Here is a 57671-nt window from a genome sequence, read left to right on the forward strand (position 1 = left end):
CGAGGCTGGCGAGGATCTGCTGGGTGGCTTCCTGGCCGGTGTAGATCACGTTCTTCGACTGTTCCAGCCCTTCGTAGAAAGTCGGGTAGTACAGCAGGCCGTTTTCCTTCTCGAAGATCGGCAGCACGGCCTTGCGCGAGGCCGAGGTCCAGCAGCCGAACACCGTCGCCACCTTGTCGTTGACCAGCAACTTCTTGGCCTTCTCGGCGAAGGTCGGCCAGTCGGAGGCGCCGTCTTCCTGGATCACCTTGATCTGCCGGCCGAGGATGCCGCCGGAGGCGTTGATCTGCTCGATGGCCAGGCGCTCGGCCTGGATCGAACCGGTTTCGGAAATCGCCATGGTGCCGGTGGCCGAGTGCAACTGGCCGACGGTGACTTCAGTCGGGGTCACGGCCAGGCCGGTGCTGTTGGCGTCATCCGCCATGACGCCCTGGCTGAACACACTGGCGGCCAGTAACGACAGGGCCGCCGCTCCCAGCGCCAGACGGCGCGGCAACAGACCTTTGGTGCGGATCAATCGTGGTTCCATGCTGCTACTCCTCTGCGGTGGCGCTGCCGGTTCGCCCCGGGGGGCGGCCAGCAACGGTGATGGCATCAGCATGGCGGCGAGCAGCGCTGGCCGGTATACGCAGCCTGACGTAAGCGCATACGTCATTTGACGTAGGGAAAATCGCACCAAGGTGGCGCAGGCTAGCGCCCGAGCCCCGGCCCGCCTGGTGTTGCCCAGAGACACAGGGACTACGCACGAGCGCAGCTGCCGGCAGGGTCTGGCAACACGGGGCACGGAAATTGCTCAATTTTTCACCACCACCCGCCAGGCATGGAGCGCCTTGTTCGCAGGAGTCTTTCACCGTGCTACCACCGGGTACCCAGCGCATCGCCAAGATCCGCCGCGACTACAACAGCTGGGTCGCCGACGAGACCATGGAAGACTACGCCCTGCGCTACACGCCGAAATCCTTTCGCAAGTGGTCGGAACTGCGCATCGCCAACACCGCCCTGGGCGCGGTGTCATTCCTCGCGCTGGAGGCGATCGGCGGGGTGCTGGCCCTGAGTTATGGCTTCACCAACACCTTCTGGGCGATCCTCGCAGTGAGCCTGGTGATCTTCTTCACCGGCCTGCCCATCAGCTACTACGCCGCCCGCTACGGCGTCGACATGGACCTGCTGACCCGTGGCGCCGGCTTCGGCTACATCGGCTCGACCATCACCTCGCTGATCTACGCCAGCTTCACCTTTCTGTTCTTCGCCCTCGAAGCGGCGATCATGGCCCTGGCCCTGGAGCTGTACTTCCATATCCCGCTGGCCTTCGCCTATGTGATCTGCTCGCTGCTGGTGATCCCGCTGGTGGCCTACGGCGTAACCCTGATCAGTCGCCTGCAACTCTGGACCCAGCCGCTGTGGCTGGTGCTGCTGGTACTGCCCTACCTGTTCGTGCTGCTGAAAAATCCCCAGGCCTTCAGCGACTGGACCAGCTTCCAGGGCCGCAGTGCCAGCGGCGGCGACTTCAACCTGCTGGCGTTCTGCGCGGCGTGCACCGTGGCCCTGTCGCTGGTGACGCAGATCGGCGAACAGGTCGACTACCTGCGCTTCCTCCCGGAGAAGACCGCCGCCAACCGCAAGCGCTGGTGGGCCGCCCTGCTCTGCGCCGGTCCCGGCTGGATCATTCCCGGCGCCCTGAAAATGGCCGCCGGGGCCTTCCTGGCCTTTCTCGCCCTGCAACACGAAATCCCCATGGAGCGCGCCGCCGAACCGACGCAGATGTACCTGGTGGCCTTCAGTTATGTGTTCTCCTCGCCGGAATGGGCCCTGGGCGCCATGGTGCTGTTCGTCTTCGTTTCGCAGATGAAGATCAACCTGACCAATGCCTACGCCGGCTCCCTGGCCTGGTCGAACTTCTTCGCCCGGGTCACCCACAGTCACCCCGGCCGCGTGGTGTGGCTGGTGTTCAATGTGGCGATTGCGCTGATGCTGATGGAACTGGGGGTGTTCGATGTCATCGACCAGGTGCTCGGCCTCTACGCCAATATCGCCACCGCCTGGATCGGCTCGGTGGTCGCCGATCTGGTGATCAACAAACCCCTGGGCCTGTCGCCGAAACATATCGAGTTCAAGCGCGCGCACCTCTACGACATCAACCCGGTGGGCGTCGGCTCGATGCTGATCGCCTCGTTGCTGTCGATCCTCGCCCACTTCGGCCTGTTCGGCACCCTGGCCCAGGCCGCGCCGCCCTTCGTCGCCCTCGGCACCGCCTTGATCACCGCGCCGCTGCTGGCCTGGGCGACCCGCAGCCGTTACTACATCGCCCGCACCAGCGACCCGTTGCTGCTGCAGCCGGTGGCGCCGAGCATGCAGGTCACCTGCGGCCTGTGTCGCAACGCCTTCGAAACCGCCGACATGGCCTTCTGTCCGGCCTACAGCACACCCATCTGCTCGCTGTGCTGTTCGCTGGATGCCCGCTGCGGTGACCGCTGCAAACCCCAGGGGCGCCTGTCGGCGCAGTTCGAATCGCTGTTGCGCTGGCTGCTGCCGAACACCATGGTGCCGCGCCTGCACACCCGGCTGATGCATTACCTCGGCCTGCTGCTGGTGCTGATCCTGATGCTCAGCGGCGCCCTGGCCCTGATCTACGGCCAGGCCTCCCAGGGTTTGCCTCATTCGGCGACCCTGTACCAGGCATTTTTCAAGGCCTTCCTGGTGCTCTCGATGCTGGCGGCGATCCTCGCCTGGTGGATCGTCCTGACCCGCGAAAGCCGCCACGTCGCCCAGGAAGAATCGAACCGCCAGACCCAGCTACTGATGCAGGAAATCGCCGCCCACCGCGTCACCGACCAGGCCCTGCAGGATGCCAAGGAAGCCTCCGAGTCGGCCAACGCGGCCAAGAGCCGCTACATCACCGGGCTGTCCCATGAACTGCGCACACCGCTCAACAGCATCCTCGGTTTCACCCAGAACCTGCAGCGCGACGCGGCCATGCCCGAACAGCACCAGGACGCCCTGGCAACCATCCTGCGCAGCGGCTCGCACCTGCTGTCACTGATCGACGGCCTGCTCGACGTAGCCAAGATCGAGGCCGGCAAGCTGCGCCTGGAACTGACGGAAATCCCCTTCCCGGAACTGATCCACGACCTGGAACTGATGTTCACCCCGCAAGCCCAGGAAAAAGGCCTGCGCTTTCGCCTGGAACTGATCGGCAAGATGCCGGCGGTGGTCCGTGGCGACGAGAAACGCGTACGACAGATCCTGATCAACCTGCTGGGCAATGCGGTCAATTTCACCGACAGCGGCGAAGTCTGCCTGCGAGTCGGCTACATGCGCGAAACCGCGACCTTCGAGATCATCGACACCGGTATCGGCATCGACCCCGAACATATCGAGCGGATCTTCCAGCCGTTCGAACGCGGTGACCTGATGCGCCAGGACAAGGGCGTCGGCCTCGGCCTGACCATCACCCGCATGCTCACCTCGCTGATGGGCGGCGAGCTGCAGGTGCGCAGCCAACAGGACAAGGGCACCTGTTTCCAGGTGCGGCTGTTTCTCTCCCAGGTCCGCGCGCCCCAGGCGGTGGTGCATGTCGAGCACGACATCATCGGCTACCAGGGACCACGGCGGCGGGTGCTGGTGGTGGACGACCATGTCGACCATCGCAAGGTGCTCAACGGCATGCTCAGCCCACTGGGCTTCGAAGTGGTGCAGGCCAGCAACGGCCAGGAAGCCATTCGCCAGGTGGCGTTGCTGGGACCGGACCTGATCCTGATGGACCTGTCGATGCCGACCATGGACGGCTGGGAAACCAGCCGCCTGATCCGCCGCAACGCCCTGTCGACGGTGCCGATCATCGTCATCTCGGCCAATGCCTTCAACGACGAGCGCAGCCTTGCCAGCGCCTGCAACGACTACCTGGCCAAGCCGGTACGCACCCCGGAACTGCTGGAGCGCATCCAGAAGCAACTCGACCTGCAATGGCTGCGCCGGGAAAAACCGGCCCCCGCCGCCCTTGCCGAGCCCTGGGTCCTGCCTTCGCACCCCGACCTTGTCGCCCTCGGCGAACTCAGCGCTATCGGCTATGTCCGTGGCTTGCAGGAAAAACTCGACAGCATCGAGGCCGAGGCGCCAGGCACGGCGGCGTTTATCGGCTCGCTCCGCAAGCTGCTGAAAAACTTTCGCCTGGACGAAATCAACCGCGCCCTCAAGGAGGCAGAAGATGAATGCACTGACCACAGTCACTGAACCTGGCGTCGTGCTGATTGTGGACGACACCCCGGACAACCTCGCCCTGCTCTCCGACGCCCTCAACGATGCCGGCTATATGGTGCTGGTGGCCCTCGACGGGCTGAGTGCGCTGAACCGCATCGAGCGCCGACGCCCGGACCTGATCCTGCTGGACGCGATGATGCCGGGCCTGGACGGTTTCGAGACCTGCCGACGGATCAAGGCGCAGCCCGAGAGCGCAGATATCCCGGTGCTGTTCATGACTGCGCTGACGGAAAGCCGGCACGTGGTCCAGGGTTTTGAAGTGGGCGGCAGCGACTACGTGACCAAGCCGATCCAGATCGACGAAGTGCTGGCGCGGGTCGCGGCGCATCTGCGCACCTCGCGTACCTTGTTGTCGGCGCGGGCGGCGTCGCAGCCCGTGGCGGCGTTGAGCCTGAACGATGAACCGGCGAGCAAGGTGTTGTCGGCGCGCTTCCAACTGACCGGGCGCGAGGTGGAAGTGCTGCGTTGGGTGGCCTGTGGCAAGACCAACCGCGATATCGGCACCATCCTGGACCTCAGCCCACGCACAGTGAACAAGCATCTGGAGCACGTGTATATCAAGCTGGGAGTGGAGACCCGGACGGCGGCGACGTCGGTAGTGTTGTCGGCGATGACGGAGCATCGGCGGATGTAGCGATCTCGATCATTTTCGTGATGCCAGGAAAACAATCAGCGGCATCCAGTCCGGTGATTTCACATGTGGCTATAGCACGCTGAATGCCGACGAAACTGTACCGGGAAAAGACTTCAACACGTATTCGCCCCACTTGCGGTACGACTTGACCACAACTTTCCCACTGACATGGACGTCCAGCATCATCTTTCAAAGACTCCCTGTCGCTGTTCAGCGAGAATATCCTCGACCGTGCGCTGATGACCGGCCTTCACCAGCTTCAAGTCATAACCTGCCGCCTCCAGCAACCGCACCAGAGCCGAGACACTCATATCGCCCTTGGCCAAGGTTTCCATGCGAGCGACAGTCGAACGCGCTACGCCTGCGCGGGCCGCGATCACCTCCTGACTGAGATGAGCCTCACGACGAGCCTCCCTCAGCATGTGCGCCACATCGAATAAAGTGCTCATTTGTAGCCCTCAGGCATCAAAAAACAAATAACACTCAATTACTGTAGCCCTGGAGGCACAACATCGTAATGCTGATTATGGCTCTGCCAGGTTTCATTGGGCTTCGAGGCCGAGCAATAAATGCAGCCCAAGGGCATCAAAAAAGCACAAAACCCTGAAAACTGTAGCCCATAAGCATCATGTCTTGAAGATCAGAGATGACTATCAATGGAATAAGGTAAGGGGTGATTCGAGAGCCGGTTTCTCGGTGACCTTGCAAGGCCAGCAAGACAACTCGCTTTCCTTTGACTGAAGTTTCCTAGAAAATCCTGAGCGCTTGTGCCTGCCACTAAGGGATGCAGTAGGCTTGTCCAACAAAAATCCAGACCTGTACGCCTCAACTGGAAAGCTTTTCTAGGCCTTTGAGCGGCTCAACCATCATGCCCCTCACAAAAAGGGGGAGACAAGCTAGTCTCAGCAAATGCTAGCATTGTGCCTTTCTGCATAAGCTCCGCACGAAAGGCCTCTCCCACTGGTGTTGTTTTGTTGTGGCCTTAGGACGCAGTTTGATTCCAGGAGGGAAAATGAAGATCTCAAATCCACCATTGGCCAAGGATCTGATGGCTACCGCCAGAAGCTTCGGCAGCTATGATCTGGCAGCGGCGCTGGCTGATTTGGTAGATAACAGCATCAAGGCCAAGGCAAAGCGGGTTGATATCGACTTTTATCCACAGGCCGATGATGTCGTGGTGCGAATCCGGGATGATGGTGTGGGTATGGACAAAGAAACACTTACTGTTGCCATGCGCCCCGCTAGCTCCAATCCCCAGACAATCCGCGAACCTGATGATCTTGGTAGGTTCGGATGGGGTCTCAAATCGGCATCTGTTTCTCAAGCCCGGGTTCTGACCGTCGCTTCTTGGCAAGGAAGTGCTCTGACCGCTGCTCGATGGGATATTGATGACATCGATGACTGGGGCATGGAAATCCTAGAGGGAGATGAAGTGCTTCCGTTACTACATCGCCGTCCAGAAACGCCCACGGGGACTGAGGTGATATGGAGTCGATCAGACAGACTACTGGACTGGGAAAACTGTAAGTCAGTTGATGAGTCGCTAACAGGGGGTATTGCCCATGCAATACAAAAACTCTCCCTCATATTTCATCGTTATCTTGCAGGCGAGAACAATAGGCGTCTGACAATCTTCATTAACAATCATCAGCTCACACCAATCGATCCATTCATGACATCTCACGATGCCACCCAAACGCTCGACGCCGAAAGTATTCCCATACTGAGCGGCGAAAAAATCAAGATTCAACCCTACGTACTTCCTCACTTTTCAAAGCTGTCGACAGAGGAGCAACTACTCCTTGGTGGTCCAGAAGGCATGGTCCGAAATCAGGGGTTTTATGTCTATAGAAATAGACGGCTAATTATCTACGGAACTTGGTTCCGGCTGGTTCCTCATAGTGAGTTAACTCAACTTACCCGAGTTAAGGTAGATCTGCCAAATACTCTAGATACCGACTGGCGAATCACAGTCGACAAGTCTGATGCACAACTACCAGCGATTTTAAAGCGTCGCCTGCAAGAAATCGTTCGGCGTTTCAACCATCGGTCCACTCGCGTTCATCGAAACAAGGGGGTCTCTCTAGACCGCCATGAGGTCCAAGCAGTTTGGCGTAGGTATGTCAAAAACGGCCAAATTCGTTATCAGGCAAACCGAGATCATCCCATGATATCTCGTCTGCTGGCACAAGGAGGAACCGCCGCAGATTTTGAAGGTGTATTGCAATTACTCCAATCTTATTTCCCAACAGATATGTTCATTAAAGATGCTGATCTCGGGATCAATCAATGCGCCACATCAGTTGAAGAGTTCGAAGCGCTACTGGACCAATGCATGATCAACCATTTACAAGACTATAAGGACCAGTCAACCATTGATAGCTTCCTCAGTTACGTCTCAAAATTCGAACCATTTTCAAGTCAACTGACTTACACAGAAAGTTACATTCGAAATAATACAGCAAAAAAATGGGGCCTAAAAAATGGAATTTAATGCTAGCTTGGGATATCTTAAAATTGAAATTGACAAAAAAATTCAAGGCCGTCTACCTGTGCCCTCCGGTTTTCTGGAAAATCACGTAAAAAACTCATCTGACATATCAGCACTGCTAAGCGAAGACTTGAAAATACGGCTAATCCGTCACCTAGAAACTGTATATGGTACGCAACAGGGCATTGGTCACGCATTAAAAACCGACTTCCAAGAGTGGTATCCGAATAGAAAAGCAGAGCTACAGTCCTATTACTGGCGTCGACTCAACAAGTACTGGACTGACCACTCCATCCTTCCCGTACAAGTTGTTCAATCTATCGACAAAGTCACAGATGAAATTCTGGGCTATTTGGGAGACCCCAAAGAGAACGCAAATTGGCGTCGTCGAGGGCTGGTAATGGGACACGTCCAGTCAGGTAAAACAACAAATTACTCTGCCTTGATTGCCAAAGCAGCAGATGCCGGATACAGAATAATCGTCGTCCTCGCGGGGCTGACCAACTCTTTGAGGTATCAAACCCAAATCAGGCTTGATAAATCTTTTGTCGGAAAGTCCTCTCTTGGAGATAGATTAATTTCAGAGACATACCCAATTTCATATGTCCTTAAGGGTCCGGACAATGAAAATATGCGTCACCGACAACCATTCTGCGGAACGACCCAAAGCACAGACTTCAATGTCAACATTACAAAAGGTATCACTGCAGAAGAGGGAAATTTTGCAGACCCCATACTTTTCGTAACCAAAAAAAATGAGAAGGTCCTTGAAAGCCTAACTACTTGGTTAGGCGATCTTAAACCCGGAATGCCTCTCGACGGCCCAATGCTTCTAATCGACGATGAAGCAGACAATGCCTCTATCAATACGTCTAAAGACCCCAAAAAAACAACAAAAATAAATTCAAGAATTCGCGAGCTATTAAGATGCTCACGACGATCTTCATATGTTGGCTATACGGCAACTCCTTTTGCTAACATATTTATTGATCCAGACACTGAAGACGAAATGCTTAACAACGATCTTTTCCCCGAACACTTCATAAAGTCTCTTGAACCACCAGATAACTATGTTGGCGCTGAAAGGCTTTTTTCAGAAAAAGCGGACCTGCTTAAACACTGTGTTCGGGAGATCCCCAATGATTACAAAGATTTACTACCTCTAAAGCATAAGTCCGGGGACTTGCTTACTCAACTACCACAAAGCCTAAAAGAGGCAGTATATGAATACATCCTCACTCGGGCCATTAGGGTTTTAGATGGAGAAGGGCATCAACACTCTTCAATGCTGGTGAATGTCAGCAGATTCAACGCCATTCAGAAGCAAATCCATGACCTGCTTTATCTGTTGCTGCAAGATTTGAATGAAGCAGTTGATGCATGGGCATCTAGTAACTCATGGGATAGCTCACCACTCTTGATACAGCTGCACAACATTTGGGAAAAGGAATACTCCAACCAAGTAGACCATCCTTGGAATTCCATTCGCTCGGCCCTGAAGCGAGGGCTAGTATCTGTAGAAGCAAAACTCATAAACATGAAAGGTGGCGGACTGGATTATTCGAAAGCACCAGAGTCCGGAGTTCATGTGATCGCTATCGGTGGCCTTGCATTAGCAAGAGGATTGACACTGGAAGGGCTTACCGTTTCCTATGTACTGAGAAACGTTGGGGCTGCAGATACCCTTCTGCAAATAGGGCGCTGGTTTGGATACAGAGACGGTTATGAAAAAATTTGCCGAATTCATGCTACTGAGGAAATGCTGGGAGACTTTTGTGAAGTGAGCGGAGCTGTAGAAGAACTGCGAAGTGACCTAGTACGCATGGAACGCATGAAAATCACTCCTAACGAATTTGGTTTAAAAGTCCGCCAGAGCCCCACCGGAATATCAATCACCGCTGCGAATAAAATGCGTGGTGCAAAGCCGGTAGTTATGGCCCTGGACCTGTCCATGAAACACCTTCAGGCTTATGAACTTTTCAACGACAACAAAATAAATAGTAAGCACTACACAACAGTCACTTCGCTGATAGAAAATCTCACTTCAGATCTGAGCCAACACAAAGTAGAAGATGATGGCGCACTGGTCTGGAAAAATATAAATGTTTCCTTTATCCAAGACGTATTGCGCAAATTCGAATTACCCCAACTGCAGTTCGCATTCGGAAATGGCAATAGTAGCCTTGTACTTGACTATATATCCGACAGAGCTTCGGGGGAACTCTCGATGTGGGATATCGCAATACCATTTCGGCGAACAGGCGAAGCAGGTATGGACTTTCCATTTCCGGCTGATATGAAAAACAAAATCTACTGCCGCAATCGTCGCTCTGGCGTCATAAAATCAGACGACCCAAGTGTAGTAAAAATAACTGCAAATAGCGTAGTAGCAGACTCTGCAGAATTTGATCTAGCATATGGTGAAAGAACCGAAATCGAGCTATTGATGCCTAAAATAAAGGATAGCTATCCGGATTCCAGTCCGGAGGCACAACATCTAATGGCCAGAACACGCCCTTTGCTGCTGATTCATCTAATGTATTTCGAGCTCAAAGACAAAAAGATCAACAAACTCAATTTCGACAAAACAACACCTGTTGTCTCCATTAGCCTAGCATTCCCAGAAACTGAAATTGACCCACAGCAACGAGAGTACTTTGCCACCAAGCGCCTAGCCGAAATGATGCAACGTCAACGAGAAGAGCTCGAGTCCGATGAGGACTTCGACGATGAAAATTGACTTCATCACCAAATGGGATGAGATCGCGCACCTCGGGAAAAATGCTGGACGTTTCCGAGTCTACCCAGATCATCTTCTTGATCTTTTCATTGGTTACTCAACCACCGGGAAACGGGAGTTCACGCTGGAGTCTAGTGTCATCGCCCTAGATCAGGTTGTGTTACCCGAATTCGAAAACATTTCCACCACTCCGAGAGAATCGGACGGCATCTGCAGCCTAACACTCTGCCTTACTGATCATCAGCTGAAGGACATTTTCTCCATTATCTGTTGCGATTTGGCCGAAGCCTCCTCTCGAGCGGAAACTCCTGAAGGAGCAGTTGGGATTTTTGGTACCCGGCTCAGCCATTGGGCGGAATTGCTACGTCGTGGGCGATTGTATGAAATGTCTTTCAAAGAGCGGCTGGGGTTACTCGGCGAACTCAGAATGGTCCTATGGGTCATTGATCATTGTGGCATTGAGCCTGGGATTGTCGCTCGTAGCTGGCGTGGCCCGGAGGGAGATGCAAATGACATCGGACTCAACTATGTGCGTATCGAGGTAAAATCTCAGCTCTCAACTCAACCTTTTACAATTAAGGTTTCCTCCCTAGACCAGCTTAATGGTGATAATCGGGAGCTTTGCATTGCCCTACATCGTTTCACAGTATCGGAAAGCGGAATAAGTCTTAAGTCTCTGATTGAAGAAATAAAATTTCGGCTTGTTGAAAATCATTCAGGGCTGATGGAGTTCCAACGAAAGCTGTTGCTTGCAGGTTACCAGCATGATGCCGGCTATATTAATGAAGCATTCAATTTGGATCTTATTAAAACTTACCGCATTGGCGAAAACTTTCCACTTTTGACTCCATCAACTGTTCCGAAAGGAGTTATCAAAGCACAGTACGAAATTTCCTGCGACTCGATACGCTCCTACCTAATAGAACAATCGGACTTGGAGCTCTTGATCAATGGCTGACTTTCAAGCTGACTACGCTGAGCTTCTGGAAGAGATCCGAATAGGCAGCATAGCCGATCACGAATTACAGATCACCGAATTTTTCCGGACTTACTCCGTACTTGCTGCAGAAAATGGTGATACTCCCGACATGGAGTATTGCCCTATTCTCAAAGAGGGAGTCGGTGGATATCGTGTTGACGGATATGCGTTGGATTTACAAGGTGATGTAGCAGAAGAGTCTGGCGACCTTTACCTTGCAACCTGCTTATACCACCAAGAGCCACTTCTTCCAACCATAATAGGTCGGGACATCGATAAAGCCGTAGATAGTGCAGAGCGCTTTTTCAAAATATCCACAAGCCAAAAATTTCTAGCTAGCCTAGAAGAGGCAAGCCCGGCCTACCAACTTGCAATTCTTATCAAACAATATAGGAGCAAAATAAAGCGGCTACGCGTGATTGTTTTTACCAATGGCCACCTTCGAACACGGAAAAAATCATTCGAAACCAAACAGTTAGATAACACCACTCTCCATGTCAATATTCTTGACCTTGAGAGATATGTAAAAATCTCGTCCACTGGAACGGAACCGGTGGAAGTAGATTTTGATGAGGACTTTGGCGGTTGCATCGAATGCTTGCCAGCATCGAACGGCGCAGAGAGTTACTATCAAAGCTATCTTTTTGCCATTTCAGGGACCGTCCTCGCAAAAATTTTTGCAACTTTCGGAAATCGCCTTCTTGAGCAAAATGTCAGGACCTATTTACAAGCTCGAACCGGAGTCAACAAAGGAATTCTCCGAACCATAGCCGAAGAGCCTGGCATGTTCTTCGCGTATAACAATGGGGTCACCGCAACAGCATCATCAGTATACACACGAAAACTAGAAAATGGTGCTTTAGCGATTTCCCACATAAGAGACTTCCAGATCGTCAACGGAGGCCAAACCACCGCATCCCTGCTTTATGCACGTGATGCTCAAGACAGAGACCTGAGCCACGTTTATATACAAGTAAAGCTTTCGGTTGTTGACGAAAAGAGACTTGAGGAAATAGTGCCACGCATTTCTGAATATGCCAATACCCAGAATAAAGTTTCATTGGCGGACTTGGCATCGAATAGTCCGGTACAGATCCAGATTGAGCGACTATCCAAGGAGACTTCAGTCCCCCAGCAGGCCGGAGCCCTATACAGCAAAAAATGGTTCTATGAACGCGCAAGAGGCCAGTATAAAAACCTATTCGCGTACAAATCGACATCCGAACGTAACAAACTGCAACTCATATACCCAAAAAAACACCTAATCACCAAAACCGACCTTGCAAAATATGAGCTTACGTTCGATGGGCGCCCTCACCACGTCAGCGAGGGAGCACAAAAATGTTTCAATCGATTCACAACCTCTGTACTTATAGGGTTAGGAGATGGATCGAAAATAACAGAAACTTGGTTTCGAAGATCTATTGCTAAAGCCTTACTATTCACCAAGCTCGATGAAGCCGTATTGAAATGTGAGTGGTATCAGTGTGACCGTGGATACAAAGCACAAATTGTCACCTATAGCGTTGCAGCTTGTGCCCAAAGCTTTCGAGATCTCGGACTTCAGATTGATCTTGACCGAATCTGGCGTGAGCAAGACGTGCCGCAAGCACTGTTGGACTGGATGTGTACAGTGGCGCGGAAAGTAGCCGATCTACTGAAGTCCCCACCCGATAATGTAAGAAACATTTCCGAATTTGCCAAGCGCGAGTTCTGTTGGGAGCTGCATGTGAAGGGGCGGGTTGGGGCTCCAGATACGTCGATCACCCAATGCGGTATAGCTATGCAAGACTATATTGACGACTCTAGCCAGGGAGCAAAGGGCTCGGCTCGCAATCAAGAACTCGACTTCGATGTGGCCCTCGTAGGGCTTACCTCCAAAGCGGAAGATATTATGGCTATGGCCAAGCAAAACGGGCTAGCATCTCCAAGAAATATGGATGCATTGAGCAAGCTCGCCGGAGGGCGGCTGCATCTCTCAAAAGGAGAAAAAGGAGCCCTGAAATATCTTCTCGAACGCCTCGAAATCCAATACTGAGCACCTCATAAGGAAGGCGATGCAGGAAACGCGGGCCACGATACGATTTTTTGATTACAATCCTGCACGGCTTCCAGCAGCCAATTCATATCCGTTTCCGGTCCGCGTATACCGCACTCCCACAGCTCAAAGACACGCCACCCTTGCTGCAGCAATTCGTTGCGAATCCTGAGGTCTCGCTTCACGTTCTGGTCAAATTTCAATCGCCAGAACTCCTCTCGAGTCTTGGGTGTGGTGGCATATCTGCAGTCTGGGTGCCGATGCCAGAAGCAGCCGTGAACAAAGATGCAGACCCGGTAGCGAGACAGCACCAAATCGGGTCTTCCTGGAAGACCTTTTTGGTGCAGGCGATACCTGAAGCCATGCCGATGCAGCAACCTTCGAACCTTCATTTCAGGGGAGGTATTACTGCTGCGGATGCCAGCCATCATGCGAGACCTGACTTCTTTGCTGACTATGTCCATGAATGATTCCCAGATGAACCTGGCGCTACCAAAAAATATGCCCCTTGAGCCTACCGGATCGCTATCGAAACAGATCCAGATCGTAGACCTCTTTGCCGGCCCAGGAGGGCTGGGCGAAGGCTTCACGTCGTCTGGCGCAGGTAAGCACTTCGAAATCGTCGTCTCAGCAGAAAAGGACCCCAAGGCCTGGCAAACGCTCCGTCTAAGGGCCTTCTACAGACTGCTCAAGAAAGACAGGCCAGAACGTCTTGCCGAATATTACAGCTACTGCAATGACCCCAAAGCGCCAGAAGCCTTCTCGCCATCCCCTGATACGCAAGATCTCTGGGACAAAGCGGGAGAGGAAGCCAAATGCATCACGCTAGGAAGCGAAGACGGCAACACAATCCTGGATGACGCCCTAGAGTATGGGCTTACGGAGGAACGCCCATGGGTTCTGATCGGTGGGCCTCCATGTCAGGCATATTCGATCGTGGGGCGGGCTCGTAATCAGGCCAAAGCCGACTACAAAGCTGAAGACGATCACCGTCACTTCCTTTACAAGGAATACCTGCGAATCATTCGGGAAAAGCAGCCCACAGTCTTCGTGATGGAGAACGTGAAAGGCATCCTGTCTTCGAAAATCAACAATGAGAGGATCTTTTCGAACATCCTGAAAGATCTTTCAGACCCTGGTCAGGCGCTTGAAAAAGGTGCAGGGAAACAATACCGAATCTACTCCTTGGCAACCGGCGCATCTTTCGGACCAGGTGACGATGTCGACAAAATTGACCCAAGGGCCTTCATCATAAAAGCTGAGGACTACGGTATTCCGCAAGCACGGCACCGAGTCATTCTGCTGGGCATTGCCACCGATAGCCTTCCAGCATCGAAAGAGGACGTCAAGCTAGAGTCAGGCGAACCAGTGATCTCGGTTGGCCAGATTTTGAAGGATCTGCCAAGACTCCGTAGCGGCCTGACCAAGATGGCTGATAGCCAGGCAAACTGGGCAACAGTCGTTTCCGAACAACGCAGCCACCTCGTCGCTCAAACCAGTCCAGTAGATCTCAACATGTGGTGCGCACTCCGAGACCTACAAAAAGAGTTCGAGCCCTCAGTGGTACCAGAAAACTCTGGAGCACGACGGGTAAAAAGAGCAGCAAAAAAGGATGACGGTTCAACTGGCGACACGAGTCTGGACAACTGGTACCTGGACCCAAAGCTGGACTACTGGTTGAACCATGAGGTACGTGGGCACATGCCAACCGATCTCCGCAGATATCTTTTCGCCTCCGTCTACGCAGGAGTTCACGGCACCTCTCCCAAAGGTCATAAAGGATTCTCTCTGGACGGCCTAGCCCCAGATCATAAAAACTGGGAAAGCGGCAAGTTCAGTGATCGTTTCAGAGTTCAGCTGGAGGACAAACCCGCGACCACCATTACCAGCCACATATCCAAGGATGGACATTACTTCATCCACTACGATCCGACCCAGTGCCGTAGCCTGTCTGTTAGGGAAGCAGCTCGCATTCAGACATTTCCTGATAACTATTTCTTCCAAGGCAACAGGACAGAACAGTTCCATCAGGTCGGCAATGCAGTCCCTCCATTGCTGGCATCGAAAATCGCGAACGTAGTATTTCGCATCCTGTTCGACAAGGTTGATCTTTACGATAAACGCATCGCCGAGAAAACCAACCAGAAGGACGGTGCAGTGCTTACCTGAAGCAATGAATCCAAAGGCCGAATCGTGAACACTGAAAATGGTCCAACAAACTACTGGGCCATTTCAGTTTGATTGGTAGCGTTATGGTCCATCTCCGCAACAACCTTCACGACTGCTGGTGCTCCCCCTGACCTAGCTCACGCCCCACGGACGCAAGACATTTCCCCTAGCCTATCGGATACTTCGCACGAAATTTAAGTCCAACCGGAACTTAAACAGCTCTACCCCCTTCGATTAGTCTGGTTGAGTCACGGGCGTTCCCGTGACCGAGTGTCAGAACTCGCTCAACCAGGGCGCGGCCAGCGCCATAGCTCTCCGTAGTCGGCGTTTTTTTGCGTCTGGCTGCTGCGTCTATGGTGGACCGCGCGAGGCAGGCTTCGGCCTGGCCGGTTCCCTTGGTTGCCGGTTTCTGACCCTCGTGCGGTCCGCCACCCTAACCGTGTCAGAACGGCGGATGGCGGTTCCTTAATCCAACCAGGGACTATAAGGAAAATGGCCTACCCTCCTTTTACGCACGGGCACCGCCGACTCTGTCTGCCACCAACACGGCTTGACCACGGAGAACATTTCCATGGTTGATCGCTCATTACTCTCCCGATTGCCCATCTCTACCCTGATAAGACTCTCTTCTCTGAGCCACGACGAAGCGGTCGATCGACTACGTCATGCCGCCCGGCTCTGCCTGGACGGTGCCCGCACGCTTGCCTTCAAGGATCAACAACAAAAGGACCTGGCTGACAAACTGATCGAGGATGCCCTCGCTCTTTACGATCTGGCCTTGCGGCGGCGGCATCCTCCGCCGTTATCCGAGTCACACACAGTGGTCAGCATCAATGCCTCAACCGATCCTCCTTCCGCACCACCTACCCCTTGGGACAATCAGTTCGCTCAGGAAATCGCCAGTGGCGCTCGTTGCGCGGAACGCTGGCTGGAGCGGCAAAACACCCAGCCATTGTGGTGGCAACTGACACAGGCACGTATCAGCCACCCGGAGGGGGATCGGCGTAATGCTTTCGAGGCGGGATTTTTAAGGCGATTGCAGCACCACTTGATTGCGGCGCAGCACCAGAACGTTCGAAGGTCGTCGAGTTGAACGCACCGAGCAAACGACGACTTACTGGATGACTCCCGCAGTCGCCCATCATGCCCCAACGACTCGGAACCGATGGGCGACCTTCGTAAAGACTCAGATCATCGGTGCCGCCGCTCACATGGCCGTCCGGATTCGCGGGCCGGATGGGCCATGCTTTTGGCACGGGCAACGACCTCCAGCGCCAGTGCGATATACCCCACATCGTCACTCTCGAAAGCGCCTGCCATAAAAATAGCAACCGATGGAGCGTCTTCCAGAGCCGAGGCAGGATCATAGTCAGAAACGGGGTCGTTCATTTCGAACGCCGCTGGCTCGTCGGATTGGAGACCTCGTTCGCGGATAATGGCGGCGTCGAATGTGACATCGCAATCGCCAGCAAGCCGGCTCCTACGAGTCCGCGCTACACAGACAGAGAGGTGTTTTGTCTTGAGTGAGCGGTGAAGAGGCCCTGATCGCGTTTCGTTAGCCATCACATCGAGATTGTCTGTCGCCCAACGTCCTCGCCAACCATCCGCATTTGAGACCAGGCAAGAACGAAATTTCCGACGTGTCGCTAAAACGCGATTTCAGCGATACATTCTTCGTTCATGTAACCGTCAGCGACATATCCTCACGGTGTCTCGTCAGGGATAACTAAACCGCCTCACCAACGTCAGCTCCCCCGGTGCCCGCATCGGCACGATGAACGATTCCATCTTCTCGTTGACCGTCCCTTCTTCCGTGATCAGCGTGATCTTGGCCGTGGTCAGGGCCTGGACGGCGTTTTCCTGGCCGCCGTCTTCGTCGTCATCGCTGCGGTAGCCGCCGCCGTAGTAGTTCACATACACCAGGTACTGGCCCTTGATCGGTGCGGGCATGGAGAAGATTTCCGGGCCATAGCCGGTGGTGACGTCGACGTCCAGCGAGCCACCGTTGGGCGCCGTGCGGTCGCCGTACCAGATGTGTGCGCCGTCCGGTGTGACCACGTGCAGGTCGAGGTCGGTGCCGTCGCTGTCCCAGGACAGCAGGATCCGCAGCTTGGCCTTGGTCCCGCCGCCGGAATTGAGGAACTGCACGCGCTTGCGCTGCTGGCCGTCGGGGCTGCGGACTTCGACGCTGTTGGTGCCGCCCGGGAACGAGTAAGGACGGTCGAAGTTACCGGCGGCATCGAGCTTCAGCGGCATGCTGATGCCGTTGATGATCAGGTTGCCCGGCGCCTTGGCATCCTTGGGCGCGCCCTTGATCTGGCCGAGGATGCGCGCCGTGCTGGCCTGGCCCTCCGGGGTGTTGACCGAGGAGGCCGGGTAGTTGACCGTCTGGCTGTAGCGTTCTTCGTCCGCCGAGCCGACCCGCCAACCGCCGATCGGGGTGTCGAGCCGGATGGCGTTATCGGCATGGACCGGGGCCAGTACGGCCAGCGCGCTGAGGAACAGGGCAACGGTGTGGATACGCAATGTCATGGCCTATTCCAGTAACAGGTGGCGGGCAAGCCCTTCGATGTAGTCTTCGTCCTGGCCATTCGGATGGGCTTCGAAGGCCAGGTGCAGGTATTCGTGTGTCAGGTCGAGCCGGTCTTGCTGGGTCAGCACGCCGCGCACGTAAATGCGCTGGCGCTCACGGTCGACGTAAGGCCGGCCAAAGGACAACCGGCAGACGGCGAACTGGCTGAGTTCGTTATAGCCGACTTCCTGGTCCAGGCGCGGGCGCCAGCCACGGCGCTGCTTGAGCAGCCAGTCGCGGGCGGCGGGCAGCGGCTCGCAGGAAGCGACCGGATTGTCCCAGCGGCTGAGGCTCGCGCGCGGGTAGGCACGCTGCAGGATCAGGTCGTAGCGCGCACCGGCATTGGCCTGTTCGACGGCCTGTTGCCAGGACAGCTTGTCCGGGCCGGGCTGGTCGCTGTGGTAGGTCACCGGGCTGCCGGCCAGCACCAGGTCGCTGGTCCAGGCGGCAATGGCGCGGGCATCGGCGGTGGCCGGGCGCGGGGCGACGCGCTGGCGACTGCTGCTGTCGTCGATGCTCAGGCAATCGCCGTTGCGCGCGGCGTTCTGCAGCAGGTAGGTGCGGATGGCGACGGCCAGGGCCTTGGCGGCTTCGACCGGTTCGCTCCTGGCTTCCCGTTGCAGGACCCGGGCGACGTACTCTTCGCGATCCAGGCGGGCGACCAGTTGCGGCTGGCCGGCGTTCTGCAGCAGGAACAGTTCGCCGGCGCTTTCGATATCCAGCTGGTTGCCATTGGCGAAGTCGACCCGGTAGCGGCCTTGCAGCGCCCCGTTCGCGGCCGCCTGGCCGTCCGCGCGGCTGACGCCTTTCAGCGGGTAGCGCGAAAACAGTTCGACCTGCACGCAACGCCCGGCATCCGCGGGCGACGGCGCAGGCAGGAAGTTACCGAGGACGTCCGAGTAGTGCCGCAGGACCATCTGGCTGGTGCCGCGTCCGCCGACCCAGAGTGGCGTGCCGTCTTCCAGCCAGCCGGCAAAGCCGCCCTGGCGCGATTGCGGATCGTTGTCGCCCAGCCAGCTCCAGGTCTTGACCCGCAGGCGTCCGCCCAGCACGCCGACCGCCTGGCCGTCCGCGGCGCCGAGCACCACATCGAGCAAGAGTTTTCGGGCCTGTTCCTGGGCCGGCAAGGTGCGCAGGGTTTCCAGCAGCTCGGCAATCGACACGCGGGTCTGTGGCTTGAGCTGGTCGAGCTCGAGCAGCCACGCCGGAGCGTGTCGTGCCTGCCAGTAGTCCCGCCAGCGAGCGGCGTCGATCCGCAGCCGCTCGGGCTCGAAATACAGTCCGCAGGATTTCACCAGCGCCGGATCCCGGGCGATGCTGCCACCGGGGGTGCAGCAATAGACTTCGTCGCGATCCTGGCCGTGGCAATCGTAGGCCGGCTCCTGCTGGTCGTTATCCACCAGCCAGGCGTAGACGAACAATTTCCACAGGCTGCCCAGTGGTGCTTGCAGGCTTGCCGGCAATGGCTCGCGGGCGAGCACCTGGGTGCGATTCAATTGCACCAGTTCGTAGCCATCGGCGCCCTTCCAGGCCAGGCGCACGGGCTCTTCCTCGGCCGTCGCCAGCAGAGGAAGGGCACACAACAACAGCCAGGCCAGGCGACGGGTCATGTCATTCGACCGTGATCTGTCCAAGGCTCGACTTCTGCTCCAGGGCCTGATGCTCCGGTGCATAGATCTGGCTGAAACGTGCCGGCGGCAGGTTGAACTGACCTTTCTGCGAGAAGCGGATCAGGTGACGCACCCGCACTTCGCCACTCAGACTGTTCACCGGTACGGCGTAGGCCAGTTGCCCGGCTTCGAAACGGGCTTTCTCCAACGGCGCGGAATCGGTGCCCGGTTCGCCGACGATGTTCACGCCCCAGGTGGTGCGTTCGACATCGGCACCCGGCGGCAGCGACACTTCGAGCATGCCGTAGCGCAGCGGTTTCGGGCCCTTGCTGGTGAGGATGACTTCGTCCAGGTAGAGGTTGTCGCTGGACAGCGGCTCCTTGCCCACCGCCTTCAGGCTGAAGCTGTAGGCGTCATCACCCGGCACCAGTTGCAGCAAGCGGCGCTTGATGGTCACCAGCAGGTCGTCCGGCACCTTGGCCTGGCTGAGGTAGCTCAGGTTCGCCCGTACAGGGCGCTCCTGGGCACCGCTCAGCGAGAGCACGGACGGCACGCCCGCGCCCTGCCACTGCCAGTAGTTTTCGCCGGTCGCGCCCTGGCGCGGCTGCCAGCCTTCACCCGGGGCGAGGGTCACGGCCTTCGGTGCCTGTTCGACGCTGCGTTGCAACCAGGTCAGGGCCAGGGCGCGTTCCAGGGTCGATTGCTGCGGCAACAGACGCTGCAACAGGTCCTGGGCCTGGTCGGCATTGAACGGTTTGAGCGACAGGCTCAAGGCGACGGCGAACGGCTGCGAGCTGGCGCCCAGGCGTTGCTCGGCGGCGACCAGTTGCCTGGTGAAGGCGTCCGGCAGGGCCACTTTGTTCTGGCGCGCCAGGGCAGCGGTCAGTACTCGTGCGCTGGCCAGGCCGAGGGCCGAATCCGGCGCGCTCATGACCAGGCTGTCCTCGCCATCGTCCAGCAGGTTGGCGGTATCGCCCTCACCGGCTTTCGCCAGTTCGTCCACCAGGCCACTCAACAGGGTGTTCACCGGCAACTGCATCTCCTTGGCGAACGCCACCACCAGGGCCCGCTGCAACAGCGGCGTGGCGGCGGCCTGTTTGGCGTAGACGTCCAGCACCCGCTGCCAGTGTTCCGGCGGCAGGCTGATGCCCAGGGCCTTGCTGGCGTTCCAGTCGGCGTAATAGGCATAGGCGGTCAGGAAGGCATCCGGGGTGACATCTTCGCCCCACCAGGTGAACCACGCATCCGGGCCGGCCATCTGCACCAGGCGCAGGCGACTGTTCTGCATGATCAGGCGCAGGCGATCGCGGACCTGGGCATTGGCCGAGAGCGCCGGGTAGGCAATGCTCAGCGGCAGCAACTGGCTGGCGGTCTGCTCGACACCACCGTAGGGGTAGCTGAGCAGGTCGTCGAGGCTGGCGCGGAACAGCGCCTGCGGGCTGTCGTCCAGGCGCAGGCGGATATCGCTGGCGTCCGCCGGCAGGCTCAGGGGGGTATCGCCCGCCGCTACGCCGAGACTCTGGCTCTGGGTGATCTGCCAACCGTCACCGACGGCCGTCAGGCGAACCGCCAGGGCATCCTGGGTCTTGCCATCCTGTTGCAGCTCGGCACTCCATTGACCACTGCTCAGGGCGCTGCTCGGCAGCGCAATGTAGTTGATGCCCTTGTTCAGCGACAGCGGCAGGCGCTGTTCCTGGCCGGCCAGGCGGATCAGCAGTTCGGCCTTGACCGGCTTGTCGGCCTGGCTGAAGGCGAACACGCCGAAGGTCGGTTTGTCGCCGTTGCGGAAGTGGGTCGGTCCGCTCCATTTCAGGTACAGCGGCTTGTCGGAGCGGATGAACTGGTTCTTCTGCCCGACCTGCCCGGCATCGGCCATGGCGCGCACGGTGATGCGCCAGCGGGTCAGGGAATCGGGCATGCGGAAGGTGAAACGCACCTTGCCGTTGGCATCGGTGACCAGCTCCGGCTGCCAGGCGGCGGTGTCGACGTCTTCACGCCGTGGCCGCTCCAGCACCTTCACGCCGCGCTCGCTGCGATTGGCCTTGCCCGGTGCGCCGGGGCTGCCCGGCAGCGCGACGTCGTAGCTGATGAACGACAGGCTGGCGCTGGTGCGTACGTTGTTGCGCCGCGGATGATAGAAGAACTGGTCGATGCTCGGCGCCACTTCCGGTTGCAGCGCGTAGATCATTTCATCCACCACGCTGACGGTCAGGTGCGCCGGAATCGGCTTGCCGGCGAACTGTGTGGTCAGGTCCACGGAGACGGTGTCGCCCGGCTGGTAGCTGTCCTTGTCGGTGGCGACGGCGATGTCGATCTGCGGCGCGGCGACCTTGATGCCGGCGTTCTGGAAGCTGTATTCACCGCCCTTGGTGTAGAGCACGGAGAAGGTCAGGTTGGGGGCGAAGTTGTCCTTCACCGGGATGCGCGCGCGGTATTGGGTGTCGCTGAGCTTTTCCAGGCGCAACCAGTCGGCGCCCTTGGACAGCAGCGCGGTGGCCTCGACCTTGTCCCGCTCCAGGGACAGCAGCGCATCGGTGATCGGTTCCGGGAATGTGATCAGCGCCAGGGCTTCGTCGCCGGCCTGGTACTCGGGCTTGTCGAGGAGGATTTCGACCGTGCCCGGCACGGCCTTGACGCCATCGCCGGTCACCGAGTGGCCGGTGGCGCCGAGGATGCGTTCGTGATCGTCCTTGATCGACAGGTTGTAGGTGCCCGGACGATCGAAGGTGACGCTGAAGCCCTTGTCCACCGCCGCAAGCTTGCCGCCGCCGGTGGACTGGTCTTCCAGGCGCACCCAGCTGTAGGTCGCCGGCTGGCGGGCGGCCGCATCGGCGCTGGCTTCGCTGACGTAGCCGAACTGGACCTTCTCACCCGTGGCGCTGAAGCGCTGCGGCGCCGACAGGCGATAACGCGCCGCGCCACGCTCGATGAGGATTTCCTTGGTGGTCTTGACCCGATACGCGGCGCCGTCGCTGGCAAATACCGTGAGCATGTAGCGGCTCGGCTTTTCCGCCGCCGGCAGGTCGAGGACGGCAACCCCCTTGTCGTCGGTGGTCAGTTCGGCGCTGGTCAGTTCCACCGGGAACTGCCCGAGGTATTGCAGTTCGTTGTCGACCATGGACAGTTGCTGGGCACGCAGGCTCAGTTGCACGCGGGCATCGGCCACCGGCTTGCCGTCCGGGTAGAGCAGCAGCAACTTGCCCTTGATCGCCTCGCCGGTACGGAAGTCCTGCTTGGCCAGGTCCATGGAGATTTCGAAGTGCGGCTTGATGTACTCGGCGACGCGGAAGGCGCTGCTGTAGGTCTGGTCGCGGTAGGTGAAGCGCAGTTCGTAGCCGCCGGCCACGGCATTGTCCGGCAACTGGAAACGCCCCTGGGTACCGGACTTGGCGTCCAGGTTCAGGTCCAGGGACTGCAAGGCGGTGCCGGTGGCATCGAGCACGGTGACGCGCACGGGGGCGGTGGTCGGGTTGACCGAGTCGCGGGCGTTCTTGAATTCGCGGCCGACGATCTTCAGCGACACCCAATCACCCGGCCGGTACAGCGGCCGGTCGGTGAAGGCATAGAGCTTGGTGTCGTAGATTTCGCTGTCGTAGTAGAAGTTCTCGGAGACGAAGACACCGCCCTCCTCGTCTTCACCGATCATGAACGAGCGCTCCGGGCTGACGTGCTTGAGCCGCAGCAGGCCATCGACATCGGTCTCGCCGCTGCTCATCACGCCCAGGCCATCGGTCCACAGCACCTTGACCTTGGGCACCGAGCTGCCTTCATGTTTGCGCGCGGCCCAGACCAGCAGCTCGTCGCCGGTGATCTTGCTCACCGCGACGGTGTTGGAGACGAATACCACGGTGGTCGCTCGGTATTTGCCGATCAGCGCTTCCACCAGGTACAGGCCCGGTTTCAACTTGCCCAGCGGCACATAGACGTTACCCGGCGAGACGCTGATGAACTGGCTCGACGAGCCGGCCAGGTCGACGCCCTTCGGCGGCTGGATCGGCTTGGCTTCCCACAGCGGGTAGCGGAACTGGCTGACCAGCGGCAGCCCCGGCAGCGGCGCGTATTGCGGATGGGCGTCGTAGGGCGTCGGCGCGCCGAGGGCGTTGCCCATCTTCAGTTCCGGCACTTGCTCGGTGACCTGCTTGCGCGACTCGTAGGAGAACGCACGCTGCATCACCCGGCGGGACTTGGCGTACCAGTTGTCCCACAGGTAGGCCAGGGTGTTGGACAACCCTTCGCCCTTGAACTGGGCATCGCTGACCACCCGGTGCAGGTTCTTCTGGCGCTTGAGGAACTCCAGCGGCTGGTCGATGCGGTACACACGGATGTCCGCGCCGCCATAGGGCTCCATGCGGAACCGCCGGTAGTCGCGACCCGGGGCTTCCAGACGGACCATCGCCTGCTCGTCGCTGGCGAAACTGGTGTCGGCCAGCAGGAAGAAACTCTCCCCGGCAATCGGCGTGTAGTTGCTCGGCGGCACCGAGTCGTCGGCGGCACCGGCGGCCACCGGCAGCAGCACGGCCAGGGCAAAAACCATTCGGGATAACAGACGCATCATTCGAGACCCGTTCATCGAGAGAGGAAGTTCAGCCGATAAACGCCGATGAAGTTGGGGTTCGTTGCATCGGGTATCCATCGGGTGTCCTTCCATGTCATGAGTTGCTGCACGCTGGCGGAGCGCATGCCGTTGTCGGTAGGGGTGGTGGTGCCGGTGTGATAGGCGATGTTGCGGCCCATCCAGATCATCAGGTGCTGGTCGTCGCCCTGGTCGAAGAACAACAGGTCACCGGGCCGCGCCTGGTTGAGGTCGCGGCTGACCAGCTGGCTGTTGAACTGGATCAGCTTGATCGCATTGACGTAGGGCCCGACCTTGCCGCCGCCCTGCTGCCATTGCTGGGCGAGGCTGCGTTGCCCGGCCTCCAGCGCCAGCTCCGGCGGCAGATAGCGGTTGGACAGGCCATTGGCGCGCAGCCATTTGTCGTCGTGGACCTTCAGCGCTTCGTTGGCGGCGAAACGCACCAGGCCCGCGCAGTCCTGCTGGTACCAGCGCGGGCTCGGACCCTGGGTCAACTGCTCCTGGGCGATGCGCACGAACCAGGCGCGAAACACCTGGGACTGCTCGACATTCAGCGGCGGAGCCTCGATGGCCCACGCGGGCAGGCTCAGCAAGCACGCCACCATGCCCAGGCTCTTGAACAGACGAATCACATCGCCCGCCATTGCAGAGGCAGCCACTGCCAGTGGCCATCCGGTTCGCTGCCTTCGGGCAGGGTCAGGGCGTACTTGCCGTAGCCGGCGAGCTTCTGCAGCTTGGGCAGCAGGTGGGTCTGCGCGGCGTTGCGGAATACCGGCTCCATGTCCTGGGGCAGGCTGTCGAGGGTTTCCTGCTTCATCAGTTGTGCCAGGGCGTCAGGACCGAAGTAGATCGGCATCAGCACATCCTTGGGCAGCACATCGGCCAGCGGCGGGAAGTGCTTGTCGAGAGTGCCGAGGGCCTTGTCCACCAGCTTGTCGTCCAGGGAGAACAGCAGCGTCGAGCCGTGGCGGGCCAGGCTGACCCGGAAGAAGCCCTTGCCGGTGATCGCGTCCGGCTGCGGCGCTTCCTTGGCCGCGTACTGGCCGAAGGTCGAGCTGACCTGGCGCTTCCATTGGTGGGCGCTGTCTTTCTTCTGCTCGTCGACGGGGAACAGGCCGCCTTCGACATTGCTTTCGTTGGAACCGACCATCGAGCCGAACAGCTTGCCCAGGTCGGCATCGAGCGCATCGCCGGCCTTGCTGTCGAGGCTCGCCACCAGCAACGGCGTGTAGAGACGCGAATCGGCGTACCAGCACAGGCCGGCGGCGCCGTTCATGTGTTCGGTGAGTTTCTGCGCGGTCGCCTCGTCGGCGCCGAGCTTGACCAACAGCGGCTTCTGCTGCTCGGCCGCGACCGGCAAGGCGACACAGGCGCTGGCGCCCACCGGCATGGCCTGCCAGATCGGCTTGAAGTCGAAGTCCGGCTGGTTGTCCAACTCGTCCATGGCCAGGAAGCTGTGCCAGCCCTTGTCGTCCATGTCCAGGCGCAGGCCGACGAAGTTCGGGATAAAGCGCTGGTAACCCATGGCGAGGACGCTGGCGCCGACCGAGATCCGTTGTTTCACCGTGGTTTCCCGCGGCTTGAGACCAAAGGCCTCGGGGAACAGCTTGTCGCCGTTGAGCAAAGCGGCCATGGCCTGCAGCGAAACCTCGCCCGGTTCGGCCGCGGCATCGTCGGTGTGGTCGTAGAGTTTTTCCGGGTTGGACAGCACCACCATCTTGTCGCCACGGGAAGCGAACAGCAGCGATTTGCTGGCGTTGTAGGCCAGGCGGTAGAGCGACACGTTATCCCCACCCACCTTCAGTTCACCGACCTTGCTCAACTGGGTGTCGTCCAGTGCGACCTGGGCCAGCGGTTCCAGCACCTTGGCCAGGCCACCGCGGTCCAGCACCAGCAGGAAGTCCTTGAGCCGGCCATCCTTGCCACGCCACAGGGCGACGTCCGCCGGCTGGTCGAACAGTTGCTCGATCAGCGTGTCCTGCAGCTTGAGGTCATGCTCGTAGATGATCCGGCGCAGGCTGCCGATGAGCCCCAGGCGGTCGCCATGGGTTTCGTAGTAGAAGACGAAATCCTCGGTCAGGGTCTCGCGCAGGAACGGCACACTGAGCAAGTCCTTGGGCAACTGGCTGAGGGACGCGGTTTCCAGGAGGGCATCCGGGCGACTCAGGCCGAGCTTTTCCAGGGCCAGTTCCGCCACCGGGGCTTTGGGCTTGTGGTGGAGAAACCAGCCCAACCCGCCGCCGACCGCACCCACCACGCACAGCCCGAGTACGACACCCAGCCAGCGGCGCGAACCGACGGGTTTGGCCGCGGCGGGTGTGCCGGCGTCCGGGGAAGCAGTGTTATCGCTCATGTTCACAAAGCCCATTCATCCGTGGAGCGGGATGCCCAGTAATTGAAGTGTTCAATAGTTGAAGGTCTTGACCAGCATCAGGTCGCCGATGGCGCGCATCGGCACGATAAACGTCTCGCGTTTCTCGTTGACGGTGTTTTCATCGAGGATCAGGTTGATCTGCGAAGTGATCACTTCGTTCTGGTTCTTGCCTTCATCGAAGTTATAGCCTTCGCTACCGAAGTTGCCCCAGTAGTTGACGTAAATCAGGTAGGTGCCGTGCAGCGGCGCGGTCATGGTGAACATTTCCGGGCCCGGGCCATCGACGCCATCCGGGTCGAGGCCGCCGCCATTGGTCAGGCCGGGATGGCCGAAGAAGGCGTGCTGGCCGTCCGGCGTGATGATGTGCATGTCCAGCTCGGCCTTGGGGTCGTCCCAGCCGAGCACCACGCGGATACGCGCGGGAGTGACCGAGCGATTGGCTTCGTAGAACTGCACGCGCTTGAGGGACTTGCCGGCGGAGCTGCGCACTTCGACGCTGTTGGAACCGGCACCGAAGGCATAAGGCCGCACGAAGCGACCGTTGTCATCGGTGTAGAGATTCAGTGGGTTGCCGTTGACCGACAGGGTATGCGGCTGGCGCGGACCGGATGGCGGATTGACCTTGCCCTCGATGGGCGTGCGACTGCGCTGGATACCACGATCGATGGGCGGCGTCGGATAAGCGACCTGCGGCGCGTCGCTGCGATCGAGAAGGCCGGAATAACGCCAGCCGCCGGTCGGCTCCTGCAACTCGGCCGAGGGCTCGGCCCAGGCACTCGCGGCCCAGAGGGCGATCAGGATGGGGAAAAACCGACGCATCTATGCCTCCTTGCCAGACATCACGAAACCCTGCGCCCGATCCATCCATGGCGCACCACTGAAACACTGAAATCAGAAAGGACCTGTCGAGGACAGGTCGGGAAGTCGCAGAGGTTAGCGATTCACATCTGGTTGCACAATGGCGGAAAAGCGCTATTTGCGGGGCGCGTCGGCAAATGAGAGGTCGTGCACACTCAACCCCGTGCACGCCATGAAAAACAAGGCCAAAGGCCACTACTGATGGTGTCACACCGGCTGCAGATCACGCAGGGCTTCGGGGTGTTGGCTGGCGACCCGCAGTAGGGTCTGAGCCGCACCCGTGGGTTGTCGACGCCCCTGCTCCCAATCCTTTCAGGCCCTGCGCTTTTCCAGGATTGCTGGCCCATCCACCTTCGCCCAGAACGTCGGCAGAAACACTTCCGATACCAGAATGCCCAGGTCGCCCCGTTCGAAGCGTGAGCGTCGCGCCCACAGCGGGGATGCCGTCAACTGACCGTTGCGAGCCGAATCCTCGTAACGGCAGAACTCTATCGGCCCACGCCGGAAGTCGAGGTCACCGAACAGCAGCGGTCCGATCGGCTGATCGCCCAGGGTCCGCAAGTCCTGGCCGGTCATCTGCTGCACCGCAGCCGGGATCACCGTGCGGGCGAAAACCCAGGGCACGCCCTGGCCGGTGAGATAGATCTCGCGAATCCAGCCACGGCTGCCGGCGGGTAATTGCAGCGCCGTGCATTCGCTGTCCAGCAACACGTCTTCGCGCTCATACAGCGGGGTGATGGCGAAGCGACCACCGGAAATCTCGACCAGACGCTGGGTCAATGAGCCCGGATCCAGCAGGTAATCGGCAACCGATGCCTCGAGCCCGGCGCCCGGTTGCCCGGCCAGTTGCCATTGCACATGCGGATCGGCACACAGGGTTCGATGATTCCTGACGTTGTCGAACATTGCACTTTTCCACCTTTTCTCGAAACCGTTCGTGCGGCATGGGCAATAGGGTCACATAGGGAGGTGGGCGACTGAAGGGACATTCCTGCACTGTCGAAGTGCACAGGATTCACTTCTCAACGTTCGCCGAATCTGCACAACAATCATCGGCAACGGAACCTGCATCACCGATTGCCCGCGGCGCCGGCTCGGCACAGAATTCGTCATCGCCACCGGAGCCCCGTGAATGATTGCTTTCGACCGCCTCGACCTCAACCTGCTGCGGGTCTTCGATGCCGTGATGGAGGAGCGCAGCGTCCTGCGAGCCAGCCAGCGCCTGCACCTCAGCCAGTCGGCGGTCAGCCATGCGCTGTCACGCCTGCGCGACAGTGTCGGCAAGGAGATCTTCGTGCGCACCGGCAAGGGCATGACACCGACCCACTACGCCTTCGAGATCAGCGGCGCGGTACGTGAAGCCCTGCAGAACATCAGCGCGGTACTGACCCGGGCGACCACCGCTTTCGACCCGGCGTCGGCCCGGCGCTCGTTCGTGATCGCCGCCAGCGACTATTCGTCGACCGTGCTGCTGCCACCGTTCAATCGCCTGCTGGCCGCCGAGGCACCCGGCATCAATCTGGTGATCACCCCGTCGACCCGCCTGGACCTGGCCGAACAGCTCGACCTGGGGCGTATCGATATCGCCCTCGGCATGTTCCAGGACCGGCCGGAACGCCTGCGTTCGCACACCCTGTGGCAGCAGGAAGAAGTCCTGGTGACCGGCAGACACCACCCGACCGCGCAACGCGCCATCACCCTGCAGGACATGGCGACCTATGCCCTGGTGGTGATGTCGCTGGGGACCGCCGCCGACGGCGCGCCACCGAGCTATATCCTGGAACGCGGCCTGTCCCGGCAAACCGACGGCTACGACCGCGCAGCCCTTGAAAGCGCCCTGGAAACCCTCGGCCTGCAGCCGCGCCGGCAGGTATTGATTCCGCATTTCATGGCCATTCCGATGCTGCTGGAAGACAGCGACCTGATGGCCATCGTCCCCCGTCCGCTCGCCGCCGTATTCAGCCGGACCCTGGGCCTGGTGACCCAGGAACTGCCCTATCACTGCGTGTCCAGGTCGCTGGAACTGATCTGGCACAGCCACAATGATGCAGACCCGGCCCAGCGCTGGCTGCGCTCACAGTTGAGCGAGGTGGCCAGCCGGGTTCAGGAAGCCGCGTCAGCCGCCTGAAGTCGTTCCCGTCGGCGGGTATGGCGCGAGGTGAAGAACAGCACCAGCAGCGCCAGCGCGAAAAACGCCGCGGAACTGGTCGCCCCCACCGACAACGCCTGGCTCAGGGCCTGACGGGCCTGGGCATCGGCCCCCGCCGCCAGCGGCTGCGGCGACAACCGCGCGGCCATGCCGACAATCGCGATGATCACCGCCGTGCCAAGGGAACCGCCGACCTGGTGGGCGACGTTGACCAGGCCGGACGCGGCCCCGGCATTCTGCGGTTCCACCCCGGCGATCCCGGCGCTGGTCAGCGGCACGAAGGCCGCCCCGCAGCCGATACCGAGAATGATCAACGGCAGCATCAACCGCGGGAAGTAGTCCACTTCGCTACCCAGCCCGGTGAGCATCAGCATGCCCACCAGCGCCGTGCCCAGGCCGAAGAACAGCATCGTCGAGGCACTGATATGCCGCGCCAGCCACTTCACGCCGTACATCGACATGGCGAACTGGGTGATGGTCAACGCCAGAAACGCTTCACCGGCCTTGAGCGCGCTGTAGCCGAGCACCTCCTGCACGTACTGGATCAGGAAAAAATAGGTGCCGACCATACCGCCCACCAGCAACATCCGGCCGATATAGGCGCCGGAACGCTCGGCGCTGGCGAACAGGTGCAAGGGCATGATCGGTTGCTCGGCCCGACGTTCGATCCAGACAAACAGGGTCAGCAGCACCAGGGCACAGGCCAGGGCGATCAGGGTCGGTGCATCGTCCCAGCCCTGGGCACCGGCGCGGACAAAGCAGTAGACCAGCGCGCTCATGCCCAGGGTGACTGTCAACGCGCCGGACAGGTCGAAATGCCCGGTATGTCGCTCGGTTTCCTTCAGATAACGCCAGGCCAGCAGGAACAGGCCGATGCCCACCGGCAGGTTGATAAACATCACCCAGCGCCAGGACAGCATGTCGGTCAATACCCCACCGAGCACCAGCCCGACCGCGCCACCGCCGCCGGACACCGCCGTGTAGAAGCTGATCGCCCGCAGCCGCTGGGGACCGGCGGCGAAGTGGGTCATCATCAGGGCCAGGGTCGACGGCGCGAGGAACGCCGCGGCGATGCCCTGCACGCCACGGGCAATCAGCAACTCGTGGGCCGATTGCGCCAGCCCGCCGAGCAGCGAGGCCAGGGTGAAGACCGTGACGGCGACGATAAATACCCGGCGCCGTCCGAGCAGGTCGCCGGAACGGGCGCCGAGCAGCATCATCCCGCCAAAGGTCAGGGTGTAGGCGTTCTGTACCCAGGTCAGGTCGGGCAGCGACAGGTCCAGGGCTTTCTGGATATGTGGCAGCGCGGTGTAGAGCACCGTCACGTCGAGCACTATCATCAGTTGGCAGGCCAGGATGATCAGCAACAGAACACCGGACCCGGGAGTACGAGCGGAAGAAGACGCCATGGATGACAGCCTTATGTGTAGAAGCGCAGGAGAATATCGGGGGCGACGAGAGGGCGGTCCATGTCGATCATTCATCCTTGATCGATGGACTACTATAAAGAGACGACTTTGTACCGACTAGCGGGACAAACCGGGATGCCCCTCGCCAGGAATCGGGATAATCCCCCACCTGTGGGAGCCGCTTGCTGGCGATGGCGTCCGCAAGGATGATGCAAGCTTCAAGGGCCTCATTGCTGGCAAGCCAGCGCCTACAAGGGATAGGTGGCCCGTCAGGACCGTGACTGCAACTCCCTCGCATTTGCCCCGAAACCCGCTGTCTGCTAGTGTCGCGCCGGTTTAACGCCTATCGAGATCGCCGCCATGGCCCGCAAAAAAGTTTCCCTGGATTTCGAACAATCCCTTGCTGACCTGCAAACGCTGGTCGAGCGCCTGGAGAACGGCGAGCTGTCGTTGGAAGACTCGTTGACCGCTTTCGAACAAGGCATCCGCCTGACGCGCGACTGCCAGGGCGCCCTGGCCCAGGCCGAGCAAAAGGTGCAGATCCTGCTGGAGCGCGATGGCGAGCTGGCCGAAGAACCCTTCGACGCGGAACAGCCAGAATGATCAAAGCCTACCAGGACAGCAGCCAGCAACGGGTCAACGCCGCGCTGGACACGCTGTTCGTCGCCCCGAGCGGCGAACTCGCCCGCCTCTACGAAGCCATGCGCTACAGCGTGATGAACGGCGGCAAGCGTGTCCGCCCGCTGCTCGCCTACGCCGCCTGCGAAGCCCTCGGCGGCAAGCCGGAACAGGCCAATGGCGCGGCCTGCGCGGTGGAACTGATCCACGCCTACTCGCTGGTCCACGACGACCTGCCGGCCATGGACGATGACGATCTGCGTCGCGGCCAGCCGACCACCCACAAGGCCTTCGACGAAGCCTGTGCCATCCTCGCCGGCGACGGTTTGCAAAGCCTGGCCTTCAGCGCCCTGCTCGATCCGCGCCTGAGCAACCTGAGCGCCGAGATCCGCCTGACCATGGTCAGCACCCTGGCCCAGGCCGCCGGCCCCGCCGGCATGGTCGGAGGCCAGGCCATCGACCTCGGCTCGGTGGGCCTCAAGCTCGACCAGAAAGCCCTGGAATACATGCACCGGCACAAGACCGGCGCATTGATCGAGGCCAGTGTCGTCCTCGGCGCCCTCGCCAGCGGCGATGCGCAGAAAGACGAGCTCAAGTCGCTGCAGACCTACGCCCAGGCCATCGGCCTGGCATTCCAGGTGCAGGACGACATTCTCGACGTCGAGAGCGATACCGCGACCCTCGGCAAGCGCCAGGGCGCCGATATCGCCCGGGACAAGCCGACCTACCCGGCCCTGCTCGGCCTCGACAACGCCAAGGCCTACGCCCTGGAACTGCGCGACCAGGCGTTGCACACCCTGCGACCGTTTGACGCGGCCGCCGAACCGCTGCGCGAGCTGGCCCGCTATATCGTTGAACGGCGCAGCTGACCTGGCGTTGCCACGGGCCTTTCGCACCCGCGCGGGGCTCTCGTCCGACCCACCGATGTCACAGCGCGTGGGCAGCGTGCGCTCCATAAGGTAAACTGCCGCCTCTCCATACCTATAACGATTCGCCTGATGCCCACGACGTTCCATGAGATTCCCCGCAAGCGCCCGACCACGCCCCTGCTGGACCGTGCCGATACGCCGGCCGGCCTGCGCCGGTTGGGTGAAGCCGAGCTGGAAACCCTGGCCGATGAGTTGCGCCTGGAATTGCTCTATTCGGTCGGCCAGACCGGTGGACATTTCGGCGCCGGTCTCGGGGTCATCGAGCTGACCATCGCGTTGCATTACGTCTTCGACACCCCGGATGACCGGCTGGTGTGGGACGTGGGTCATCAGGCGTATCCGCACAAGATCCTGACCGGTCGGCGCGAACGGATGCATACCCTGCGCCAGAAGGACGGCCTGGCCGCCTTCCCGCGCCGCTCGGAGAGCGAGTACGACACCTTTGGCGTCGGCCACTCCAGCACCTCCATCAGCGCCGCCTTGGGCATGGCGATCGCCGCCCGCCTGCAGAACAGCGACCGCAAGGCCATCGCGGTGATCGGCGACGGCGCCCTGACCGCCGGCATGGCGTTTGAGGCGCTGAACCACGCGCCGGAAGTGGACGCCAACATGCTGGTGATCCTCAACGACAACGACATGTCGATCTCGCGCAATGTCGGCGGCCTGTCGAACTACTTGGCGAAGATTCTTTCCAGCCGCACCTACGCGAGCATGCGCGAGGGCAGCAAGAAAGTGCTCTCGCGCCTGCCCGGCGCCTGGGAAATCGCCCGTCGCACCGAAGAATACGCCAAGGGCATGCTGGTCCCCGGCACCCTGTTCGAAGAGTTGGGCTGGAACTATATCGGCCCCATCGACGGCCACGACCTGCCGACCCTGATCGCCACCCTGCGCAACATGCGTGACCTCAAGGGCCCGCAGTTCCTGCACGTGGTGACCAAGAAGGGCAAGGGCTTCGCCCCGGCGGAAGTCGATCCGATCGGCTATCACGCGATTACCAAGCTCGAACCCCTGGACGCTCCGGCGACCGCGCCGAAAAAGGCCGGCGGGCCGAAGTACTCCGGTGTGTTCGGCGAATGGCTGTGCGACATGGCCGCCGCCGATCCCCGCCTGGTGGGCATTACCCCGGCCATGAAGGAAGGCTCCGACCTGGTGGCCTTCAGCGAGCGTTTCCCGCTGCGCTACTTCGACGTGGCGATTGCCGAGCAGCACGCGGTGACCTTCGCCGCCGGCATGGCCTGCGAAGGCGCCAAGCCGGTGGTGGCGATCTACTCGACCTTCCTGCAGCGCGGTTATGACCAGTTGGTGCATGACGTCGCGGTGCAGAACCTCGACGTGCTGTTCGCCATCGATCGTGCCGGCCTGGTGGGCGAAGATGGCCCGACCCACGCCGGCAGTTTCGACCTGTCGTACCTGCGCTGCATCCCCGGCATGCTGGTGATGACCCCGAGCGACGAGAACGAACTGCGCAAGATGCTCAGCACCGGCCACCTGTACAACGGTCCGGCGGCCGTGCGCTACCCACGCGGCAACGGCCCGAACGCGACCATCGAGAAAGACCTGGAACCGATCGAGATCGGCAAGGGCGTGGTTCGCCGTCGGGGCAGCAAGGTCGCCCTGCTGGTGTTTGGCGTGCAACTGGCCGAAGCCCTGGTGGTGGCCGAGAAACTCGACGCGACCGTGGTCGACATGCGCTTCGTCAAGCCGCTGGATGAAGCCCTGGTGCGCGAGATCGCCGGCAGCCACGAACTGCTGGTGACCATCGAGGAAAACGCCATCATGGGCGGCGCCGGTGCGGCGGTCAGCGAGTTCCTGGCGCGCGACAACCTGCTCAAGCCGATCCTGCACCTGGGCCTGCCGGACACCTACGTGGAACACGCGAAGCCGGCACAGATGCTCGCCGAATGCGGACTGGATGTGGCGGGGATCGAAGCTTCGGTCACCGGGCGCATGCAACTGCTGGGGCTGTAAAAAACTCTCTCCCCTAGGGGAATCGGCTGGCCGGTTCCCGCAGGCGGTCGTATTGCCCGAAATGCCAGCGCGGCGGCCGGGTCTGAGGAAAGTCTGTTCGGGGTGATCTGGACGCCGGGACTCTGAATCGGGTGTCTCGATGGCCTGGCAGGGGTCGCTGCGGCTGGCAGCAGAATCGCCAGCCAGCGATGCGTCAGCCGAGTTGACGCGAAATGCGGTAGAGGTAGAACAGCACCACGGTGGACAGCACCAGCAAGACCAGTGGCACCGCCTCCAGGCCGACGAAGACCGCCAGGGTGCCGATCCAGGTCGGCAGTGCGGCCACTACCAGCGCCTTGCGCCGGACATTCGCCAGGGCGATCCAGGCCGCCGGTTCTTCGGGGGTATCCAGGGCAGCCTGGGTGGCGATCAGCGAACGCTTGTAGGCGCCGAAAAACCGCAGGCTGATAAACATCGAAGCCACGCCAGCAATGAAGAACGGCATCGCCAGCACCGGCAACAACGACTCCGACCGGGCGAAAAACCAGTTGGCGACAAACAGCGGCAACACACTCAGCACCAGTTGCTTGTACCAGCCGATCGCCAGCCGGCGCTTGACCTGACCACGGGTCACGCCGGATCGGCCTCGCTCTGGTGCTCATTGCCCATCATGTGGCCGAGCTTGCCGGCCTTGGTGGCCAAGTAGAGTTTGTTGTGCGGGTTGTGACCGGTGTGCAACGGCACGCGCTCGGCGACGGTGATGCCCATGTCGGTCAACGCCTTGACCTTGCGCGGGTTGTTGGTCATCAGGCGCAGGGACTGGATGCCCAGGTGTTCGAGCATCGGCAGGCAGATGGCGTAGTCGCGCTGGTCGGCGGCAAAGCCCAGGCGCTCGTTGGCCTCGACCGTGTCGGCACCGCCATCCTGCAACTCGTAGGCACGGATCTTGTTCATCAGGCCGATGCCACGGCCTTCCTGGCGCAGGTACAGCAGGACGCCACGTCCTTCGCGGGCAATTGCCTGCAAGGCGGCTTCCAGTTGCGAACCACAGTCGCAACGCTGGCTGAACAAGGCATCGCCAGTCAGGCATTCGGAGTGCACGCGGCCAAGAACCGGTGCACCATCAGCCACATCCCCGAGCGTCAGCACGACGTGTTCACGACCGGTGGCTTCTTCGAGAAAGCCGTTCATGGTGAAGGTCGCAAAAGGGGTGGGCAGTTTGGAAGCGGCGACGAAAACGACGGGCACCGTGTGCTCCTGATCAGTATGAGGACTGGAAATTCGCAGAGGTCGCATTGTAACAGGAGGTTCCTACAGACGCTTAGGCCGAATTATCCATGATAACTATCAATAAGTTTGATTGGTTGCCGCCGGGGTACTGCCGGTTTCGAACGGATAAGGTTGTTTCCAGCGCTCGAACAGATGGCGCAACCGATCGCCCTTGACCAGCTCATCCATCCGCTGGTCATACAGGGCCAGCAACGCCCGTCCCCGCTCGCTGTCGGAAAAACCGAGGTACAGCGGCAGTTCCAGCAGGTGGGTACGCCGGAAGACCGTGGGATCCGGGGCCTGGCCGAGGACATAGTCGACCTCGGCCACGGCGTCGATGTAGTAGTCGGCACGACTGTGCTGCAGCATCGAGAGGATGCCGTCGCGACGGCGGACCTCGTTGAAGTGGCGCACATTGGGCAGGTAGTCCTGGTACTTGTAGCCGCGCACCCAGGCCAGGCGATAGGCACCCAGGGTTTCCAGGCTGGGGGCCGGGTTGCTGGCCAGCCCCAGGGCGTAGATATGGTCGGTATCGAAGTTCCAGCGCGGGTACAGGGCGTCGCTGATTTCCTTGCTGTAGGAGCCGACCCAGGCATCCGCCTCGCCGCGCTCCACCAGGCCGACCGAGCGGATGTAGGGTTCGCTGCGGATCTCGACCTTGACGCCCCGGGGTTCGAATATCTCCCGCAGCACATCCCAGGCCAGCCCGCTGCCATCGGCATTGGTGTAGTCGATCCACTCCTCGCTGACCAGGCGGATCTGCGTGGGCAGGCCCGGGTTCTCAGCGGCCCAGGCCAGCGGACAGAGCAACAGCGATAACAGCAGCCCCCACAAGCGACAGCCAGACATACCCAATCCCTCAGGTAAGGAAATGCACCAATCCCTGCATGGCCAGCCAGGCGAACACCCCGGCCAGCACGTCATCCAGCATGATCCCCACGCCGCCATGCACATGCCGGTCGATCCAGCGGATCGGCCACGGCTTGAGGATGTCGAAGAAGCGGAACATCAGGAACCCCGCCAACAGCCAGTACCAGCCTTCCGGCACCAGCCAGAGGGTGATCCACATGCCGACCATTTCGTCCCAGACGATGCCTTCGTGGTCATGCACCCGCAGATCGTCGGCCACCTTGCCGCACAGCCAGAAGCCGAACAGCATGGTGATGCCGAGCATCAGCCAGTAACCCCAGTCCGGCAACATCTGCCATAACGGGATAAAGGGTAGCGCAACCAGCGACCCCCAGGTGCCCGGGGCCTTGGGCAAGGTGCCGGAGCCGAAGCCGAAGGCGAGGAAATGCCAGGGATTGCGCCACACCGACGGTGGCACGAATTCAGCGGGGACCTGTTTGGGATGATCTGTCACGGTGTCTCCGGAAAATGTTGGTAGCCCCGGATCTGCGGGGTGATGTCCTGGCCGTCGGCATCCAGCAGTGCCACGCCCTGTCCGGCGACCACCTGCCCGACCACCCGCACCGAAGGATGGTTGAGCAACAGTCCGGGCAGCTCAGCCGGTGGCAGGGTGAATGCCAGCACGTAGTCGTCACCGCCACTCAGCGCTGCATCCCCGGCTGAAGTCTGGCCGAGAAACGCCAGCAATGCCGGGGACAGTGGCAGCTTTTCGCGCTCGATCAGCAGACGCACGCCGGACGCGCTCGCGATATGCCCGCAATCGGCCAGCAGTCCATCGGAAATATCCAGCGCCGAGTTCGCCTTGCCGCGCAAGGCCAGGCCCAGGGCGAACTGCGGCCGAGGCGACCAGTAGTGGGCCAGCAGCGGCTCGGCAATTGCCGGCGCGGCCGTGCGCTGGCCCAGCACCAACGGCAAGGCGCCTGCCGCATTGCCCAGTTCGCCGCCCACGCACAGCAGGTCGCCAACCTGCGCACCGCCGCGGGTCAGTGCCTGCCCGACCGGCACCCGGCCAAACACCGTCAGTGTCAGGCTCAGGGGGCCGCGCGTGGTATCCCCCCCCACCAGCCGCAGGGCACAGTGCTGCGCCATCTGGTTCAACCCTTGGGCGAACGCCTGCAACCAGCCCGCGTCGTTATGCGCCAGGGTCAGGGCAAGGGTAAAGGCAATGGGCGTGGCGCCCATGGCGGCCAGGTCACTGGCGGCGACGGCCAGCGCGCGCTGTCCAAGCAGGAAAGGATCGCAGGGGTCGGAGAAATGCACCCCGGCCACCAGGGTATCGGTGGAAACCGCCAGCTGTTCCCCGAGAGGAACACTGAGCAGGGCGCAGTCGTCGCCGATCCCCAGGTCAACACCTTCGCCGGCCTGCGCACAGGGCGCGGCGGCAAAGAAGTTGCGGATCAGCTCGAACTCACCCATGGGAAGTGCAAGCGCCTGTCAGCGCTTGAACGCCTTCACTTCGGCTTCGCGCAGGTTCGGTGCCAGCTTGTCGAGCACACCGTTGACGAACTTGTGACCGTCGGTGGAACCGTAGACCTTGGCCAGTTCGATCCCTTCGTTGATCACCACGCGGTACGGTACGTCGACGCGCTTGAGCAGTTCCCAGGTGGACAGGCGCAGGACCGCCAGTTCGACCGGGTCCAGTTCGTCGATCTCGATGTCCAGGCACGGCTTGAGCGCGGTGTCGATCTCGCTCTTGAACTGCGGCACGCCGTGGAGGATTTCACGGAAGTAGGCGCCGTCGACATCGCTGAAGTCGTTATCGACCCGGAACTGCGCTTCGATTTCGTTCAGCGACTGCTTGGCCATGTGCCATTGGTAGAGTGCCTGGGTCGCGAGCTGACGGGCTTCGCGACGCTTGGCGCTCTTGGACGGCTTGCCGCTGCCTTCAGGCTTCGGATCGCGCGGGTTGAAACGATCGCTTTCGTCGCTAATCACACCGCCTCCAACTGCGACAGCAGGCTGACCATTTCCAGGGCGGACAGGGCAGCTTCGGCACCTTTGTTGCCGGCCTTGGTGCCGGAACGCTCGATGGCCTGCTCGATGGAGTCAACGGTCAGTACGCCGAAGGCTACCGGCACGCCAAACTCCATGGACACCTGGGCCAGGCCCTTGGTGCACTCGCCGGCGACGTATTCGAAGTGCGGGGTACCGCCACGAATGACCGCACCGAGGGCGATGATTGCCGAGAAATCGCCTTTCTGGGCGACTTTCTGCGCGACCAGCGGGATTTCGAAGGCGCCAGGTGCGCGGATGAGGGTGATGTCGCTTTCGCTCACACCGTGACGAACCAGGGCGTCAACGGCACCGCTCACCAGGCTTTCGACGACGAAGCTGTTGAAGCGGCCGACCACCAGGGCATAGCGGCCTTTAGGGGCGATGAAGGTACCTTCGATGGTCTTCAGGGTCATTCGACAAATCTCTTAAAGAGCCGGGACGCGTCAAGTACGCGCCCCTCAGTGATATTTGAACCGCGAATCAAGGCCGGCACCCGCCAGCCTTTTATTCGGAGGGCACGTATTCTACTACTTCCAGGTCGAAACCGGATATCGCATTGAACTTCATCGGTGCGCTCATCAGGCGCATCTTGCGCACACCGAGGTCGCGCAGGATCTGCGAACCGGCACCGACAATGCTGTAGGTGGTCGGTTTTTTCGCCGGCGCGTGGTCGGCGGTTTCACGGATATGCGCCAGCAGCACGTCGCCATCCAGCGGATGCCCGAGCAGCAGCACCACCCCGCTGCCCGCCTCGGCCACCGCGGCCATGGCGGCCCGCAGGCTCCAGCGACCCGGTTGCTTGACCATCAGCAGGTCGCGCAGCGGGTCCATGTTGTGCACGCGAACCAGGGTCGGCTCTTCGGCGCAGACATTGCCCAGGGTCAGGGCCATGTGCACGTCGCCTTCGACCGAATCACGATAGGTCACCAGGGTGAAATGACCCAGTTCGCTGTCCAGCGGCTGCTCGGCAATCCGCTGAACGGTACGTTCGTGGATCATCCGGTAGTGGATCAGGTCGGCGATGGTGCCGATCTTGATGTTGTGTTCGGCGGCAAAAGTCTCGAGTTCGGCACGACGGGACATGGTGCCGTCGTCGTTCATCACTTCGCAGATCACGCCGCTCGGTTCGAAACCGGCCATGCGCGCCAGGTCGCAGGCGGCCTCGGTGTGGCCGGCGCGAGCCAGGGTGCCACCGGGCTGGGCCATCAGCGGGAAGATGTGGCCGGGGCTGACGATGTCTTCGGCCTTGGCATCCCTGGCGGCCGCCGCTTGCACGGTGCGCGCGCGGTCGGCGGCGGAGATGCCGGTGGTGACGCCTTCGGTGGCCTCGATCGAGACGGTGAACTTGGTGCCGAAACCGGAACCGTTGCGCGGCGCCATCAGTGGCAGCTTGAGCAGCTCGCAACGCTCGCGGCTCATCGGCATGCAGATCAGGCCGCGGGCGTGCTTGGCCATGAAGTTGATGTGCTCGGCCTTGCAGCATTCGGCGGCCATGATCAGGTCGCCTTCGTTCTCGCGGTCTTCGTCATCCATGAGGATGACCATCTTGCCCTGGCGAATGTCTTCGACCAGCTCTTCAATCGTGTTGAGCGCCACGCGGCACCCCCTTCTTTCAAGACTTGAGGTAGCCGTTGGCGGCCAGGAAACTTTCGGTGATGCCACCGCTCGACGGCTCGGCAGCCTTGTCGCCCAGCAGCAGGCGCTCCAGGTAACGGGCCAGCAGGTCGACTTCGAGGTTGACCTGACGACCGGGACGGTAGTCGGCCATGATGGTTTCGGCCAGGGTGTGCGGGACGATGGTCAGCTCGAACTCGGCGCCATTCACCGCGTTGACCGTCAGGCTGGTGCCGTCGACGGTGATCGAACCCTTGTGGGCGATGTACTTGGCCAGGTCTTTCGGCGCACGGATGCGGAACTGGATGGCCCGGGCGTTTTCTTCACGGGCCACGACTTCGCCGACACCGTCGACGTGACCGCTGACCAGGTGACCGCCGAGACGGGTGGTCGGGGTCAGGGCCTTTTCCAGGTTGACCCGGCTGCCGGCCTTCAATTCGTTGAACGCGGTGCAGTCCAGGGTTTCGCGGCTGACGTCAGCCCAGAAACCGTCGCCCGGAAGTTCCACGGCGGTCAGGCACACGCCATTGACCGCGATGCTGTCGCCGAGCTTGACGTCGCCCAGGTCGAGCTTGCCGGTTTCTACATAGACCCGCACGTCGCCGCCTTTTGGGCTCAGCGCACGGATACTGCCGATGGATTCGATAATGCCGGTAAACATGAAATCCTCCTCGAGAACGAGCCAGCGCAGGGCGCAAGCCGCAAATTATACGCCGGGTGCCGGGTCAGGTATCGCGGTGACTCGCCAGTCATCGCCCACCGCGCGCATTTCAGTGATTTTCAGCCGTGGCGCCTCGCTCATCCGCTCCAGCGGCCAGTCCAGCAACGGACGCGCGCTGGAGCCGAGGAACCTGCCGGCGACAAAGATCTGGTATTCGTCCACCAGGCCTTGTCGGGCAAACGCCCCGGCCAGGCGCGGGCCGGCCTCGACCAGCAGTTCGTTGACGCCACGGGCCGCCAGCAGGCCGAGCAACTGGCGCAGGTCGACCTGACCATCGCTGCCCGGCACGCTCAGGACTTCATGCCCGGCGGCCTGGTAGTCGGCGCTGACGGTCGTTGCGCAGGTCACCACCAGTGCCGGACCGGCCAGGAAGAAGGCCGCATCCAACGGCACCCGCAGGCGCCCGTCGATCAGCACCCGCAACGGCGGCCGGCGTTCGGCCAGGGCCGTGAGTTCGGGGTCCAGGCCCAGTTCGGCGGGGCGCACGGTCAGCCGGGCCTTGTCGGCCAGCACCGTATCGGCGCCGGTAAGCACCACGCTGGACTGGGCCCGCAGCCGCTGCACCGCGGAACGCGCGGCAGGACCGGTGATCCACTGGCTTTCACCACTGGCCATGGCGGTGCGACCGTCGAGGCTCATCGCCAGCTTGACCCGCACGAACGGCAGGCCATGTTCCATGCGCTTGAGGAAACCCTGGTTGATCGCCCGCGCTTCACCTTCGAGCACGCCGCTGTGCACCGCGATCCCGGCGTCGGCCAGGCGCTTGAGGCCGCGCCCGGCGACTTCCGGATTCGGGTCCTGCATGGCCGCGACCACCCGGCCCACGCCGGCCTTGACCAGCGCATCGGCGCAGGGCGGCGTACGCCCGAAGTGGCTGCACGGTTCCAGCGTCACGTAGGCCGTCGCGCCACGGGCGTTTTCGCCCGCCTCGCGCAAGGCATGCACTTCGGCATGGGGCTCACCGGCGCGCACATGCCAGCCTTCGCCGACCACCACGCCGTCGCGCACGATCACGCAACCGACCCGCGGGTTCGGGTGCGTCGAGTAGCGCCCCTTGCGGGCCAACTCCAGGGCGCGGGCCATGTAGTGGGCGTCGAGCACCGCCTGTTCGCTGGAAAGACTCATTCCTTGGCGGGCTCCCGGGCGAGGCGGTCGATCTCTTCACGGAACTCGTTGAGGTCCTGGAAGCGACGATAGACCGAGGCGAAACGGATGTAGGCGACTTCGTCGAGTTTCTGCAACTCGGCCATCACCAGTTCGCCGACGATCAGCGACTTGATCTCGCGCTCGCCGGTCGCCCGCAGCTTGTGCTTGATGTGCACCAGCGCGGCTTCCAGGCGCTCGACACTCACCGGGCGCTTTTCCAGGGCCCGCTGCATACCGGCGCGGAGTTTTTCTTCGTCGAAGGGCTGGCGGCTGCCGTCCTGCTTGATCAGGCGCGGCAAAACCAGTTCGGCGGTTTCAAAGGTGGTGAAACGCTCACCGCAGGCCAGGCATTCACGCCGGCGGCGCACCTGTTCGCCCTCGGCGACCAGACGCGAGTCGATGACTTTGGTGTCGTTGGCACCGCAGAAGGGACAGTGCATGGTGGCAGGCAACAAAAAATGGGAGGGCCATGGTAGCGCATCCCCGTGGCAAGACAAGCCATAGGGTTTGCGGTATACAGTCGGCAGACTAACGTTATCCCATCAGAACCGCCGTTTTCTGCCTCAGTTGGAGCTGTAGATGTCAGTACGACCGCTTGTTTTGCTCAGTCTCGCCGGCCTGCTTGTCGCTTGCGGCAGCGCCCCCAAGCCCGTGCCGGCACCCGTCCCCCAGGTCCAGACGCAAAAACCGGTCAGCCCCTACGAAGAACTCGGCCCGCTGCCGGCGTTCCAGCGTGAACTGAGCGGCACCCTGCTCGGCGTGCCGGCCAATGCCGAGGTCGAACTGGCCCTGCTGGTGATCGATGAGCGTGGTCGTCCGCAACAATTGCTGGCCAGCAGCAAGATCAATGGTACCGGCCAGGCGCTGCCGTTCCGCCTGCGCTTCAATCCGGAGGTGTTTCCGCCGAACAGCCGTGTCGAACTGCGCGGCCGGGCCAGCCAGTCCGGGCAACTGATCCTGCACCTGCCCTCCGTATCGGTGACCCAGCCGACCACCCAGGCCATGGGCCAACTGCAATTCGTCGGCGCACCATGAATCCACCGCTCGACCTGCAACAGTCACTGAGCGGGCTGCTGGGGGATGCGCGACTGGTGGCCTGCCCTCTGCCGCAGACCGACCTGCAGTTGTGGCTGATCGACGCCGGAAACATGGACCGCGCCTTCAGCTCGGAAGAGACCCTGCGGATCCTGCACGAGCCACCCTACTGGAGTTTCTGCTGGGCCAGCGGCCTGGCCCTGGCCCGCTACCTGGCTGAACGCCCCCACTGGGTGGCTGGCAAGCGGGTGCTGGATTTCGGTGCCGGCTCCGGCGTGGCGGCGATTGCCGCGGCCAGGGCCGGGGCACTGGAAGTGGTGGCCTGCGACCTCGATCCGCTGGCGCTGGCCGCGTGCCAGGCGAATGCCGCGCTCAATGGCGTGGAGCTGAGTTATTCCGCGGACTTTTTCGCCGAGAGCGACCGCTTCGACCTGATCCTGGTCGCCGACGTCCTCTATGACCGGGAAAACCTGCCACTGCTGGATCAGTTCCTCAGCCGTGGCCGCGAAACGCTGGTGGCCGACTCACGGGTACGGGACTTCCGTCACCCGTTGTACCGGCGCCTGGAAATGCTCGAAGCCCTGACCCTGCCGGACCTGATGGAGCCGCACGAGTTTCGCCAGGTCAGCCTGTACCACGCCAGCCGGCCCTGAGGCGCAACCGCCGCTTTCGGCCAACCCGCCCCAGGCCTTATAGTTGCACCATTCCACGCTCTTCGAGATTCCCGATGACTCAGGACACGCCCTACATCTTCGACGCCACCGCCCTGAACTTCGACCAGGCGGTGATCCAGAACTCGTTCCACAAACCGGTGCTGGTGGATTTCTGGGCCGAATGGTGTGCGCCCTGCAAGGCGCTGATGCCGATGCTGCAACAGATCGCCGAGAGCTATCAGGGCGAACTGCTGCTGGCCAAGGTCGACTGTGACGCCGAGCAGGACATCGTCGCCCGCTTCGGTATCCGCAGCCTGCCGACCGTGGTGCTGTTCAAGGACGGCCAGCCGGTGGACGGCTTCGCCGGGGCCCAGCCGGAGTCGGCGGTACGCGCCATGCTCGAACCCCATGTACAGATGCCGCCGCCGGCCGCAGCCGATCCGTTCGAGCAGGCCCAGGCGCTGTTCGCCGAAGGCCGGATCGCCGACGCCGAAGCGGTCCTGGTGGCGCTGCTGGGCGAAGACAACAGCAACGCCAAGGCGCTGATCCTGTATGCCCGCTGCCTCGCCGAGCGGGGTGAGCTGGGCGAAGCGCAAAGCGTGCTCGAGGCGGTCAAGGGCGACGAACACAAGGCAGCCCTGGCCGGCGCCAAGGCCCAGCTGACGTTCCTGCGCCAGGCCGCCGACCTGCCGGATGCCGCCGAATTGAAAGCCCGCCTGGCGCAGGATCCGCAAGACGACGAGGCGGTCTACCAACTGGCAATCCAGCAACTGGCCCGCCAGCAGTACGACGCCGCGCTGGATGCCCTGCTCAAGCTGTTCACCCGCAATCGCGGCTACAGCGAAGGCCTGCCCCACAAGACCCTGTTGCAAGTGTTCGACCTGCTGGGCAACGACCATCCGCTGGTGACCACCTACCGGCGCAAGTTGTTCGCGGCGTTGTACTAGGTTCTGTACGAAAACGGCCTGCGCGGCGATGCAGGCGCCGCAGTGCAGCCGTCAGACCGCGTTATCGTTCATCGCCAGCAAGCCGGCGCCTACAGGATCCCTGTCGTATGCAGGCGAGACAAGGTCCGTGCCCGCCGGTCAACCCCCGACCCAGCTGTAGAGCGGTGAATCAGCGCCGCTCAGCACTTTGATCTCGGCGCAATGCCGCAGGCGCACCAGCAGCCGCTTGGCGGCCGCGGTGCTGCCCGTCAAGCCTTCCAGTTGCTCCAGCAACTCCGGCCCGCTGATCTGCCCGGCCTGACGCACCAGATCCCTGGTCAACTGCCAGAGCGCATCGTCCTGGCTCACCGGCCTGGCCGCCACCACCGGCTCCTGCGGCGTCTCCACCTGCAACTGCGCGCCAAGCCGGGCCCAATCGCCGTCATCCAGCTCCACTGTCAAATCCACCGGCCACTCGCCGATGGTTCCGCGAATCCGCACCATAAAACCGTCCTCGATACCCTTGACCGAATAGTCCTGCGCGCATGCTCCCATGGGTCAGCCGGATCGCCAAGCGAGTGGCCGCAAGCGCGATAAATTGTTATAAGATCACATAACAAAACACCCTCTCGTCGTTTCCGGAGAAACGCTATGCGCCGCCTGCTTCTCGCCCTGCCTTTTGCCTTGCTGCCCCTGGTCGCCGCCCAGGCCCATGAAAAAGAACATGGCAGCCTCGGCGCCCACGAACATGGTGTCGGCCGCTTGAACGCAGCCCTCGACGCACAGACCCTGGAGCTGGAACTGCAAAGCCCGGCGATGAACCTGGTGGGCTTCGAGCACGCGGCCACCAGCGACGCCGACAAGGCCAGGGTCGCCGCCGTGCGCGCCCTGCTCGACAAGCCGCTGGCGCTGTTCAACCTGCCCGGGGAGGCCGGTTGCGTGGTCGCCAACCAGGAACTGGAAAGTCCGCTGTTCGGTGATCCGGCCCCGGAAGACGCCGACCACGATGACGATGACGATGACGACGATCACGCCAAGGGCACCGACGAGCACGAACATCATCACGACCACAGCGAAATCCACGCCCACTACCAGTTCACCTGCAGCACCCCGCAGGCCCTCAAGCAGCTCGACCTGAGCCAGGTCTTCAAGACCTTCCCCGCGACCCAGAAAATTCAGGTACAACTCATCTCGCCAAGCGGCCAGCAGGGCGTGGATGCGACGCCGAAGGCCGCCACCCTGAAGTTCTGACATCCATGAATCCTGTGGGAGCGGGCTTGCCCGCGAAGAAGGTGACCCGGTTCCCGTGTGATACCGCATGACCACGCTTCGCGGGCAAGCCCGCTCCCACAGGGGTATGCCCCACATGAATCGGCTCCCATGACCCAAGCACTTATCGAACTGTCCGACCTGGGCTTCAACTGGCCCGGTCACCCGCAGTTGCTGGACATTCCCGCGTTCCGCCTGGAGCCCGGCGAGACCCTGTTTCTCAAGGGCCCCAGCGGCAGCGGCAAGACCACCCTGCTCGGCCTGCTGGGCGGCGTGCAGAAGCCCAGCCGGGGCAGCATCCGCCTGCTCGGCCAGGAACTGACCGAACTCGGAGCCGGCGCCCGCGACCGCTTTCGCGTCGATCACACCGGCTACATTTTCCAGCAGTTCAACCTGCTACCGTTTCTCTCTGTGCGCGAGAACGTCGAACTGCCCTGCCATTTTTCCAAACTGCGCGCCAGCCGAGCCAGTCAACGCCACGGCAGCATCGACCAGGCCGCGGCAACCCTGCTCGCTCACCTCGGCCTGAAGGACCCGGCATTGCTCGAACGGCGTGCCGACTCCCTGTCCATCGGCCAGCAACAACGGGTCGCCGCCGCCCGCGCACTGATCGGCCAGCCGGAACTGGTGATCGCCGACGAGCCGACCTCGGCCCTCGACTACGACGCCCGCGAAGCCTTTATCCGCCTGTTGTTCGCCGAGTGCCGGGAAGCCGGTTCCAGCCTGCTGTTCGTCAGCCACGACCAGAGCCTGGCACCGCTGTTCGATCGTCACCTGTCCCTGGCCGAACTGAATCGCGCGGCCGCGCCCGCGGAGGTTTGAGATGTATCTGTTACGACTGGCCCTGGCCAGCCTGGCCAACCGCCGCTTTACCGCCATTCTCACGGCCTTTGCCATCGCCCTTTCGGTCTGTCTGCTGCTGGCCGTGGAACGCGTGCGCACCGAGGCCCGCGCCAGCTTCGCCAGCACCATCAGCGGCACCGACCTGATCGTCGGCGCCCGCTCGGGCTCGGTGAACCTGCTGCTGTATTCGGTGTTCCGCATCGGCAACGCCACCAACAACATCCGCTGGGACAGCTACGAGCATTTCGCCAGCAACCCGCAGGTGAAATGGGCCATCCCGATCTCCCTCGGCGACTCCCATCGCGGCTACCGGGTGATGGGCACCAACGAGTCCTATTTCGAGCATTACCAGTACGGTCACCAGCAGAGCCTGGAACTGGCCACCGGCCGCGCCTTCGCCAGCGATCCTTTCGAAGTGGTGCTCGGCGCCGAAGTCGCCGACGCCCTGCACTACAAGCTCGGCGACAAGCTGGTGCTGGCCCATGGCGTCGCGGCCATCAGCCTGGTCAAGCACGATGACAAGCCGTTCACCGTGGTCGGCATTCTCAAGCGCACCGGGACGCCGGTGGACCGCACGCTGCATATCAGCCTCGGCGGCATGGAAGCGATCCACATCGACTGGCACAACGGCGTACCGGCCCGCGGCGCAGGGCGGATCAGCGCCGACCAGGCGCGCAACATGGACCTCACGCCCCAGGCGATCACGGCCTTCATGCTCGGCCTCAAGAGCAAGATCGCGACCTTCGCCGTACAGCGCGAGATCAACGAGTTCCGGGGCGAGCCGATGCTGGCGATCCTGCCGGGCGTGGCCTTGCAGGAACTCTGGAGCCTGATGGGCACGGCGGAAAAGGCCTTGTTCGTGGTCTCGCTGTTCGTGGTGCTGACCGGCTTGATCGGCATGCTCACGGCGATCCTCACCAGCCTCAACGAGCGTCGCCGGGAGATGGCGATCCTGCGTTCGGTAGGCGCGCGGCCTTGGCATATCGCCAGCCTGCTGGTGCTGGAAGCCTTTGCCCTGGCGTTGTCCGGGGTGGTCGCCGGGGTGGGCCTGCTGTACCTGTGCATCGCCCTGGCCCAGGGTTATGTGCAGTCGAACTACGGGCTGTACCTGCCGCTGTCCTGGCCAAGCGAATATGAATGGACGCTGCTCGGCGGTATCCTCGTCGCCGCCCTGTTGATGGGTAGCGTGCCGGCCTGGCGCGCCTATCGACAATCCCTGGCCGATGGCCTGTCCATCCGTTTATGAGTGTCTGTGCGATGAAAAAGCCTGTGTTGTCCCACCTGCTGCTGGCGCTGCTGTTGCTCGCGCCCCTGCCCTCATGGGCCAAGGACGAGCCGCGGGAGCTGGCCTGGCAGGAGATGATTCCGCCGGACGCACCGCCGGAAGTCCCGGACATGCGCCCGCTGCATGACCTGTCGCAGTTGGGCAACATGGACCCCGAGGCCGCCCCGGCGGCCAGGCAGGACCTGCCGAATGCCCCGGTGGTCAAGGCCCTCGATGGTCAGCATGTGCGCCTGCCGGGTTATATCGTGCCGCTGGAAGTGAGTGAGGAAGGCCGCACCACCGAGTTCCTGCTGGTGCCGTATTTCGGCGCCTGCATCCATGTGCCGCCACCGCCGTCGAACCAGATCGTGCATGTGACCAGCGAGCTGGGGGTCAAGCTCGACGAGCTGTACCAGCCGTACTGGATCGAGGGCGAGTTGCAGGTCAAGCCGAGCACCAGCGAGCTGGCGGATGCCGGCTATAGCATGGAGGCGCAGAAGATCTACGTGTACGAGTTGCCGGAATAAGGCAACTCGCCTTTCATTGAGCTGAGTCAAAGACCGGATCAGCTCGCTCTTTACCATTGGCTCCAGTGAATTCGAAACGTCCTCTGGAGCCTCCCATGCACAAGTCCCTGCTCAGCGCGTCCCTCGTCGCGCTCGCCCTCGCCGCCCCGCTCGCCCATGCCCACGATGCCGGTGACATCATCGTTCGCGCCGGGGCGATCACGGTCAATCCGAAAGCCGACAGTTCCAGCGTCAAGGTCGACCGCGGCCCGCTGGCCGGCGCCGACCTCGGCGGCAAGGCGACCATGAGCAGCGACACCCAGCTGGGCCTGAACTTCGCCTACATGCTCACCGATCACGTCGGCCTCGAACTGCTGGCCGCCACCCCGTTCGAACACGACGTGAAACTCAAGAATACCGCCCTCGGCGCCGCCAACGGCAAGCTCGGCACCCTCAAGCACCTGCCGCCGACCCTGAGCGTGGTGTACTACCCGCTCGACAACAAGTCGGCGTTCCAGCCCTATGTCGGTGCAGGCATCAACTACACCTGGATCTACGACGAGCACGTCGGCAGCGAAGCCAATGCCGCCGGCTTCGACAATTTCCGCGCGAAGAATTCCTGGGGCGTGGCCTGGCAGGTCGGTGCCGACTACATGCTCACCGACAACGTGATGATCAACGCCCAGGTCCGCTACATCGACATCGACACCACCGCCTACGTGGACAACAATGCCGTGGCCGGCGGCACCCGTGCCAAGGTCAATGTCGACGTGGACCCGATGGTCTACATGGTCGGCCTGGGCTACAAGTTCTAAGCCCACCCCGGAATGAAAAAAGGCGCCTCGAGAGGCGCCTTTTTCATTACCCGCGCCAGCTCTCAGCGCCCCAGCAACCGCGCCAGTCCCACGCTCATCGGCGTCGGCTCGGGGAAGGCGAAGCGCTCCAGCAGGCGCCGGTTGTTCGCCCGGGAATGGCGGATATCGCCGGAGCGGGCCGGGGCGAATGTCACCGGCGGCAAGGGACCGACGACTTCGCCCAGGGCCTGCAGCATCTGGTTGAGGGTGGTGGAGCGGTTCAGGCCGACGTTGATCGCGCCCTCCTGCACCTGCGGCGCCTCGAGCGCCTGCACCAGGACCTGCACCAGGTCGCCGACATAGATGAAGTCGCGGGTCTGCTCGCCATCGCCGAACACAGTGATCGGCAGACCTTTCTCGGCGCGCTCGCTGAAGATGCTGATGACCCCGGAATACGGCGAGGACGGATCCTGGCGCGGCCCGAAGACATTGAAGAAACGGAAGATCACCGGTTCCAGGCCATGCTGGCGGCGGTAGAAGTCGAAGTAGTATTCGCTGGCCAGCTTGTCCGAGGCATAGGGCGTCAGCGGCGCCTTGGGCGTGTCCTCGTCGATCGACTCACCTTCGCCGTTGTTGCCGTAGACCGCTGCGCTGGAGGCGAAGATCACCCGCTTCACGCCGGCCTCGCGCATGGCTTCGCAGACATTCAGGCTGCCGATGAAATTGCTCTGGTGCGTGCGCACCGGATCGTCCACCGAAGCTTGCACCGACGCCACCGCCGCCAGGTGCACTACCGCCTGGCAACCGAGCATGGCCCGGGCGACCAGCGCGGCATCGGCCACATCACCTTCGATCAGCTCGACCCGCGGGTCGTCCAGGGCCAGGTTGCCGCGCTTGCCGGTGGACAGGTCGTCCAGCACGCGGATCGAGTAACCCTTGGCCAGCAGCCGCTCGGCAAGGTTGGAGCCGATGAAGCCGGCCCCGCCGGTGATCAGAATCGGCGCATCAGCCATGACGATAGAACCTGTCCAGTAAAGCCGGCAGTCCGGCGCGCCAGGCGCGGGGCTTGATGCCGAAGGTGTGAAGGATTTTCTTGCAGGCCAGCACCGCATGCTGCGGCTCTTCGGCGGCATCCGGGCGGGCCGCGTGGGCCTGGGCGGTCGGTGCCTCGATCGCCAGCGCATGGAAATTGCGGGCTTCGCCGAGGATCGCCTGCCCCAGTGCCAGCGGCGTGGTCGCCTCATGGCCGGCATAGTGATAGGTACCCCACAACGGCGCCGCGCAATCGAGCTGCTTGAGCACCGAGATGATCACCCGCGCCGCGTCGTCCACCGGCGTCGGATTGCCGCGCCGGTCATCGGCCATCAGCAATTCTTCGGGGCGCTCGGCGCGGGCGAGGAAACGCCCCAACGCGCCGTCGATGCTGTCGTCCAGCAGCCAGCCGAAACGCAGCAGCACATGTTGCGGGCAGGTCGCGCGCACGCTCTGCTCGATACGCCACAGCGCCTGGCCGCGCAGGCCGAGGGGAACCGGTTCGTCTTTTTCGCTGTAGGCGGTCGCCCGCGAACCGTCGAACACCCGGTAGCTGGAGGGCTGCACCAGGACGATATTGTGATGCTGGCACAGTTCGGCCAGGCGCTCGACCGCGGATTCCTGGCTGGACAGGCGGGTTTCGCTCACCGCCTCCGCCTGGAACCAGTCGAAATAGTAAGCAAGGTTGATCAACGCATCGGGACGGGTGTCGTCGAGCAGTTGCGTCAGGCTCGCGGCATCCCAGCCGTCTTGCGGTGGGCGGGGGGCGAGGAAACCGATGTCTTCCTCTGCTCCCAGGCGAATCAGCGCCTGCCCGAGGGCATTCCCGCCGCCCAACAACATAAGGCGCATTCGCATAGATTCAGCAGGCCCAGGTCTGTTCAGAACGATGGAGGTTGGCGGCAAAACCGAGGTTTTCCCGTTGGCAATAACCACAATCGTTGCATTTTGCGGGTTTCGGATGCAACCGTCACGGGGAAAGTGCCTTGCGGTCCCCACAGCCTTGCACTTTATCCGCATCGCCCGCATAAAGTAGGGTATGAACCTTCCCGAACCAGCCCCCGGCGCTCTGGCGGCGTTCCATCCGGCCGTCAGTGCCTGGTTTCGCAGGACCTTCCCGGACGTCACCGCCGCCCAGGCGCGTGCCTGGCCGTTGATCCGCCAGCGCCGCTCGACGCTGATCGCCGCGCCCACCGGCTCCGGCAAGACCCTCACGGCCTTTCTCGCGGTCATCGATGAACTGGTGCGACAGGGCCTGGACCAGGGCGGCAAGCTGCCGGACGAAACCTTCGTCGTCTATGTCTCGCCGCTCAAGGCGCTGTCCAACGATATCCGCATCAACCTGCAGGAACCGCTGGCCGGCATCACCGCCGAGCTCGAACAGCAGGGTCTGCCGCCATTGCAGATCAGCACCGCGGTGCGGACCGGCGATACACCGCAGAAAGACCGCACACAGATGCGCAAGAGCGCACCGCATATCCTGGTCACCACCCCGGAATCGCTGTACGTGCTGCTCGGCTCCGACTCCGGGCGGCGCATGCTCGCCACCACCCGCACGGTGATCGTCGACGAAATCCACGCCATCGCCGCCAGCAAGCGCGGCAGCCACCTGGCCCTGAGCCTCGAACGCCTGCAGGCGCTGTGCCGCGAGCCGTTGTTGCGCATCGGCCTGTCCGCCACGCAAAAGCCCATCGACGCGGTGTCGCGTTTTCTCGCGGGCAACGAACGCCCCTGCGAGATCATCGATATCGGCCATGCCCGCCCACGGGACCTGGGCATCGAAGTGCCGCCGGTGCCGTTGGGCCCGGTAATGGCAAATGACGTCTGGGAGCTGGTCTACGAACGACTCGCCGAACTGGCGCGGGAACATCGCACCACCCTGGTGTTCGTCAACACCCGGCGCCTGGCCGAACGACTGGCCCGCCACGTGAGCGAGCGCCTGGGCAAGGCAGCGGTCGCCGCCCACCATGGCAGTCTCGCCAAGGAGCAGCGCCTGGAGGCCGAGCAACGGCTCAAGCGCGGTGAGTTGCAAGTGCTGATTGCCACCGCTTCGCTGGAACTGGGCATCGATATCGGCGAGGTCGAACTGGTCTGCCAGATTGGTTCGCCAGGGTCCATTTCGGCCTTCCTGCAAAGAGTGGGTCGCTCCGGTCACCAGATCGATGGGACCCCCAAGGGCCGCCTGTTCCCGACCTCGCGCGATGACCTGATCGAATGTGCCGCCCTGCTCGATTGCGTGCGCCGGGGCGAACTGGACACCCTGCTGATTCCCCGGGCGCCGCTGGATGTGCTGGCGCAGCAGATCGTCGCCGAGGTCAGTTGCCAGGAGTGGCAGGAAGCCGCGCTGCTGGACATGATCCGCCGCGCCAGCCCCTATGCCGGCCTCGACGAAGCCCATTACCAGGCATTGCTGCAGATGCTCGCCGAGGGGTTCAACAGCCGTCAGGGACTGCGCAGCGCCTACCTCCATCGGGACGCGCTGACCCGCACCCTGCGCGGGCGTCGCGGCAGCCAGCTGACGGCACTCACCAGTGGCGGGACGATTCCGGACAACGCCGACTACGCCGTGCTGCTGGAACCCCAGGCGCTGAATATCGGCAGCGTCCATGAAGACTTCGCGGTGGAAAGCATTGCCGGCGACGTGTTCCAGCTGGGCAACAGCTCCTACCGGATCCTGCGGGTCGAAACCGGCAAGGTGCGGGTCGAGGATGCCCATGGCCAGCCGCCGAGCATTCCCTTCTGGCTCGGCGAAGCGCCGGGACGCAGCAACGAACTGTCCTTCGCCGTGGCACGCCTGCACGGGCATCTGGATCAACTGCTGGGGGCCACGCCCGGTGACTTGCAGCCCAGCCTCGACTGGCTGCGCGACAGCATCGGCCTGGAGCCGGCCGGCGCCGAACAGATCGTCGAATACCTCGCCCGCGCCCGCCTGGCCCTGGGCGCCCTGCCATCCCGCGACACCCTGGTGATGGAGCGGTTCTTCGACGAGTCCGGCGGCACCCAGCTGATCATCCACACGCCGTTCGGCAGCCGGGTCAACCGCGCCTGGGGCCTGGCCCTGCGCAAGCGTTTCTGCCGTACCTTCAATTTCGAATTGCAGGCCGCCGCGAGCGAGGACGCCATTGTCCTGTCGCTCTCCACCAGCCACAGCTTTGCCCTGGAGGAAGTGTGGCGTTATCTGCGCAGCAACAGTGCCGAGCAGATCCTCGTCCAGGCGGTGCTCGACGCGCCGCTGTTTGGCGTGCGCTGGCGCTGGAATGCCGGGGTCGCGCTGGCGCTGCCGCGCTTTGTCGGGGGGCGCAAGGTGCCGCCGCAGATCCAGCGGATGAAAGGCGAGGACCTGACGGCCTGTGTCTTTCCGGACCAGATCGCCTGCCTGGAAAACCTCGCCGGCGAGCGCGAGATTCCCGACCATCCGCTGGTGGAACAGACCCTCGACGATTGCCTGCACGAAACCATGGACAGCGAAGGCTGGCTGGCCCTGCTGCGGCGCATGGAGGCCGGAGAGGTACGCCTGATCGCCCGCGACCTGCCGGCGCCATCGCCGCTGGCGGCGGAAATCCTCAGCGCCAAACCCTATACCTTTCTCGACGATGCGCCGCTGGAAGAGCGGCGGACCCAGGCCGTGCTCAATCGCCGCTGGAGCGACCCGAGCAGTACCGACGATCTCGGCGCGCTGGACAACGAGGCCATTGCCGCGGTGCGCGCGGAAGCCTGGCCACAGCCCAACGGCACGGATGAAATGCATGAGGCGCTGATGAGTCTCGCCGTGATCAGCGCAGTCGAGGCCGAGGCCAATGAGCACTGGCCGGGCTGGCTCGAGGCCCTGGCCGCCAGCGGTCGCGCCACCTGCCTGCGGGTCGACGGCCACGGCTTGTGGGTCGCCCTGGAGCGCCTGACCTGCCTGCTGGCGCTTTATCCACAGGCCATTGCGCAACCGCCGTTGCTGCCACTGGCGGATTTCGACCAGGCCTGGGAGGCGGACGCTGCCGCCGTCGAAGTGCTGCGCGCCCGCCTCAGCGGCTTTGGCCCGCTGTCGCTACGCGAGATCGCCGCGCCCTTGGCGCTGAACGAAGCTCAACTGGCCCAGGCCCTGGCGAAACTGGAAAGTGAAGGTTATGTGCTGCGTGGACAATTCACCCTCGGGGCGACATCGGAGCAATGGTGCGAACGGCATCTGCTGGCGCGTATTCACCGCTATACGGTCAAGCGCCTGCGGCGGGAGATCGAACCCGTGGCCCTCCAGGACTTCATGCGTTTCCTGTTCGAATGGCAGCACCTGTCCAGTACCAGCCAGGCCCAGGGCAACGCCGCGTTGCCGATGATTGTCAGCCAGCTCGAAGGTTATGCGGCCGCCGCCGGAGCCTGGGACAGCGATCTGCTGAGCGCGCGCCTGAAGGATTATTCGTCGACCTGGCTGGATGACCTGTGTCGCTCGGGCAAGCTGGTCTGGACACGCCTGAACGCGCGCAACAAGGCTGCCAGCACCACGTTGCGCAGCACCCCGATCGTGTTGTTGCCCCGCAATCGGCTGCAGCTATGGAGCAGCCTGGCGCAGCAGACGGCCATCGAGGAACTGTCGCCGCGAACCTTGAAAGTCCATACGGCCTTGAGCGAGCACGGCGCGCTGTTCTTCGATGAACTGCTGCACGAAGCCCATCTGTTGCCCACCGAGCTGGAGACGGCGTTGCAGGAACTGGTGGGCGCCGGCCTGGTGAATGCCGACAGTTTCGCCGGGCTGCGGGCGTTGATCACCCCGGCCAGCAAACGCCAGCAGCGTCCCGGTCGCCGCGGGCGCGGGGCCTTTGTCGGCGGAATGGACGACGCCGGACGCTGGGCGCTGCTGCGCCGGCCTTCGACGCAGGCGACCGGCTCCGAGCGACTGCCGGAGGAAACCCTTGAACAGGTTGCCATGACCTTGCTGCGTCGTTATGGCGTGGTGTTCTGGCGTCTGCTGGAACGGGAAGCGGAATGGCTGCCGAGCTGGCGCGAGTTGCTACGCACCTTGCATCGCCTGGAAGCCCGTGGCGAGATTCGCGGCGGACGTTTTGTCAGCGGCCTGGCCGGCGAACAGTTCGCCTTGCCCGAAGCCATCCCGCTGCTGCGCGAGGTACGTCGCCGGCCCCTGGATGGCAGCCTCGTCGCGGTGTGTGGCGCCGACCCGTTGAACCTCGCCGGCACGCTGTTGCCGGGCAGCAAGGTCCCGGCGCTGGCGGGCAATCGGCTGGTGTATCGCGATGGCGTGCCCGTAGCGGCTGAAATCGCCGGCAAGCCGTTGTTCTGGCTGGAGCTGGAGCAGCAGGCGGCGGCCGAGGTCCGGCAGAAACTGATCCGCCACTGATCATCCGGCGGCTATTGGGGCCGCGACAAGACCACCGGCGCAGCCTCTGCCGGAGGCACCTGCGGCTCGTCTTCCAGCACCGGCGTACGGTTCGGCAACATCACCTGCTGTGGATACGTCTGCGCGAAATGCACCCACGGGCTCTGGTCCACCAGTTTCTTCAGGCGCTCGTTGAACGCCCGGCTGACGCTGTACTGCCCACCCGACACGGTGCGGAACTGTGCCGTCAGGACCACGCCATTGAGGTCCATGCGATCCACGCCGAACACCTCCAGCGGGCCTTGCAGGTTGAACTTGAGAAAGCTGTCCTCGCTGATCGAGCGCCCCGCTTCGCGAATCAGCGCGCTGGCCTTGTCGACATCGGTGTCGTAGGTGAACTGTACCGAGAAGAACGCAAAGGCGAATTGCCGCGACTGGTTGGTGACCGCCTTGATCTGGCCGAACGGCACCGAATGCACGAAGCCCTTGCCGTCGCGCAGGCGCAGGGTGCGGATGGTCAGGCCTTCGACCGTGCCGGCATGGCCGGAATCGAGCACCACCCAGTCGCCGATGGACAGGGTGTCCTCGATGATGATGAACAAGCCGGTGATCACATCCTGCACCAGTTGCTGGGAGCCGAAGCCGATCGCCAGCCCGACAACCCCGGCACCGGCCAGCAGCGGCGCGACATTGATCCCCAGGTTGGCCATGGTGGTGATGGTGCAGATCACCACCAGGATGATCTTCACCGCATTGCGCAGCAGCGGCAGGATGGTCTTGACCCGCATGCTCGGCTGCTTCGAGGAACGGCGGTTGATCGGCGGCTTCAAGGCCTCCTGGATCGCCGTGTCGAGCACCACCCACAGCAGCCAGGTGGCCAGCAGGATCAGGCCGATACGGCTGAGGGCGTCACTGATGGCCCGGCCCACGGTGTTCTGCACGGCGAACTCATACAGCGACAGTCCCCAGATCCGCCCGAGCAATTCGATGAAGGTCACGGCCAGGGCAATCCGCAACAGCGCATGCAGCAGGCTCAGCAGGCGTTCCTTGTAGACGCTGCTGCGCTGGATCGCCAGGGCTCCGCGGGCCTTGAACAGGTGCTGGAAAATAGTGCTGAGAAACACCGTGGCGATCAGCAGCACGGTGGTCAGCAAGGCACAGCGCAGGGCTTTCTGGCTGTCCTCGCCGGCGCCGATCAGGTTGATCGCCGACACCAGCACCATCAGCAGGATCGGCCAGTACCACAGGCCGGAAAAGATCCGCAGCGATTCCTGCAGCGCCGGCTGGCCCAGGCGCTGGGCCAGCGAACGGTTGCGGATCAGGTGCGCCACCGGACGCCGCAGGCGGAACACCAGCACGCCGAACAGGATCGAAGCGAACAGGCCGGTGAACACCGCCACGCTGCTGGTGATATTGCCGCCCAGCTGGCGGGCGATCTGCGGGCTGGTCAGGGCATCGCTGAGGGCCGCGAGGAAGCCGATCAGAAACAGCGGACGCGGGCTGTAGTCACGGATGATGCGAACCGCCCGGCGCTTGTGGCCGACATCGAACAGCACACTCAGGGACAGCAGCAGCGCGGTGGAGAACACGCCGCTGCTGGTGGCATAGGCCAGGCACAGCGCCAGCGCGCGACCGACGGAGGTCGGCAGGAAGTGGCTGGCGTAGAGGGTCAGCGGCAGGCTGATCAGCGCCGGTAGCATGTAGGGCAGCACATACCCCACCAGCGATTGGCTGCGCTCGCGGGACTGCAACAGGCGATGGCGATTGAACCGGCGGGCAGCGAGTCGGCCGAGGAGCGCCAGCCCGGCAAAGCTGCCGATCCAGGTCAGGGACAGCAGGATGAAATCCGCGGCGACGCTCCAGGGCGAGCGGTCGACAGTCTGGCTGACCAGCCGATCCATTTCATCGGCGGCCCGGTCGGCGCGCAGGCGCCAGGCGTCCAGCAGGTTTTCGTTGAGGTCGAGTTTGTCCTGCACGTCCTCGATGCTGGAGCTCAGGGCCCCGAGCAGGCCACCCTGCACCAGCGGC

46 protein-coding genes and 1 pseudogene (2 of these 47 running past the window's edge) are annotated in these 57671 nt (G+C 61.9%); 21 read left to right on the forward strand and 26 right to left on the reverse strand.

What is annotated here, in order from left to right:
- Positions 1–529: the 5' end (the start) of an urea ABC transporter substrate-binding protein gene (urtA, locus tag KI243_RS28935; protein ID WP_017123308.1), read on the reverse strand. It extends 716 nt beyond the left edge of the window; 529 of the gene's 1245 nt are visible here — the first part of the coding sequence; its start codon is at positions 527–529; its stop codon lies beyond the left edge, outside the window.
- Positions 530–852: 323 nt separating this feature from the next.
- On the opposite strand from urtA, the gene KI243_RS28940 reads away from it, so the two are divergent.
- Entirely contained in the window at positions 853–4230 is a 3378-nt protein-coding gene (locus tag KI243_RS28940) for an ATP-binding protein (RefSeq protein ID WP_178991391.1), read from the forward strand.
- A complete protein-coding gene (locus KI243_RS28945) occupies positions 4205–4891 on the forward strand; it encodes a response regulator transcription factor (RefSeq protein ID WP_017123306.1) in 687 nt (228 codons plus the stop codon). Before KI243_RS28940 ends, KI243_RS28945 begins: the two co-directional genes overlap by 26 nt.
- A gap of 182 nt (positions 4892–5073) precedes the next feature.
- Here KI243_RS28945 and KI243_RS28950 read toward each other — a convergent pair whose 3' ends face one another.
- Positions 5074–5340 carry a helix-turn-helix transcriptional regulator gene (locus KI243_RS28950; protein ID WP_177066113.1) on the reverse strand — a complete coding sequence of 89 codons (267 nt, stop codon included), beginning with the start codon at positions 5338–5340 and terminating at the stop codon, positions 5074–5076.
- 563 nt (positions 5341–5903) lie between these two features.
- Between KI243_RS28950 and KI243_RS28955 the strand changes: the two genes are divergently transcribed.
- Genes KI243_RS28955 through KI243_RS28970 form a run of 4 tightly spaced genes read left to right on the forward strand, consistent with a single transcriptional unit; the run spans position 5904 to position 13139 of the window.
- Positions 5904–7385, forward strand: a complete 1482-nt coding sequence (locus KI243_RS28955) for an ATP-binding protein (protein ID WP_212810168.1) — start codon at positions 5904–5906, stop codon at positions 7383–7385.
- A complete protein-coding gene (locus KI243_RS28960) occupies positions 7375–10122 on the forward strand; it encodes a Z1 domain-containing protein (protein WP_212810169.1) in 2748 nt (915 codons plus the stop codon). Before KI243_RS28955 ends, KI243_RS28960 begins: the two co-directional genes overlap by 11 nt.
- Complete coding sequence (locus KI243_RS28965; protein WP_212810170.1) at positions 10112–11080, forward strand: PD-(D/E)XK motif protein; 969 nt, start codon at positions 10112–10114, stop codon at positions 11078–11080. The genes KI243_RS28960 and KI243_RS28965 overlap by 11 nt, the downstream gene beginning before the upstream one ends.
- Entirely contained in the window at positions 11073–13139 is a 2067-nt protein-coding gene (locus KI243_RS28970) for an AIPR family protein (RefSeq protein WP_212810171.1), read from the forward strand. Before KI243_RS28965 ends, KI243_RS28970 begins: the two co-directional genes overlap by 8 nt.
- Positions 13140–13144: 5 nt before the next feature.
- On the opposite strand, the gene KI243_RS28975 is transcribed toward KI243_RS28970, so the two are convergent.
- Complete coding sequence (locus KI243_RS28975; RefSeq protein WP_212810172.1) at positions 13145–13603, reverse strand: very short patch repair endonuclease; 459 nt, start codon at positions 13601–13603, stop codon at positions 13145–13147.
- Between KI243_RS28975 and dcm the strand changes: the two genes are divergently transcribed.
- Positions 13602–15308 (forward strand): DNA (cytosine-5-)-methyltransferase, encoded by a 1707-nt coding sequence (dcm, locus tag KI243_RS28980; RefSeq protein ID WP_244861788.1) that lies wholly within the window; start codon positions 13602–13604, stop codon positions 15306–15308. The genes KI243_RS28975 and dcm overlap by 2 nt on opposite strands.
- Before the next feature lie 571 nt (positions 15309–15879).
- A complete protein-coding gene (locus KI243_RS28985; RefSeq protein ID WP_212810173.1) occupies positions 15880–16401 on the forward strand; it encodes a LasR-specific antiactivator QslA in 522 nt (173 codons plus the stop codon).
- 623 nt (positions 16402–17024) lie between these two features.
- Here KI243_RS28985 and KI243_RS28990 read toward each other — a convergent pair.
- From KI243_RS28990 to KI243_RS29020, 7 genes and pseudogenes are all read right to left on the reverse strand, one after another.
- On the reverse strand, positions 17025–17840 hold the full coding sequence (locus KI243_RS28990) for a DUF2135 domain-containing protein (RefSeq protein ID WP_177108068.1): 816 nt from the start codon (positions 17838–17840) through the stop codon (positions 17025–17027).
- Between the two features lie 3 nt (positions 17841–17843).
- Positions 17844–19490, reverse strand: a complete 1647-nt coding sequence (locus tag KI243_RS28995; RefSeq protein ID WP_212810174.1) for a DUF2300 domain-containing protein — start codon at positions 19488–19490, stop codon at positions 17844–17846.
- Position 19491: 1 nt separating this feature from the next.
- Positions 19492–24060: an alpha-2-macroglobulin gene (locus tag KI243_RS29000; protein ID WP_212810175.1), complete on the reverse strand. Its 4569-nt coding sequence runs from the start codon at positions 24058–24060 to the stop codon at positions 19492–19494.
- The gene (locus tag KI243_RS29005; RefSeq protein WP_244861920.1) at positions 24057–24668 is read right to left on the reverse strand and encodes a DUF1175 family protein; all 612 of its coding nucleotides are present in this window, start codon (positions 24666–24668) and stop codon (positions 24057–24059) included. The genes KI243_RS29000 and KI243_RS29005 overlap by 4 nt, the downstream gene beginning before the upstream one ends.
- 23 nt (positions 24669–24691) lie before the next feature.
- A complete protein-coding gene (locus tag KI243_RS29010) occupies positions 24692–26416 on the reverse strand; it encodes a DUF2138 domain-containing protein (protein ID WP_177083902.1) in 1725 nt (574 codons plus the stop codon).
- A 51-nt stretch (positions 26417–26467) separates the two neighbouring features.
- Positions 26468–27256, reverse strand: coding sequence for a DUF2135 domain-containing protein (locus KI243_RS29015; RefSeq protein ID WP_017123297.1), 789 nt, complete (start codon positions 27254–27256; stop codon positions 26468–26470).
- Positions 27257–27655: 399 nt separating this feature from the next.
- Positions 27656–28201, reverse strand: a pseudogene (locus KI243_RS29020) (chorismate lyase); the annotation flags it as partial.
- A 226-nt stretch (positions 28202–28427) separates the two neighbouring features.
- On the opposite strand from KI243_RS29020, the gene KI243_RS29025 reads away from it, so the two are divergent.
- The gene (locus KI243_RS29025) at positions 28428–29423 is read left to right on the forward strand and encodes a LysR family transcriptional regulator (RefSeq protein ID WP_177119573.1); all 996 of its coding nucleotides are present in this window, start codon (positions 28428–28430) and stop codon (positions 29421–29423) included.
- Here the strand turns inward: KI243_RS29025 and KI243_RS29030 are convergent.
- A complete protein-coding gene (locus tag KI243_RS29030; RefSeq protein ID WP_212810177.1) occupies positions 29399–30853 on the reverse strand; it encodes an MFS transporter in 1455 nt (484 codons plus the stop codon). The two genes, KI243_RS29025 and KI243_RS29030, sit on opposite strands and share 25 nt — an antisense overlap.
- A gap of 360 nt (positions 30854–31213) precedes the next feature.
- Between KI243_RS29030 and KI243_RS29035 the strand changes: the two genes are divergently transcribed.
- The 3 genes from KI243_RS29035 to dxs all read left to right on the forward strand — a co-directional run bounded on the left by KI243_RS29035 (position 31214) and on the right by dxs (position 34368).
- The gene (locus KI243_RS29035; RefSeq protein WP_017123293.1) at positions 31214–31456 is read left to right on the forward strand and encodes an exodeoxyribonuclease VII small subunit; all 243 of its coding nucleotides are present in this window, start codon (positions 31214–31216) and stop codon (positions 31454–31456) included.
- Positions 31453–32340 (forward strand): (2E,6E)-farnesyl diphosphate synthase, encoded by an 888-nt coding sequence (gene ispA / locus KI243_RS29040; protein WP_177119575.1) that lies wholly within the window; start codon positions 31453–31455, stop codon positions 32338–32340. Before KI243_RS29035 ends, ispA begins: the two co-directional genes overlap by 4 nt.
- Before the next feature lie 129 nt (positions 32341–32469).
- The gene (gene dxs, locus KI243_RS29045) at positions 32470–34368 is read left to right on the forward strand and encodes a 1-deoxy-D-xylulose-5-phosphate synthase (RefSeq protein ID WP_177127722.1); all 1899 of its coding nucleotides are present in this window, start codon (positions 32470–32472) and stop codon (positions 34366–34368) included.
- A 193-nt stretch (positions 34369–34561) separates the two neighbouring features.
- On the opposite strand, the gene KI243_RS29050 is transcribed toward dxs, so the two are convergent.
- The 11 genes from KI243_RS29050 to nrdR form a co-directional block, all read right to left on the reverse strand.
- On the reverse strand, positions 34562–34981 hold the full coding sequence (locus KI243_RS29050; protein WP_212810178.1) for an MFS transporter: 420 nt from the start codon (positions 34979–34981) through the stop codon (positions 34562–34564).
- Positions 34978–35595, reverse strand: coding sequence for a GTP cyclohydrolase II (ribA, locus tag KI243_RS29055; protein ID WP_017123289.1), 618 nt, complete (start codon positions 35593–35595; stop codon positions 34978–34980). The genes KI243_RS29050 and ribA overlap by 4 nt, the downstream gene beginning before the upstream one ends.
- Positions 35596–35694: 99 nt before the next feature.
- The gene (locus KI243_RS29060) at positions 35695–36465 is read right to left on the reverse strand and encodes a transporter substrate-binding domain-containing protein (RefSeq protein WP_212810179.1); all 771 of its coding nucleotides are present in this window, start codon (positions 36463–36465) and stop codon (positions 35695–35697) included.
- Positions 36466–36475: 10 nt separating this feature from the next.
- Positions 36476–36979 (reverse strand): phosphatidylglycerophosphatase A, encoded by a 504-nt coding sequence (locus KI243_RS29065; protein ID WP_017123287.1) that lies wholly within the window; start codon positions 36977–36979, stop codon positions 36476–36478.
- Positions 36976–37941, reverse strand: a complete 966-nt coding sequence (gene thiL, locus KI243_RS29070; protein WP_177146803.1) for a thiamine-phosphate kinase — start codon at positions 37939–37941, stop codon at positions 36976–36978. The genes KI243_RS29065 and thiL overlap by 4 nt, the downstream gene beginning before the upstream one ends.
- Positions 37942–37959: 18 nt before the next feature.
- A complete protein-coding gene (gene nusB / locus KI243_RS29075; RefSeq protein WP_017123285.1) occupies positions 37960–38460 on the reverse strand; it encodes a transcription antitermination factor NusB in 501 nt (166 codons plus the stop codon).
- A complete protein-coding gene (ribE, locus tag KI243_RS29080; RefSeq protein WP_017123284.1) occupies positions 38457–38933 on the reverse strand; it encodes a 6,7-dimethyl-8-ribityllumazine synthase in 477 nt (158 codons plus the stop codon). The genes nusB and ribE overlap by 4 nt, the downstream gene beginning before the upstream one ends.
- A 91-nt stretch (positions 38934–39024) precedes the next feature.
- Positions 39025–40116, reverse strand: a complete 1092-nt coding sequence (ribBA, locus tag KI243_RS29085) for a bifunctional 3,4-dihydroxy-2-butanone-4-phosphate synthase/GTP cyclohydrolase II (RefSeq protein ID WP_017123283.1) — start codon at positions 40114–40116, stop codon at positions 39025–39027.
- 16 nt (positions 40117–40132) lie between these two features.
- Complete coding sequence (locus KI243_RS29090) at positions 40133–40795, reverse strand: riboflavin synthase (protein ID WP_017123282.1); 663 nt, start codon at positions 40793–40795, stop codon at positions 40133–40135.
- Positions 40796–40840: 45 nt separating this feature from the next.
- Complete coding sequence (ribD, locus tag KI243_RS29095) at positions 40841–41980, reverse strand: bifunctional diaminohydroxyphosphoribosylaminopyrimidine deaminase/5-amino-6-(5-phosphoribosylamino)uracil reductase RibD (protein WP_177083890.1); 1140 nt, start codon at positions 41978–41980, stop codon at positions 40841–40843.
- Positions 41977–42441 (reverse strand): transcriptional regulator NrdR, encoded by a 465-nt coding sequence (nrdR, locus tag KI243_RS29100; RefSeq protein ID WP_177083888.1) that lies wholly within the window; start codon positions 42439–42441, stop codon positions 41977–41979. Before nrdR ends, ribD begins: the two co-directional genes overlap by 4 nt.
- A gap of 139 nt (positions 42442–42580) precedes the next feature.
- On the opposite strand from nrdR, the gene KI243_RS29105 reads away from it, so the two are divergent.
- The 3 genes from KI243_RS29105 (at position 42581) to trxA (ending at position 44636) form a co-directional block, all read left to right on the forward strand.
- A complete protein-coding gene (locus KI243_RS29105; protein ID WP_042934186.1) occupies positions 42581–43036 on the forward strand; it encodes a YbaY family lipoprotein in 456 nt (151 codons plus the stop codon).
- A complete protein-coding gene (locus tag KI243_RS29110) occupies positions 43033–43689 on the forward strand; it encodes a 50S ribosomal protein L11 methyltransferase (protein WP_212810180.1) in 657 nt (218 codons plus the stop codon). Before KI243_RS29105 ends, KI243_RS29110 begins: the two co-directional genes overlap by 4 nt.
- 74 nt (positions 43690–43763) lie before the next feature.
- Positions 43764–44636 carry a thioredoxin gene (trxA, locus tag KI243_RS29115; protein ID WP_177146805.1) on the forward strand — a complete coding sequence of 291 codons (873 nt, stop codon included), beginning with the start codon at positions 43764–43766 and terminating at the stop codon, positions 44634–44636.
- A gap of 138 nt (positions 44637–44774) precedes the next feature.
- Here the strand turns inward: trxA and KI243_RS29120 are convergent, their stop codons facing one another.
- Complete coding sequence (locus KI243_RS29120; RefSeq protein WP_212811260.1) at positions 44775–45119, reverse strand: hypothetical protein; 345 nt, start codon at positions 45117–45119, stop codon at positions 44775–44777.
- A 147-nt stretch (positions 45120–45266) separates the two neighbouring features.
- Here KI243_RS29120 and KI243_RS29125 point away from each other — a divergent pair, with 147 nt between their 5' ends.
- The 5 genes from KI243_RS29125 (at position 45267) to KI243_RS29145 (ending at position 49312) form a co-directional block, all read left to right on the forward strand.
- Complete coding sequence (locus tag KI243_RS29125; RefSeq protein ID WP_177109566.1) at positions 45267–45866, forward strand: DUF2796 domain-containing protein; 600 nt, start codon at positions 45267–45269, stop codon at positions 45864–45866.
- A 129-nt stretch (positions 45867–45995) separates the two neighbouring features.
- Positions 45996–46706 carry an ABC transporter ATP-binding protein gene (locus tag KI243_RS29130; protein WP_017123274.1) on the forward strand — a complete coding sequence of 237 codons (711 nt, stop codon included), beginning with the start codon at positions 45996–45998 and terminating at the stop codon, positions 46704–46706.
- 1 nt (position 46707) lies between these two features.
- Positions 46708–47973: an ABC transporter permease gene (locus tag KI243_RS29135; protein ID WP_017123273.1), complete on the forward strand. Its 1266-nt coding sequence runs from the start codon at positions 46708–46710 to the stop codon at positions 47971–47973.
- 26 nt (positions 47974–47999) lie between these two features.
- On the forward strand, positions 48000–48518 hold the full coding sequence (locus KI243_RS29140; RefSeq protein ID WP_177084538.1) for a DUF3299 domain-containing protein: 519 nt from the start codon (positions 48000–48002) through the stop codon (positions 48516–48518).
- Between the two features lie 95 nt (positions 48519–48613).
- Positions 48614–49312, forward strand: a complete 699-nt coding sequence (locus tag KI243_RS29145; RefSeq protein ID WP_017123271.1) for an OmpW family outer membrane protein — start codon at positions 48614–48616, stop codon at positions 49310–49312.
- Between the two features lie 62 nt (positions 49313–49374).
- Here KI243_RS29145 and KI243_RS29150 read toward each other — a convergent pair whose 3' ends face one another.
- Together KI243_RS29150 and KI243_RS29155 are read right to left on the reverse strand one after the other, a co-directional pair.
- Positions 49375–50304: an NAD-dependent epimerase/dehydratase family protein gene (locus KI243_RS29150; protein WP_017123270.1), complete on the reverse strand. Its 930-nt coding sequence runs from the start codon at positions 50302–50304 to the stop codon at positions 49375–49377.
- Complete coding sequence (locus KI243_RS29155) at positions 50297–51181, reverse strand: sugar nucleotide-binding protein (protein WP_083875227.1); 885 nt, start codon at positions 51179–51181, stop codon at positions 50297–50299. Before KI243_RS29155 ends, KI243_RS29150 begins: the two co-directional genes overlap by 8 nt.
- A 181-nt stretch (positions 51182–51362) precedes the next feature.
- Between KI243_RS29155 and KI243_RS29160 the strand changes: the two genes are divergently transcribed.
- Positions 51363–55664 carry a DEAD/DEAH box helicase gene (locus KI243_RS29160; protein ID WP_212810181.1) on the forward strand — a complete coding sequence of 1434 codons (4302 nt, stop codon included), beginning with the start codon at positions 51363–51365 and terminating at the stop codon, positions 55662–55664.
- A gap of 11 nt (positions 55665–55675) precedes the next feature.
- On the opposite strand, the gene KI243_RS29165 is transcribed toward KI243_RS29160, so the two are convergent.
- Positions 55676–57671, reverse strand: partial view of a mechanosensitive ion channel domain-containing protein gene (locus KI243_RS29165; protein ID WP_212810182.1) — the 3' portion only. 83 nt of this gene lie beyond the right edge of the window; only the last 1996 of its 2079 coding nucleotides appear in the window; its start codon lies off the right edge, out of view; its stop codon occupies positions 55676–55678.

The organism is Pseudomonas sp. Ost2, assembly GCF_018326065.1.
Classification (GTDB): Bacteria; Pseudomonadota; Gammaproteobacteria; order Pseudomonadales; family Pseudomonadaceae; genus Aquipseudomonas; species Aquipseudomonas gingeri.

What these genes read in the sequence shown, in the direction of transcription:
- KI243_RS28945 (WP_017123306.1), top strand. Translation starts at nt 4,205, where the DNA reads ATGAATGCACTGACCACAGTCACTGAACCTGGCGTCGTGCTGATTGTG.
- KI243_RS28950 (WP_177066113.1), bottom strand. Translation starts at nt 5,340, where the DNA reads ATGAGCACTTTATTCGATGTGGCGCACATGCTGAGGGAGGCTCGTCGT.
- KI243_RS28955 (WP_212810168.1), top strand. Translation starts at nt 5,904, where the DNA reads ATGAAGATCTCAAATCCACCATTGGCCAAGGATCTGATGGCTACCGCC.
- KI243_RS28960 (WP_212810169.1), top strand. Translation starts at nt 7,375, where the DNA reads ATGGAATTTAATGCTAGCTTGGGATATCTTAAAATTGAAATTGACAAA.
- KI243_RS28965 (WP_212810170.1), top strand. Translation starts at nt 10,112, where the DNA reads ATGAAAATTGACTTCATCACCAAATGGGATGAGATCGCGCACCTCGGG.
- KI243_RS28970 (WP_212810171.1), top strand. Translation starts at nt 11,073, where the DNA reads ATGGCTGACTTTCAAGCTGACTACGCTGAGCTTCTGGAAGAGATCCGA.
- dcm (WP_244861788.1), top strand. Translation starts at nt 13,602, where the DNA reads ATGAATGATTCCCAGATGAACCTGGCGCTACCAAAAAATATGCCCCTT.
- KI243_RS28975 (WP_212810172.1), bottom strand. Translation starts at nt 13,603, where the DNA reads ATGGACATAGTCAGCAAAGAAGTCAGGTCTCGCATGATGGCTGGCATC.
- KI243_RS28985 (WP_212810173.1), top strand. Translation starts at nt 15,880, where the DNA reads ATGGTTGATCGCTCATTACTCTCCCGATTGCCCATCTCTACCCTGATA.
- KI243_RS28990 (WP_177108068.1), bottom strand. Translation starts at nt 17,840, where the DNA reads ATGACATTGCGTATCCACACCGTTGCCCTGTTCCTCAGCGCGCTGGCC.
- KI243_RS28995 (WP_212810174.1), bottom strand. Translation starts at nt 19,490, where the DNA reads ATGACCCGTCGCCTGGCCTGGCTGTTGTTGTGTGCCCTTCCTCTGCTG.
- KI243_RS29000 (WP_212810175.1), bottom strand. Translation starts at nt 24,060, where the DNA reads ATGAACGGGTCTCGAATGATGCGTCTGTTATCCCGAATGGTTTTTGCC.
- KI243_RS29005 (WP_244861920.1), bottom strand. Translation starts at nt 24,668, where the DNA reads ATGGTGGCGTGCTTGCTGAGCCTGCCCGCGTGGGCCATCGAGGCTCCG.
- KI243_RS29010 (WP_177083902.1), bottom strand. Translation starts at nt 26,416, where the DNA reads ATGAGCGATAACACTGCTTCCCCGGACGCCGGCACACCCGCCGCGGCC.
- KI243_RS29015 (WP_017123297.1), bottom strand. Translation starts at nt 27,256, where the DNA reads ATGCGTCGGTTTTTCCCCATCCTGATCGCCCTCTGGGCCGCGAGTGCC.
- KI243_RS29025 (WP_177119573.1), top strand. Translation starts at nt 28,428, where the DNA reads ATGATTGCTTTCGACCGCCTCGACCTCAACCTGCTGCGGGTCTTCGAT.
- KI243_RS29030 (WP_212810177.1), bottom strand. Translation starts at nt 30,853, where the DNA reads ATGGCGTCTTCTTCCGCTCGTACTCCCGGGTCCGGTGTTCTGTTGCTG.
- KI243_RS29035 (WP_017123293.1), top strand. Translation starts at nt 31,214, where the DNA reads ATGGCCCGCAAAAAAGTTTCCCTGGATTTCGAACAATCCCTTGCTGAC.
- ispA (WP_177119575.1), top strand. Translation starts at nt 31,453, where the DNA reads ATGATCAAAGCCTACCAGGACAGCAGCCAGCAACGGGTCAACGCCGCG.
- dxs (WP_177127722.1), top strand. Translation starts at nt 32,470, where the DNA reads ATGCCCACGACGTTCCATGAGATTCCCCGCAAGCGCCCGACCACGCCC.
- KI243_RS29060 (WP_212810179.1), bottom strand. Translation starts at nt 36,465, where the DNA reads ATGTCTGGCTGTCGCTTGTGGGGGCTGCTGTTATCGCTGTTGCTCTGT.
- thiL (WP_177146803.1), bottom strand. Translation starts at nt 37,941, where the DNA reads ATGGGTGAGTTCGAGCTGATCCGCAACTTCTTTGCCGCCGCGCCCTGT.
- ribE (WP_017123284.1), bottom strand. Translation starts at nt 38,933, where the DNA reads ATGACCCTGAAGACCATCGAAGGTACCTTCATCGCCCCTAAAGGCCGC.
- KI243_RS29090 (WP_017123282.1), bottom strand. Translation starts at nt 40,795, where the DNA reads ATGTTTACCGGCATTATCGAATCCATCGGCAGTATCCGTGCGCTGAGC.
- ribD (WP_177083890.1), bottom strand. Translation starts at nt 41,980, where the DNA reads ATGAGTCTTTCCAGCGAACAGGCGGTGCTCGACGCCCACTACATGGCC.
- nrdR (WP_177083888.1), bottom strand. Translation starts at nt 42,441, where the DNA reads ATGCACTGTCCCTTCTGCGGTGCCAACGACACCAAAGTCATCGACTCG.
- KI243_RS29105 (WP_042934186.1), top strand. Translation starts at nt 42,581, where the DNA reads ATGTCAGTACGACCGCTTGTTTTGCTCAGTCTCGCCGGCCTGCTTGTC.
- KI243_RS29110 (WP_212810180.1), top strand. Translation starts at nt 43,033, where the DNA reads ATGAATCCACCGCTCGACCTGCAACAGTCACTGAGCGGGCTGCTGGGG.
- trxA (WP_177146805.1), top strand. Translation starts at nt 43,764, where the DNA reads ATGACTCAGGACACGCCCTACATCTTCGACGCCACCGCCCTGAACTTC.
- KI243_RS29120 (WP_212811260.1), bottom strand. Translation starts at nt 45,119, where the DNA reads ATGGTGCGGATTCGCGGAACCATCGGCGAGTGGCCGGTGGATTTGACA.
- KI243_RS29125 (WP_177109566.1), top strand. Translation starts at nt 45,267, where the DNA reads ATGCGCCGCCTGCTTCTCGCCCTGCCTTTTGCCTTGCTGCCCCTGGTC.
- KI243_RS29130 (WP_017123274.1), top strand. Translation starts at nt 45,996, where the DNA reads ATGACCCAAGCACTTATCGAACTGTCCGACCTGGGCTTCAACTGGCCC.
- KI243_RS29135 (WP_017123273.1), top strand. Translation starts at nt 46,708, where the DNA reads ATGTATCTGTTACGACTGGCCCTGGCCAGCCTGGCCAACCGCCGCTTT.
- KI243_RS29145 (WP_017123271.1), top strand. Translation starts at nt 48,614, where the DNA reads ATGCACAAGTCCCTGCTCAGCGCGTCCCTCGTCGCGCTCGCCCTCGCC.
- KI243_RS29150 (WP_017123270.1), bottom strand. Translation starts at nt 50,304, where the DNA reads ATGGCTGATGCGCCGATTCTGATCACCGGCGGGGCCGGCTTCATCGGC.
- KI243_RS29155 (WP_083875227.1), bottom strand. Translation starts at nt 51,181, where the DNA reads ATGCGAATGCGCCTTATGTTGTTGGGCGGCGGGAATGCCCTCGGGCAG.
- KI243_RS29160 (WP_212810181.1), top strand. Translation starts at nt 51,363, where the DNA reads ATGAACCTTCCCGAACCAGCCCCCGGCGCTCTGGCGGCGTTCCATCCG.